The sequence below is a fragment of the Streptococcus vulneris genome (genome assembly GCF_019218685.1).
GTDB lineage: Bacteria > Bacillota > Bacilli > Lactobacillales > Streptococcaceae > Streptococcus > Streptococcus vulneris.
Map to the genome: position 1 here is coordinate 1 of NZ_JAHUZC010000002.1, position 57,671 is coordinate 57,671.

53 protein-coding genes and 3 tRNA genes (1 of these 56 running past the window's edge) are annotated in these 57,671 nt (G+C 36.0%); 32 read left to right on the forward strand and 24 right to left on the reverse strand.

Translation table 11 applies throughout. The annotated features are described in order from the left end of the window. From KUA57_RS02035 to htrA, 16 genes are all read right to left on the reverse strand, one after another. Positions 1 to 279: sigma-70 RNA polymerase sigma factor region 4 domain-containing protein (locus KUA57_RS02035; protein WP_489749501.1), on the reverse strand; the 279-nt coding region annotated here is incomplete at its 3' end. A 120-nt stretch (positions 280 to 399) separates the two neighbouring features. Continuing rightward, positions 400 to 2,358, reverse strand: a complete 1,959-nt coding sequence (gene ftsH / locus KUA57_RS02040) for an ATP-dependent zinc metalloprotease FtsH (RefSeq protein ID WP_004269827.1) — start codon at positions 2,356 to 2,358, stop codon at positions 400 to 402. Positions 2,359 to 2,373: 15 nt separating this feature from the next. After that, positions 2,374 to 2,916 carry a hypoxanthine phosphoribosyltransferase gene (gene hpt / locus KUA57_RS02045; protein ID WP_000892170.1) on the reverse strand — a complete coding sequence of 181 codons (543 nt, stop codon included), beginning with the start codon at positions 2,914 to 2,916 and terminating at the stop codon, positions 2,374 to 2,376. 4 nt (positions 2,917 to 2,920) lie between these two features. Next, positions 2,921 to 4,198: a tRNA lysidine(34) synthetase TilS gene (tilS, locus tag KUA57_RS02050; protein ID WP_125446617.1), complete on the reverse strand. Its 1,278-nt coding sequence runs from the start codon at positions 4,196 to 4,198 to the stop codon at positions 2,921 to 2,923. Then, positions 4,195 to 5,463 (reverse strand): serine hydrolase, encoded by a 1,269-nt coding sequence (locus tag KUA57_RS02055; protein ID WP_125446619.1) that lies wholly within the window; start codon positions 5,461 to 5,463, stop codon positions 4,195 to 4,197. The genes tilS and KUA57_RS02055 overlap by 4 nt, the downstream gene beginning before the upstream one ends. Further along, positions 5,456 to 5,578, reverse strand: a complete 123-nt coding sequence (locus KUA57_RS09560; RefSeq protein WP_000429334.1) for an SP_0009 family protein — start codon at positions 5,576 to 5,578, stop codon at positions 5,456 to 5,458. The genes KUA57_RS02055 and KUA57_RS09560 overlap by 8 nt, the downstream gene beginning before the upstream one ends. Before the next feature lie 4 nt (positions 5,579 to 5,582). Further along, positions 5,583 to 5,951 (reverse strand): septum formation initiator family protein, encoded by a 369-nt coding sequence (locus tag KUA57_RS02060; protein WP_061864830.1) that lies wholly within the window; start codon positions 5,949 to 5,951, stop codon positions 5,583 to 5,585. After that, positions 5,944 to 6,210, reverse strand: a complete 267-nt coding sequence (locus KUA57_RS02065) for an RNA-binding S4 domain-containing protein (RefSeq protein WP_001234978.1) — start codon at positions 6,208 to 6,210, stop codon at positions 5,944 to 5,946. Before KUA57_RS02065 ends, KUA57_RS02060 begins: the two co-directional genes overlap by 8 nt. 57 nt (positions 6,211 to 6,267) lie before the next feature. Then, positions 6,268 to 9,771, reverse strand: coding sequence for a transcription-repair coupling factor (mfd, locus tag KUA57_RS02070; protein WP_061864829.1), 3,504 nt, complete (start codon positions 9,769 to 9,771; stop codon positions 6,268 to 6,270). After that, on the reverse strand, positions 9,772 to 10,341 hold the full coding sequence (gene pth / locus KUA57_RS02075) for an aminoacyl-tRNA hydrolase (protein ID WP_004255263.1): 570 nt from the start codon (positions 10,339 to 10,341) through the stop codon (positions 9,772 to 9,774). Between the two features lie 72 nt (positions 10,342 to 10,413). After that, positions 10,414 to 11,529, reverse strand: a complete 1,116-nt coding sequence (gene ychF / locus KUA57_RS02080) for a redox-regulated ATPase YchF (RefSeq protein WP_004269823.1) — start codon at positions 11,527 to 11,529, stop codon at positions 10,414 to 10,416. An 84-nt stretch (positions 11,530 to 11,613) separates the two neighbouring features. Next, positions 11,614 to 11,808 carry a DUF951 domain-containing protein gene (locus KUA57_RS02085; protein ID WP_000285186.1) on the reverse strand — a complete coding sequence of 65 codons (195 nt, stop codon included), beginning with the start codon at positions 11,806 to 11,808 and terminating at the stop codon, positions 11,614 to 11,616. A 64-nt stretch (positions 11,809 to 11,872) separates the two neighbouring features. Further along, positions 11,873 to 13,009 (reverse strand): DNA polymerase III subunit beta, encoded by a 1,137-nt coding sequence (gene dnaN, locus KUA57_RS02090; RefSeq protein WP_000581173.1) that lies wholly within the window; start codon positions 13,007 to 13,009, stop codon positions 11,873 to 11,875. 158 nt (positions 13,010 to 13,167) lie between these two features. Next, on the reverse strand, positions 13,168 to 14,529 hold the full coding sequence (gene dnaA / locus KUA57_RS02095; RefSeq protein ID WP_061864828.1) for a chromosomal replication initiator protein DnaA: 1,362 nt from the start codon (positions 14,527 to 14,529) through the stop codon (positions 13,168 to 13,170). A 212-nt stretch (positions 14,530 to 14,741) separates the two neighbouring features. Next, positions 14,742 to 15,500, reverse strand: coding sequence for a ParB/RepB/Spo0J family partition protein (locus KUA57_RS02100; RefSeq protein WP_004269822.1), 759 nt, complete (start codon positions 15,498 to 15,500; stop codon positions 14,742 to 14,744). A 57-nt stretch (positions 15,501 to 15,557) separates the two neighbouring features. Next, positions 15,558 to 16,739 carry a serine protease HtrA gene (htrA, locus tag KUA57_RS02105; protein WP_125446621.1) on the reverse strand — a complete coding sequence of 394 codons (1,182 nt, stop codon included), beginning with the start codon at positions 16,737 to 16,739 and terminating at the stop codon, positions 15,558 to 15,560. A 183-nt stretch (positions 16,740 to 16,922) separates the two neighbouring features. On the opposite strand from htrA, the gene rlmH reads away from it, so the two are divergent. The 7 genes from rlmH (at position 16,923) to KUA57_RS02140 (ending at position 20,095) form a co-directional block, all read left to right on the forward strand. Further along, the gene (gene rlmH, locus KUA57_RS02110; protein ID WP_004269820.1) at positions 16,923 to 17,402 is read left to right on the forward strand and encodes a 23S rRNA (pseudouridine(1915)-N(3))-methyltransferase RlmH; all 480 of its coding nucleotides are present in this window, start codon (positions 16,923 to 16,925) and stop codon (positions 17,400 to 17,402) included. 43 nt (positions 17,403 to 17,445) lie between these two features. After that, positions 17,446 to 17,519: transfer RNA gene (locus KUA57_RS02115), tRNA-Arg, on the forward strand. A 164-nt stretch (positions 17,520 to 17,683) separates the two neighbouring features. Further along, entirely contained in the window at positions 17,684 to 17,806 is a 123-nt protein-coding gene (gene comC, locus KUA57_RS02120) for a competence-stimulating peptide ComC (protein WP_020902306.1), read from the forward strand. 12 nt (positions 17,807 to 17,818) lie between these two features. Then, entirely contained in the window at positions 17,819 to 19,144 is a 1,326-nt protein-coding gene (comD, locus tag KUA57_RS02125; RefSeq protein WP_061589686.1) for a competence system sensor histidine kinase ComD, read from the forward strand. Continuing rightward, positions 19,141 to 19,893 (forward strand): competence system response regulator transcription factor ComE, encoded by a 753-nt coding sequence (comE, locus tag KUA57_RS02130; protein WP_000866073.1) that lies wholly within the window; start codon positions 19,141 to 19,143, stop codon positions 19,891 to 19,893. The genes comD and comE overlap by 4 nt, the downstream gene beginning before the upstream one ends. Before the next feature lie 51 nt (positions 19,894 to 19,944). Next, positions 19,945 to 20,016: transfer RNA gene (locus KUA57_RS02135), tRNA-Glu, on the forward strand. 5 nt (positions 20,017 to 20,021) lie between these two features. Beyond that, a tRNA-Asn gene (locus KUA57_RS02140) sits at positions 20,022 to 20,095 on the forward strand. Between the two features lie 40 nt (positions 20,096 to 20,135). Here the strand turns inward: KUA57_RS02140 and KUA57_RS02145 are convergent. Next, on the reverse strand, positions 20,136 to 20,678 hold the full coding sequence (locus tag KUA57_RS02145; RefSeq protein ID WP_049487635.1) for a TetR/AcrR family transcriptional regulator: 543 nt from the start codon (positions 20,676 to 20,678) through the stop codon (positions 20,136 to 20,138). 128 nt (positions 20,679 to 20,806) lie between these two features. Between KUA57_RS02145 and KUA57_RS02150 the strand changes: the two genes are divergently transcribed. Further along, complete coding sequence (locus KUA57_RS02150; RefSeq protein WP_218493576.1) at positions 20,807 to 23,449, forward strand: YhgE/Pip domain-containing protein; 2,643 nt, start codon at positions 20,807 to 20,809, stop codon at positions 23,447 to 23,449. 25 nt (positions 23,450 to 23,474) lie between these two features. Here KUA57_RS02150 and KUA57_RS02155 read toward each other — a convergent pair whose 3' ends face one another. Next, a complete protein-coding gene (locus tag KUA57_RS02155; RefSeq protein ID WP_045605305.1) occupies positions 23,475 to 26,018 on the reverse strand; it encodes a YfhO family protein in 2,544 nt (847 codons plus the stop codon). Positions 26,019 to 26,079: 61 nt separating this feature from the next. Beyond that, positions 26,080 to 27,702, reverse strand: coding sequence for an ATP-binding cassette domain-containing protein (locus KUA57_RS02160; protein WP_000958774.1), 1,623 nt, complete (start codon positions 27,700 to 27,702; stop codon positions 26,080 to 26,082). A 205-nt stretch (positions 27,703 to 27,907) separates the two neighbouring features. Here KUA57_RS02160 and trpS point away from each other — a divergent pair, with 205 nt between their 5' ends. Continuing rightward, positions 27,908 to 28,933 carry a tryptophan--tRNA ligase gene (trpS, locus tag KUA57_RS02165; RefSeq protein ID WP_218493577.1) on the forward strand — a complete coding sequence of 342 codons (1,026 nt, stop codon included), beginning with the start codon at positions 27,908 to 27,910 and terminating at the stop codon, positions 28,931 to 28,933. A 151-nt stretch (positions 28,934 to 29,084) separates the two neighbouring features. After that, complete coding sequence (guaB, locus tag KUA57_RS02170; RefSeq protein ID WP_218493578.1) at positions 29,085 to 30,563, forward strand: IMP dehydrogenase; 1,479 nt, start codon at positions 29,085 to 29,087, stop codon at positions 30,561 to 30,563. 49 nt (positions 30,564 to 30,612) lie between these two features. On the opposite strand, the gene recF is transcribed toward guaB, so the two are convergent. Both recF and yaaA read right to left on the reverse strand, forming a co-directional pair. Then, positions 30,613 to 31,710, reverse strand: coding sequence for a DNA replication/repair protein RecF (recF, locus tag KUA57_RS02175; protein ID WP_064276835.1), 1,098 nt, complete (start codon positions 31,708 to 31,710; stop codon positions 30,613 to 30,615). Between the two features lie 2 nt (positions 31,711 to 31,712). Then, complete coding sequence (gene yaaA / locus KUA57_RS02180; protein ID WP_061864821.1) at positions 31,713 to 32,081, reverse strand: S4 domain-containing protein YaaA; 369 nt, start codon at positions 32,079 to 32,081, stop codon at positions 31,713 to 31,715. Positions 32,082 to 32,239: 158 nt separating this feature from the next. Between yaaA and yfmF the strand changes: the two genes are divergently transcribed. From yfmF to tsf, 13 genes are all read left to right on the forward strand, one after another. Further along, entirely contained in the window at positions 32,240 to 33,490 is a 1,251-nt protein-coding gene (gene yfmF / locus KUA57_RS02185) for an EF-P 5-aminopentanol modification-associated protein YfmF (protein WP_125446623.1), read from the forward strand. Continuing rightward, positions 33,487 to 34,770 carry an EF-P 5-aminopentanol modification-associated protein YfmH gene (gene yfmH, locus KUA57_RS02190; RefSeq protein ID WP_061864820.1) on the forward strand — a complete coding sequence of 428 codons (1,284 nt, stop codon included), beginning with the start codon at positions 33,487 to 33,489 and terminating at the stop codon, positions 34,768 to 34,770. The genes yfmF and yfmH overlap by 4 nt, the downstream gene beginning before the upstream one ends. Positions 34,771 to 34,811: 41 nt before the next feature. Continuing rightward, entirely contained in the window at positions 34,812 to 35,642 is an 831-nt protein-coding gene (gene rodZ / locus KUA57_RS02195) for a cytoskeleton protein RodZ (RefSeq protein ID WP_049487620.1), read from the forward strand. 10 nt (positions 35,643 to 35,652) lie between these two features. Beyond that, positions 35,653 to 36,198: a CDP-diacylglycerol--glycerol-3-phosphate 3-phosphatidyltransferase gene (pgsA, locus tag KUA57_RS02200; protein WP_061864819.1), complete on the forward strand. Its 546-nt coding sequence runs from the start codon at positions 35,653 to 35,655 to the stop codon at positions 36,196 to 36,198. Then, positions 36,195 to 37,022, forward strand: coding sequence for an energy-coupling factor ABC transporter ATP-binding protein (locus tag KUA57_RS02205; RefSeq protein WP_061864818.1), 828 nt, complete (start codon positions 36,195 to 36,197; stop codon positions 37,020 to 37,022). The genes pgsA and KUA57_RS02205 overlap by 4 nt, the downstream gene beginning before the upstream one ends. Continuing rightward, positions 37,007 to 37,846, forward strand: coding sequence for an energy-coupling factor transporter ATPase (locus KUA57_RS02210; RefSeq protein ID WP_004269805.1), 840 nt, complete (start codon positions 37,007 to 37,009; stop codon positions 37,844 to 37,846). The genes KUA57_RS02205 and KUA57_RS02210 overlap by 16 nt, the downstream gene beginning before the upstream one ends. Next, the gene (locus tag KUA57_RS02215) at positions 37,839 to 38,633 is read left to right on the forward strand and encodes an energy-coupling factor transporter transmembrane component T family protein (protein ID WP_120770770.1); all 795 of its coding nucleotides are present in this window, start codon (positions 37,839 to 37,841) and stop codon (positions 38,631 to 38,633) included. Before KUA57_RS02210 ends, KUA57_RS02215 begins: the two co-directional genes overlap by 8 nt. 58 nt (positions 38,634 to 38,691) lie before the next feature. Continuing rightward, positions 38,692 to 39,510, forward strand: a complete 819-nt coding sequence (gene mreC, locus KUA57_RS02220) for a rod shape-determining protein MreC (RefSeq protein WP_218493579.1) — start codon at positions 38,692 to 38,694, stop codon at positions 39,508 to 39,510. Continuing rightward, a complete protein-coding gene (gene mreD / locus KUA57_RS02225; RefSeq protein ID WP_218493580.1) occupies positions 39,510 to 40,004 on the forward strand; it encodes a rod shape-determining protein MreD in 495 nt (164 codons plus the stop codon). Before mreC ends, mreD begins: the two co-directional genes overlap by 1 nt. Positions 40,005 to 40,097: 93 nt before the next feature. Next, a complete protein-coding gene (pcsB, locus tag KUA57_RS02230) occupies positions 40,098 to 41,336 on the forward strand; it encodes a peptidoglycan hydrolase PcsB (RefSeq protein ID WP_020902292.1) in 1,239 nt (412 codons plus the stop codon). A gap of 206 nt (positions 41,337 to 41,542) precedes the next feature. Further along, positions 41,543 to 42,754, forward strand: a complete 1,212-nt coding sequence (locus tag KUA57_RS02235; protein ID WP_218493610.1) for an aminoacyltransferase — start codon at positions 41,543 to 41,545, stop codon at positions 42,752 to 42,754. 356 nt (positions 42,755 to 43,110) lie between these two features. After that, positions 43,111 to 43,890: a 30S ribosomal protein S2 gene (gene rpsB / locus KUA57_RS02240; protein ID WP_000268459.1), complete on the forward strand. Its 780-nt coding sequence runs from the start codon at positions 43,111 to 43,113 to the stop codon at positions 43,888 to 43,890. Between the two features lie 78 nt (positions 43,891 to 43,968). Continuing rightward, complete coding sequence (gene tsf, locus KUA57_RS02245) at positions 43,969 to 45,009, forward strand: translation elongation factor Ts (protein ID WP_000808071.1); 1,041 nt, start codon at positions 43,969 to 43,971, stop codon at positions 45,007 to 45,009. A 121-nt stretch (positions 45,010 to 45,130) separates the two neighbouring features. On the opposite strand, the gene cysK is transcribed toward tsf, so the two are convergent. The 3 genes from cysK to KUA57_RS02260 all read right to left on the reverse strand — a co-directional run bounded on the left by cysK (position 45,131) and on the right by KUA57_RS02260 (position 47,248). Further along, positions 45,131 to 46,057, reverse strand: a complete 927-nt coding sequence (gene cysK / locus KUA57_RS02250) for a cysteine synthase A (RefSeq protein WP_000029880.1) — start codon at positions 46,055 to 46,057, stop codon at positions 45,131 to 45,133. A 96-nt stretch (positions 46,058 to 46,153) separates the two neighbouring features. After that, positions 46,154 to 46,597 (reverse strand): PH domain-containing protein, encoded by a 444-nt coding sequence (locus tag KUA57_RS02255; protein ID WP_049499109.1) that lies wholly within the window; start codon positions 46,595 to 46,597, stop codon positions 46,154 to 46,156. A 15-nt stretch (positions 46,598 to 46,612) separates the two neighbouring features. Further along, positions 46,613 to 47,248, reverse strand: coding sequence for a YigZ family protein (locus tag KUA57_RS02260; RefSeq protein WP_004262132.1), 636 nt, complete (start codon positions 47,246 to 47,248; stop codon positions 46,613 to 46,615). A 56-nt stretch (positions 47,249 to 47,304) separates the two neighbouring features. Here KUA57_RS02260 and KUA57_RS02265 point away from each other — a divergent pair, with 56 nt between their 5' ends. The 9 genes from KUA57_RS02265 to KUA57_RS02305 all read left to right on the forward strand — a co-directional run. After that, on the forward strand, positions 47,305 to 48,603 hold the full coding sequence (locus KUA57_RS02265) for an ATP-dependent helicase ComFA (protein ID WP_004262131.1): 1,299 nt from the start codon (positions 47,305 to 47,307) through the stop codon (positions 48,601 to 48,603). Beyond that, complete coding sequence (locus tag KUA57_RS02270; RefSeq protein ID WP_061864815.1) at positions 48,600 to 49,262, forward strand: ComF family protein; 663 nt, start codon at positions 48,600 to 48,602, stop codon at positions 49,260 to 49,262. Before KUA57_RS02265 ends, KUA57_RS02270 begins: the two co-directional genes overlap by 4 nt. 79 nt (positions 49,263 to 49,341) lie before the next feature. Continuing rightward, entirely contained in the window at positions 49,342 to 49,890 is a 549-nt protein-coding gene (gene hpf / locus KUA57_RS02275) for a ribosome hibernation-promoting factor, HPF/YfiA family (protein ID WP_000599102.1), read from the forward strand. A gap of 135 nt (positions 49,891 to 50,025) precedes the next feature. Next, the gene (locus tag KUA57_RS02280) at positions 50,026 to 51,999 is read left to right on the forward strand and encodes a DHH family phosphoesterase (protein ID WP_125446627.1); all 1,974 of its coding nucleotides are present in this window, start codon (positions 50,026 to 50,028) and stop codon (positions 51,997 to 51,999) included. Then, entirely contained in the window at positions 51,996 to 52,448 is a 453-nt protein-coding gene (gene rplI, locus KUA57_RS02285; RefSeq protein WP_061864813.1) for a 50S ribosomal protein L9, read from the forward strand. The genes KUA57_RS02280 and rplI overlap by 4 nt, the downstream gene beginning before the upstream one ends. Positions 52,449 to 52,491: 43 nt before the next feature. Beyond that, a complete protein-coding gene (dnaB, locus tag KUA57_RS02290; protein WP_000852490.1) occupies positions 52,492 to 53,844 on the forward strand; it encodes a replicative DNA helicase in 1,353 nt (450 codons plus the stop codon). Position 53,845: 1 nt separating this feature from the next. After that, positions 53,846 to 54,112: a Veg family protein gene (locus KUA57_RS02295; protein ID WP_042751828.1), complete on the forward strand. Its 267-nt coding sequence runs from the start codon at positions 53,846 to 53,848 to the stop codon at positions 54,110 to 54,112. An 88-nt stretch (positions 54,113 to 54,200) separates the two neighbouring features. Further along, the gene (locus KUA57_RS02300; protein ID WP_125446629.1) at positions 54,201 to 55,394 is read left to right on the forward strand and encodes an SH3 domain-containing protein; all 1,194 of its coding nucleotides are present in this window, start codon (positions 54,201 to 54,203) and stop codon (positions 55,392 to 55,394) included. A 305-nt stretch (positions 55,395 to 55,699) separates the two neighbouring features. Next, on the forward strand, positions 55,700 to 57,671 hold the 5' portion of the coding sequence (locus KUA57_RS02305) for an SIALI-17 repeat-containing surface protein (RefSeq protein WP_218493581.1). The gene runs 1,163 nt beyond the window's last position; only the first 1,972 of its 3,135 coding nucleotides appear in the window; it begins with the start codon at positions 55,700 to 55,702; the stop codon falls past the right edge of the window.

Here is a 57,671-nt window from a genome sequence, read left to right on the forward strand (position 1 = left end):
ACTAAGCTCACCTACTTCTTCATAGGGTTCTTTATCATATCTTCGTTTTTGACTTTCTTGCTTACGGATATAGTCTAGAATTCGATTCCGGAACTTAGTCTTAAAATATTTCCTTAAACGAGGAATATCTTCTACTAGCTCTTCTTCTCTACTAATCAATTCATGTAAGCAGAGCATGCCCTCTTGGTCCCAATCCGATAGATCCCATAAATGAAGGTAATATTCCTTTCTACACTTATATACAATTCCCTGGACTTCTTTATACAATTCTTTAAACATAACGTTCCCCTTTCTAGATACAGTTTAACAGATTCAGAAACACTTTTGTCCCATTTCGCCTATTCTGTCTCCTTTACCGTCTCAACTGCACAAAAAAGAGAGGACTTGCCTCTCTCAGGGTTATTTTTCATCATTCATTTTTGACTTTACTTCATCATAGGATAGTGCATGTGATTCCTCTTCGACTGTTTCAGGCATCTTTCCTGTTTCATAAAGAGCTTTAATTTGTGTACTATCCAATGTTTCGTATTTCAATAATGCTTCTGCAATCAACTTGTGAGTTTCACGATTTGATTGGATGATTTCAGCAGCTTTATTTCGTGCTTCATTTAATAATGAGCGAACCTCTTCGTCAATTTCATAAGCTGTTTGTTCTGAAATTGATTTTTGAGGACTCTGTGCACCAAACATAGCATGGTTTCCTTCATATTGTACTGGGCCAAGTTTTTCACTCATACCGTACTCTGTAACCATTGCACGCGCCATTTGTGTCGCTTGTTCAAAGTCGTTTGAAGCTCCTGTAGTTTGGACATTAAAGATAATTTCTTCAGCTACACGGCCACCCATTAAACCAGCCAATTGCTCTTTCATATCTTCTTTAGATAGAAGCATTTGATCTTCCTTAGGAAGTGCAATCATGTAACCACCTGCACGGCCACGTGGTACAATTGTAACCTTATGGACAACGCGGGCATTCGACAAGACTAAACCAACAATAGTATGTCCAGCCTCATGGTAGGCAACCAATTCACGTTCTTTTTGTGAAACTGTCTTATCTTTCTTAGAAGGACCAGCAATAACTCTATCTTCTGCTTCATCAATATCTGAAGCATCAATTATCGATTTATTTCGACGAGCAGCAACTAGAGCCGCCTCATTCAATACATTCTCTAAATCAGCACCAACAAAACCTGGAGTTTGTTGGGCAACTAATTTCAAATCAACATCTTCTGCTAAAGGCTTGTTCTTAGCATGAACTTTCAAGATTGCTTCGCGACCTTTAACATCAGGACGGCCAACCAATACTTTTCTATCAAAACGTCCTGGACGCAAAAGGGCAGGATCAAGTACATCTGAACGGTTTGTCGCAGCGATAACGATAATCCCTTCATTTCCCTCAAAACCGTCCATCTCAATCAAGAGTTGATTCAAGGTTTGCTCACGTTCGTCATTACCTCCGCCAAGACCGACTCCACGTTGACGTCCAACAGCATCAATTTCATCGATAAAGATAATAGCTGGTGCTGCTTTTTTAGCATCTTCAAAAAGAGAACGAACACGACTAGCTCCAACTCCGACAAACATTTCTACAAAGTCAGAACCTGAGATACTAAAGAATGGAACACCTGCTTCTCCGGCGACTGCTTTAGCAAGCAAAGTTTTACCTGTTCCCGGAGGTCCCTCCAAAAGAACACCTGCTGGAATACGGGCTCCAAGTTTTGTAAATCGTTTTGGATCTTTTAAAAATTCAACAACTTCAACTAGTTCTTGTTTTTCTTCCTCAGCTCCAGCAACATCTGAAAATCTTACTTTAATATCTTCTTTATTTGCAGCTTTAGCCTTACTACGTCCAAAACTCATCGGGTTACGGCTATTATTTCCTCCCATATTTCCCATCATAGAGAATAGGAAGAAGAAAAGAATACCGAATGGCACAATGGATACAAGAATATTAATCCACATACCACTTGAACTTTCATGCTTAACAGTTACTTCCGCTTTATGGTCAGAAGCAAGCTTTTGTAATTCTGATACCGTCGTATCTGAAGGAAGAATGATGCTTGAAAATTTCTCTACTGTTGTAGCAGATGGAGAAAAGAACTGAATGCCTGTTTCTTCTTTACTTGTTTTAGGATTTTTATAAACACCTGAAACTTCGATAACACTGCCATTTGGTTGGTAAGTCAATTCTTTTACATTGTCATCGGTAATTTCTTTTACCAATTCTGTATAATTAATTTGCTCACTTTTCCCTGCAACACTACCTGTACTAAAATACTGGTAACTTGTAACTAGGAAAAAAATAAGTAATAACCATAGAAAAGGATTTTTAATTAAACCATTATTTTGTTTTTTCATTAAAAATTGTTCTTTCTAATTTGAATATACTTCTTCTTTCAATACTCCAACATAAGGAAGGTTACGATAATTTTCTTTGTAGTCTAAACCATAACCTACTACAAACTCATTGGGAATAGTAAAGCAAGTATAGTCTGCCTCAATTTCTACAACACGTCCTTCTGGTTTATCCAACAAGGTTGCAATGTTAACAGAAGCAGCTTCTCTTTCAATAAACATATCTCGCAAATTCTTCAAAGTTTGTCCTGTATCAATGATATCCTCTACAAATAGAACATGTCTTCCTTTGATATCTTGAGTTACATCTTGCTTGATATTAATGACACCACTACTTGCTGTTCCACCATGATAGCTAGAAACCATCATAAAGTCCATTTCAATATGTGTATCAATATGTTTAACCAATTCAGCCATAAAAGGGATAGATCCTTTTAAAATCCCAATTAAAATCGGATTTTTTCCTGCATAGTCTTTAGTTAGTTGGGCACCTAATTTTTTAGCAGCTTCTGTAATTTCATCGTGTGAAACGAGAATTTTTTTAATATCGTTTTCTAACATTTTTTTACCTATCTATTTTTTCTATATAAAGTACAGTGTTCATTATATCATTTTTCGTGTTTTTACTCAAATTACTGGTCGCAATTCCCAAAATTGAGACAATTTCACCAAATTGCTCAATAATCAGAGCTGATTTTCGCTTTTCCATAGGGATTTTCAAATCAATAAATAGACGTCTGAGTTTTTTTCTATATCCATTTTGAATCAAACAATCTCCTGTTTTTCGATGACGAATGTGTATTGATGTTTCGCGTGAAACAGGTACCTGCTGAATTAATTCACCTTCTAAAGGAAGTCCAAAGGAAAATAAATATCCTTGATAAGATACCTGATTTTGATAGTGTAACACAAGTTCATCTTCCTTTTCATCAGACTGAGGACTGATTTTACAAATCCGAAACTGTTGATACTCTTTTACTAATTCATAACCATTTTTAAGCGGATGACGATACTGGCTTTTAGTTTTTAAAATTTGTCTAACTTCTTCAAACTGAGCTTTTGTAAGATTCAAATCTGGAAAACGATTCAGATAAGTTTGAAGTAAAACTCTTTGTGTCGACTCAGAGTAAGATAATAGCTGATCTAAATTTTCTACATCAATATTCTTTGATAATTCAGCTATAGCTAAGTCATAATCTAAAATTTCATTACCGATGCTTAAGATTGCATTTCTAAATCGAGGATTTTCTTTTTCTAATTCTGGTAAGTATGAGTTTCGAATACGATTGCGAAAATAATGATTTTCCTGATTTGATATATCTTCAAAGTGAGAAATTGGTGGAAAGTCTTTTTTCTGAAAATGCAAGAAGGGCCGAATGATTTCTATCTCCCCGACTACTTGCTTCTCCTGAATTCCTGATAGATAGCGCAAACGAGTGCCTCGAATCAAACGCATCAAAATCGTTTCCACCTGATCATCAGCATGGTGGGCAGTGACTAAGGCTGTCGCACCTGTCTTTTTCATGACCTCTTGAAAAAAATCATAACGAAAATGTCGAGCACGCGCTTCTGAAAATTCTCCTGAAAAATCGCTGATATAAATAGGAAGCTCTGCTTCAGCAGCCAACTTCCTTAATTCCTGCTCTTCCCAATCTGATTCTACTCTCTGCTTATGATTCACATGAGCCAGAATCAATTCGATTTCTAACTCTTTTTGATACGTAGATAACACCTTAAATAGAAACATAGAATCTAACCCACCAGAAAGAGCTAGCACCACCCTAGTATGCTTTTTGAAATATCCCTTCTTGAGAAAATGATTTAAAAAATCTTGTTCCCTCATTTTAGAACCTCATAAACATCCTTGGCTATCTTAGAAATCGTATCATAATCAGAATTTTTAGTGAAAATAGAAAGAATAAATGGAGAATCTGCATAGACAACACCTGTATCATGCTTAAATTCATCCGCATCTCCAATTTTATGAGCTACTTTAACAGAAACACCTTTGGCAATTCTCTCATTATCAAAATCTGTTTTAGTCAAAGAATCCAATACAAGTCCATTTTGGTTATAAATAGCTTCCATGACTTTCCCAGCCATTTTAGAAGAAATCAATTTTTCTTTGGAATCCCAATCATCTCCCATAATAGCAGACGTCTTGGATTTGAATATAGCATCAGATTGATTTGAAATGTAATATCCCAATAGATTATGAGCTACATTATCAGATTCTTTTGATGCTTTCGTAATTAAATCCTTTAGAGAATACTCTTTATTATCCTCTTTTTTAGGAAGACTACCACTTCCCTCTGGTTTATAAGAACCTGGAAAATCATTGACTGCAGATACGTATTTTACAGTCGTATCTAACTGATAAAGACCCTCATTTATTTTTTCTTGCGCATAATAGAGATAAGGTAGTTTTAAAACACTAGCTGCATACATCTTTTCATCTTGATTGATACCAGCCTCTTTTCCAGTAGTCAGTTGCTTAACATAAATAGAAAATGAATCCTTCTGATATTTTTCCGATAACATTTCTTGGACTTTACTCATCCGATTATCTTCTTCAGAAGTTGATTCTTTAGCTACCCATCCAGCCTGATCAATATGTAGAAATTCTCTTCCTTCTACAAACATGATCTTATCGATTGATACCTGAGAATAAGCTGATAAGGATGATTTCACTTCTTTTAAGTCATAAGGACTATTGTACAGTTTAAAATCAGATTCTAACCATACTTTTTTTATTGTTGGAGTTACCTCTGATTGATCATATAAAAATCGTTTGTCTGCAACAATAAATTGATGGTTAGATAACTTAAATACTGGAATCCCTTGTTTATTCAAGCGCCACTCGGTTATTTGAAAACTTGTTTGGGGAGTCAATTTTCCAGATTCCACTACTAAATCTTCATTCGCATAGACAGGAACCTCTCCATAAACCATAGGAGAACTTAACTTTTCTCTAAAATAAATACCAAAGTCAGATTGTGAAAGGTAATAAATTTCTTTTGAAGTATAGACTACTTCTTTTTCTGTGCTAACGACTTTTGAAATGGTCAAAAAACTCGGTAACAACAAAATAATTAAGAATTTACGCATTCTTCCTTTCCTTTTCTTCTTGTAAACGCAATAATTGATTTTTATCAGCCAACTCTTCCAGCTTTTCATCCGATAGACTCAAAAATTGCTCTATTACATCTAATAAATTTTCCATTTTATCACCTTGGGAGCAAGTCAGGAATCGTATAAACAGCTTCCCTATTCTTAGAATAATAATATTTTGCACGCATATATTTAGCAGCGTAATCTTCATCTTTCAACTTTGTAGCAAAAGCTGTCTCTTTCTCCTTTTCCTCACTCAAGATTTGATACTGAGTTTGTAAGTCTGATAACTGTTGACGTCTTTGGAGTAATTGATGATAACTTTGAGCAAGATTATAAGTTGGTAAAATGAACAATAAAATCATCAAAATAAGAACCCAACCCATGAAACGATTACGTTTTTGTCGTTCTTTCATCAGATAGCGACGACGTTGGTGTTCATTTTGAATAAAAGAATTATTCAATTGTACGATATTTTTAGACATTTTCTTCTACCCGTGTTTCACTGATAATTTCATACATGCCTGCTGCATCTTCTTTTTTTGTACTATCTTTCATCTCCAGTACTTTTACAAGTAGCAACTTATTGCCAAAGCGAATTTCAACTTGGTCATTAACTTTCAAATCCGTTGAACTTTTGGCCAAGATTCCATTTACCTTGATTCTGCCTTTATCTGCTACTTCTTTTGCGACTGTACGACGCTTGATAATTCTTGATACTTTTAAATATTTGTCTAATCTCATTTTTATTACCTCAAATTATTATTGTACCATTTTTCTCCATTTTATAGAAGAAAAATGTTAAAGAGAATTGCCTTCTTTCGACACTTTTATCTCTAATAAACTTTCTCCAAAAATGAGCAGACCTTCTAAAATTTCATAGTCCTTCTTGTTTCGAACATCAAATACAACTTCCATTAATCCCTTATTCTCAGCTATAGCTGCTTTTAAGTTCGTTGCGGATAAAGCTTTAAAATAATCTTGAGCCAAGAACAGTCGCTGAGTAATTTTTTCAAATTGAACTGTAATCTTATTTTCTTTTCGTTCCACACGTTGAACAAAGACCTTATCAAGATAAGACTTAACCAAACCAATCTCTAAAAGATAGGCTACCACGTCTGGGTACTCTCCAAATCGGTCCATCAACTCTTCTTGTAATTCTTCGTAGTTGACACGGTTGTCAATTTGACGAATTTTCTTGTAAATTTCAATCTTATGTCGTTGATCAGAAATATAAGTATCAGGAAGATAGGCATCAATTTGTAAAATCAATTCGGTATTTCCTTTGGTTTTTGTGTTCCCATTACCATGTCGTTTATCAATAGCTTCCTCCAATAACTGCGAATACAATTCAAAACCAACAGAATCAATGAAACCAGACTGGGATTTTCCTAAAAGATTTCCTGCTCCACGAATCGAAAGATCTCGCATTGCAATCTTAAATCCTGATCCCAATTCTGTAAATCCTTTAATCGCTTCTAATCTCTTCTCGGAGACTTCACTGATTGATTTTTCTGGACGATACATGAGATAGGCATAAGCAATACGATTACTACGACCGACTCTTCCTCTTAACTGATACAAGGTTGACAAGCCCATATGGTCCGCATTTTCAATAAATAAAGTATTGGCATTTGGAATGTCCACTCCTGTCTCAATAATGGTAGTTGTCACCAAAATATCATACTGACCTTCAATGAAATCCAGTAGAGTATTTTCTAACTGAATCTCACTCATTTGCCCATGAACATACCCAATCGAAGCCTCTGGAATCAACTCCTGTAATTCGGAAACCTTCTGGTCAATCGTGTCAACTTTATTGTAAAGATAGTAAACTTGACCTCCACGCTCCATTTCACGCAAGACAGCATCACGAATCACACTATCATTCTTTTCTAAAACATAGGTTTGCACTGGATAACGATTAGTCGGCGGAGTTTCAATAACAGACAAATCTCTGATTCCCAGCATAGACATGTGAAGGGTACGAGGAATTGGCGTTGCTGTCAAGGTCAGGACATCTACTTGTTTTTTCAGTTCTTTCAAGGTTTCCTTATGCTTGACACCAAATCGCTGTTCCTCATCAATAATCATCAAGCCCAAATCAGCAAACACAACATCTTTTGATAAAACACGATGTGTTCCAATCAAAATATCAACTTGACCGTTTTTCAATTTTTCAAGTGTTTCAGTCTGCTCTTTTTTACTTCTAAAGCGACTCAACACATCAATATTAACTGCAAAATTTTGGAATCGTTCCTTAAAATTCGTATAGTGCTGTTGCGCTAAAACCGTCGTCGGAACTAGAACGACAACCTGTTTGTGATTATTGACTGCCTTAAAGGCTGCACGCATAGCAACTTCAGTCTTTCCAAAACCAACATCCCCAACTAAAAGTCGATCCATTGGTTGAGAAGCCTGCATATCTCTCTTGATTTCCTCAACACTACGAAGTTGATCATCCGTTTCAACATAAGGGAAGGCATCATCAAAAGCATGTTGATCCTCATCATCAGCTGAGAAAGCAAAACCCTTCAACTGGCTGCGTTCAGAATAAAGTTTAATTAAATCGTCAGCTATATCCTCTACCTGGTTCTTAACTTTTTGCTTTGCTTTTTTGAAATGACCATCATTTAATTTATTGAGTTTAGGTGCTTTACCGTCACTTGAAACGTATTTGGAAAGTAGATGAATTTGTTCCACTGGGATAGAGATTTGATCCCCGTTTTGGTATTGAACACTAACATAATCACGGTGAATCCCTTTGATTTCAATTGTTTCAATCCCTAGATATTGACCAATTCCATGGATATGGTGAACAACGTAATCTCCTTTTTCAAGTTCATTGTAATCTTTTAATCTCTCTGCGTTTGAAACATGTTGTCTTCGAAAACGACGTTTCAATTTCTTTTGAAAAATCTCATGTTCAGTTATCAATAAAACCTTCTCATCTACAAAATGAAAACCATGTCTGAGATTGCCCTCGATTAAGTTTACAGATTCTTGACAGATTCTTGACTTATCTCTGGAATCCAATTTAATCTGATATTCCTCTAAAACATCCTCCAATGTTTTACTTCCCATTGAATTGCTAGACTGCAGGATAATAGTATAATCCATTTTTTTGTATCTCTCAATTTCTTCTTTTAGAAAAGAAAATTGATTGAAAAATTCTTGCATAGGATATTGATTAAATTGATAAATTTGGTCAAACTTGAGATTACCTAAACCCTTTTGCAGATTAGAGAAAAAGGTAACCGGACTCTGTTTTTTATAGATTTGCTCTGTATCAGCAAAATACTGCATCTCAGAAAATGCTTTACTGTTCTGTAATTCTTCTGTAAAGTATTGTACTAACTCCCTTTCAAAGACTTCATACTGATTCATCAATTTCTGATAATCATCAAAGAATATTGGGGTATCTTTTTCAATATAATCAAAGACAGTCCATGTCTTTTCATAGCACAAAGATAAAAACTTCCGTGAATCTGAATGTATTTGTTTTTGGTGAAAACTTGAAAGAATTTCTTCTAAGTATGATTTTAAAATAGGTGATAAGGTTTTTGAAATTTGTTTTTCTAAAGCTGACTGACCTCGTTGATAATCCTTTTCTCTCAAAAGCATATCACTAGCTGGAAAGATAGTGAGTTCTGTCTGATTTTCTTTCGATAATTGTGTTTCGACTTCAAATGACCTAATACCATCGACTTCATCACCAAAAAACTCAATTCGGTAAGGTTCTAACTGGGATATTTCAAAAATATCTAAAATATCTCCTCGCAGACTAAATTCGCCCTGAGTTTGTACTTGTGTAACTTTTCGATAGCCTATCTCTTTTAACTGATGGATAAGGGCGTGTTGGTCATATTCTTCACCAACTGTTATTTTTACAATACTATCTTTGAATACATTTGGAGACGGTAAAATCAATCGACTTGCTGCGATATTACAAACTAAAATCCCTTTCTTAGACGAATCAGTCAAAAAACGCAAGGCTTCAACCCGTGAAATGATTTTTTCTTGTGAAGACATCAAAAACTCGACCATAGGGGAGTCATCTACCAAAAATGGATAAACAAGTTCCTCACCCAAGACAGATATAAGATCACTAACAAGTCCTTCTGCTTCTCCATAAGTTGACGTCAATAACACAATCTTATCTTCCTGTCTCAAACTACTAGCAATTGCTAAAGCTTTTGTAGAAGTTGACAATCCCAACATTAATTGTCTTTTCTTATCTGTCAGATTTTGATGCCATTTTTTTATCTGATCATTTTCTGAGAATAAATCTAATAAGGCCACCATTTATCCGTTATACCTCTGCATCGTTTTTTCAAAGTTTTTCTCTTGTAAATAGTAGTTTACAGAATCGTCAACTTTGTCAATAGACTGTAAAATACCAATATAATCATCCTTGTCAAACTTACTCAAAACATGGTTAACAACTGACATTCCATTTTTAGGTCTTCCGATTCCAATCTTAACACGATTAAATGTCTGGGTTCCAATATGTTGAATAATAGACTTGATACCATTATGACCACCTGCGGATCCCTTTGCTCTTAAGCGAATCTTTCCAACTTCCATGTCAAGGTCATCGTAAATGATGAGTAAATCTTCAATATCCAAACCATAATAAGTTAATAAAGCATGAACCGCTTTTCCGCTTTCATTCATAAATGTCGTTGGTTTGACAAGATAAATTTTTTCTCCATTTAGGAAAAAGGATGCTAGGTCAGCTTGAAATATCTTATCATGTGTAAAAGTGACATTCTGTTTCTTCGCTAGTTGGTCAATCAACATAAATCCAACATTGTGTTTTGTTTCAAAATATTTATCCCCTGGATTTCCTAATCCTACAAGTAATTTGGTCATTTATTTTTCCTTTCAAAAGCCAAAAGGGTTGGAATTTTTTTCCAACCTAATTGACACTATTCATTAATTTCTTTAGACATTAAAGCGGAATTCCATGATATCGCCATCTTGAACGATATATTCTTTACCTTCTTCACGCAAGCGCCCAGCTTCTTTTACGGCCTTTTCAGATCCGTATTTCACTAGATCCTCATATGACATGGTTACTGCACGAATAAATCCTTTTTCAAAGTCTGAGTGGATAATACCAGCTGCTTGAGGAGCCTTCATACCACGTTTGAAGGTCCAAGCGCGAACTTCTTTTTCACCAGCTGTGAAATAAGTTCCCAGTCCAAGCAAGTGGTAAGCAGCGCGAGTCAACTTGTCAACGCCTGATTCTGTCAACCCAAGTGCTTCAAGAAACTCTTGCTTATCTTCATCGTCTAACTCAGAAATTTCTTCCTCAGCACGCGCAGAAATAACGACTACTTCAGCATTTTCTGTCGCTGCAAATTCACGAATTTGTTTAACATAGTCGATAGAGTCAGGTTCTGAAACCACATCTTCATCCACATTAGCAACATAAAGAACTGGTTTAGTGGTCAAAAGGAAGAGACCTTTGACAACTTTTTGTTCTTCATCTGTAAATTCAATAGTTCGAGCTGATTTTCCATCTTCAAGAACAGGTTTAATCTTTTGAAGAACATTAAACTCTGCTACTGATTCTTTATCTTTTTGCGTACGTGCCATCTTTTCTACACGCGCATATCGTTTGTTAACTGATTCTAAGTCAGCAAGAATCAACTCTAGGTTAATAGTATCAATATCTGCCAGGGGATCCACAAAAGCATCTTCACGTCCTTGCTCGCGCATGACATTTTCATCATCAAAAGCACGAACTACATGAACAATCGCATCTACTTCACGGATATTGGCCAAGAATTTATTCCCTAGCCCTTCTCCTTTTGATGCACCTTTTACAATCCCTGCGATATCTGTAAACTCAAATGTTGTTGGAACTGTCTTTTTAGGAGTAATCATTTCCGTCAATTTTTGGAGGCGTTCATCTGGAACTTCTACCATTCCAACGTTTGGATCAATCGTCGCAAATGGGTAGTTTGCTGCCTCTGCTCCTGCTTTTGTAATTGCATTAAATAGTGTTGATTTACCAACGTTTGGCAAACCAACGATACCTGCTGTTAAAGCCATATTTTCTCATTCTCCGTTTTCATTTCAATCCCTAATATTATAACACAAAAAGGGATAAAGTGCTAACCCTCTAACTAAGAGTTCTCAGTCAATAATTTTATTCATTTTTCGATCAAAATCATAGCGCCCCATCATGACAACATGGTCACAATTGCTACATTTGATTTTTATATCTGCTCCTACACGTGTAATTTCCCAACGATTAGCTTTTTTTCCTGTTGACTTGATGGTGCAAGCATGTGGTTTTTTCATTTCAACAAAATTTCCAACTTGATACATACTACTCTCCTTTTCTTTTTCGATTATATCATAAAAGAGGCGAGCTAGGCTCAACCTCTTTCAATTAATTTGTACGAACTGGTGTAATGAGCTGCATGAAGTCCTCATCAGTGTCTGCTGGCACAAGAGTAAATGGACGAACGGCTGAGATAAAGCTAATGGTCACCTTTTCGCTATTTAAAGCCTTAAGGGAATCAATCAAATAAGTTGGATTGAAACTAATGGTCAAATCTTCACCAGTAACTTGATCAGTATCGATTTCTTCGTTTACTTTACCAACTTCTGGAGAGTGAACATGAGCGCTAACAACCCCATCTTTTATTTCAAGTTTTACAGTACCATTTTGAGTAGCACTTGATAAAAGACGAGCACGTTCCATTGACTGGCGTAAGTTTACAACATCAAAAGTAATAGTAGTGTTAAAGTCTGTTGGAATCAAACGATCTGTATCAGGATAGTTACCTTCTAACAAACGAGTATAGAAGCTAATATTTTCGCTTCTAAAGAGGATTTGATTGTTGGCAAAGAAAATCTCTACAGTTTCAATATCGTCTGTAAATACTGCTGAAAATTCGCGTAGAGAACGGCTAGGAATCACGACATCAAAATCATCACTATTTTTTTCAAGCGTTAATTTTTTCTGGCTTAGACGATGAGAGTCTGTTGCAACTGTTTTTAACTCTTTGTGTTGGCTCAATACAAAATGAACACCTGTTAAAATTGGACGACTTTCTTGTGTACTTGCAGCAAAAGCTGTTTCATTGATAATTTTCTTGAGTAATTTTGTTTCAAGAACCAAAGGAGTGCTTGCTGAAATTTCTTGGATTCGTGGATATTGCTCGCTATCTTTTCCTTTTAGGGTAATTTCTGATTTGCCGCTAGTTAAAACAATTTGATTTTGTTCAATTTCTTTAAAATCAAGAGTCACATCAGGTAGACTAGATACCACATTGATGAAGAAAGAAGCTTCAAGAAGGATCGAACCTAAAGAAGTAATTAACAAACCAGCATCTTCATTTTTTTGAGAAATAAAATTTTCAATTGAAATTTGACCATTTGAACCAATTAAAGTAACACCTTCATTGGTTACGTCAATTTTTACGGTTGATAAAATAGGAATAGCATTTTTAGAACTAATAGCTCTCTTAGTTGTATTCAATGCTTGTAGAAATAAATTTTTATTAATTGAAAAATGAATCATGGATTCTCCTTTATTTATTTTTAGTATTAGAAGGATAATAGTAATAATAGAGTCTGTGAAATTTGTGGAAAACAGACTTAAAGTAAGTCATATCAAGATTTTTGGCTTGTTTAAAAAATGTGGATAAAAAAGATAAAAAAGCGAAAGTTATCCACAAGTTATTTTATTTTCTTTTTGATTGATTCAATTTCTAAACGTAAATTATCGTCTTCATCAATCAAAGATTTAATTTTAGCATGGGCATGAATGACTGTTGTATGATCTTTTCCCCCAAATTCCTTCCCAATTTTTGGAAGACTATTATCTGTTAGTTCTCTAGATAAATACATGGCTACTTGACGGGCTAACACAATATTTTGAAGGCGTCTGCTTCCCTTCATTTCTTTGACACTGACACCATAAAAATTACCGACTTCATTTTGGATTTTATCAATTGGGATGACGAGCATTTGGTTAACATCTTGTTTACGTGCTCGAATAGCCTCTGCAGCGATATCGATTGTGATATCTTTAATCTTCTTCACTCGGGCAATTAAAGTGATGTCGTTGATTGCTCCTTCAAGTTCTCGGACGTTTGAATCAAATTGACCAGCTAGGTATTCTAGGGTATCACTTTGGAAATGGTAGTCTAAATGCTCTGTTTTACTTTGTAAAATGGCAATACGTGTCTCAAAGTCAGGTGGTGTGATGTTTTGCGTCAATCCCCAGCTAAAGCGCGTGACAAGCCGTTCCTCAAGCCCCTCTAGGTGTTTAGGGCTACGATCACTAGTCAGAACAATTTGTTTTTGATTGCTATGGAGAACATTGAAGGTATTGAAAAACTCTTCTTGAGTTGCAACTTTTTTTCCACTCAGCGATTGGATATCATCAATTAACAAGAGATCAAGGCTACGGTAAGTTTTTTTGAATTTTTCCATTTCACCCAGTCTCAGGTGTTCAAGAAAGTCGTTGATAAAGCTTTCAGCAGGGATGTACTTCACACGCGCATCAGGAATATTTTTCAAAATCTCATTCCCAATTGCATTGAGTAAGTGAGTCTTACCAAGGCCAGGTCCTCCATAGATAAAAAGAGGATTATAGGTCAAGGCTAAATCTTCAGAAACAGCCAAAGCGGCTGATACTGCCCAAACATTTCCATCTCCTTGGATAAAATTATCAAAGGTATACTTTTCTTTTAATCCAGTATCCGAATAAGGAATAGATGCTAACTTTGGACTATAGTTATAGAGAGTTGAATTTGGAGCTTCTTCAACTTGTGGGATAATCGTATCTTGAGGCTTGGTGAAAATATAGTGGGGAGTTATTTCAGCATCATAAATCTCAAAACCAGCTACTACAATGATATCTTTTAGTTGTTTTTCCCAGACCATTTCCATTTCAGAACGTGGTAAAAATATAGTGGCAACATTTTCCTCTACATTGATGAGTTCAGCTTGAATAGCATAGAAATCATACATGGATCGAGTCAGTCTTTCTTGAGCAAATTCTAATATACGATTCCAAAATTGTTTTTCTTTCAATCCATTCTCCTCCTTTACTATTTAAAAGTTTAATACTAGACCTATTTTACCATAGAAAACAAGAATTTTCCACAAGCTGTGAAAAATAATCCACAATGTTACCAAGTTTTATCCACAGGTTGGGGATAAAATCAGAAACTGTTGATTTATTAAGCTTTTTATTGAAAAAAATAGTGGATAACCTTGTGAGATAAAAAAATAAAAGAACAGCCTTATTTCAGGCTGTTGATAATTCTACTGTATTCTTCTTGATTTGAGAAAGCAATAATGATTTTTCCATTGTCTTTTTTAGACAATTTTATTTCTACATCTAATCCGAGTAGTTTTTTTAACTGTTCTTCTTCATTTTGTATGAAATAATCATTTTTTTGCAGTTTCTTTTGTTTTTTCTCTGTCAGAAGAGCTTCTAACTTCCTTACAGAAATGTCTTCCTCTATAATTCGTTGAAAGAAATAGTCTTGTTGTTCCTTATTCAACCCAACTAGCGAACGCGCATGGGCTTGTGATAGTTGGCCATTTTCTACTTCTGAAAGGATCTGTTCTGGCAAGGACAGCAAGCGAATAGAGTTGCTGATATAAGGACGAGACTTGCCCATTTTATCTGCAATTTCAGCATGGGTAAATCCTTTCTCTACAAGAGATTCATAGGCGCGTGCTTCTTCTATTGGATTTAAATTTTCTCTTTGCAAATTTTCAATGATGGACTGGACCATCATCTCTTGATCTGAAAGCTGTTTAACAACAGCTGGGATAGACGTTAGACCAGCTAAAAGTGAAGCCCGATAGCGTCTCTCTCCTGCAAGGATTTCATAACCAATAACAGGAGATTGACGAACAATAATCGGTTGAATGACCCCATTTTCTTTGATAGACTGTGCTAGTTCATGTAGTTTTTCTCCATCAAATTCTTTTCGAGGTTGATAGGGATTTTTTTGTATATCTGTGATAGAAATCATTTCAAATTTTTCCATGACTCTACACTAACACATCTCTTCTCCTATGTAAAGCTTTATTTACATAGATGTCAATTAAGATTCTAAATCACCCGAACTCTTGTCAAGTTTAATAGATGTAGTTTCTTCTTTACCGTTACGATAGTAGGTTATCTTAATGGTGTCTCCGATAGAATGATTGTAAAGAGCACTTTGTAAGTCTGTTGATGAAGAAATCTCTTTGTCATCTACTTTTGTAATAACATCGTATTTTTCAAGGTGACCATTGGCAGGCATATTACTTTGCACAGAACGAACAACTACACCAGATGTTACATTGCTTGGAATATTCAGTCTTCTAATATCACTTGTATTAATATTTGAGAGATTGACCATTTGGATGCCCAAAGCTGGACGCGTCACTTTTCCGTTCTTTTCCAACTGTTCAATAATATTGATAGCATCATTTGCAGGGATTGCGAAACCAAGGCCTTCTACAGAGGTTCCTCCATTTGTGGCAATTTTACTTGAGGTAATTCCGATAACCTGTCCTTGAATATTGATTAGTGGGCCACCAGAGTTACCTGGGTTAATAGCAGTATCAGTTTGGATAGCTTTTGTAGAAATGGCTTGTCCATCTTCAGATTTTAAAGATACATTTCGATTAAGACTAGATACGATACCTTGAGTGACAGTATTTGCATATTCAGAACCTAACGGGCTACCAATGGCAATAGCAGTTTCTCCTACGGTTAACTTGCTAGAATCACCAAACTCAGCTACTGTTGTAACTTTTTCTGAAGAGATTTTGACGACAGCAATATCAGAGAAAGTGTCAGCTCCGACGATTTCTCCAGGTACCTTAGTTCCATCTGACAAACGAATATCTACTTTGCTGGCACCATTTATAACGTGATTGTTGGTGACAATATAAGCTTCTTTGTCATTCTTTTTATAAATAACCCCAGATCCTTCACTAGAGATTTGCTGAGAATCTGTATCTGTATCATCATTGCCAAATACGCTATTTTGTCTGTTAGCTGAATAAGTAATAACAGAAACAACAGCGTCTTTTACTTTGTTAACAGCCTGTGTTGTTGAATTTTCGTTTTTATAGGCAGTCTGTGTAATAGTACTATTGTTGTTGGAGTTACTTACAGTACTTTTCTGAGTTAGTTGGTTTATTGAAAGACTCCCCAAGACTCCACTAATAAAGCTAATGACGATAACGACTAATAATTGAAACCATTTTTTGTAAAATGTTTTGAGATGTTTCATATTTGCCTCCATATGTTTTAGATTAATGAAAGTATAAACTGACTAGCTTAATTATAACTTAAAAATAAAAGTTTTTCACAGATTGTGGATAACTTTCAAAAATCTGTGGTTTTCTCGGCTAAAATTAACCTTTTATTTTGTGAATAAGATGTGAAAAAATAGAGAATATGTTAGAATAGAGTCATGAAAATTAAAGTTGTAACAGTTGGGAAACTGAAAGAAAAGTATTTAAAAGATGGTATCGCAGAGTATTCAAAACGAATTTCTCGATTTGCTAAGCTTGAAATGATTGAGCTAGCAGATGAAAAAACACCAGATAGGGCCAGTGAGTCAGAAAATCAAAAGATTTTAGAAATAGAAGGTCAGAGAATTTTATCAAAAGTTGGTGACCGTGATTTTGTTATTGCGTTGGCTATCGAAGGGAGAACTTTCTCCTCAGAAGAATTTAGTAAGCAGCTAGAAGAAGCTTCTATAAAAGGATTTTCTACTCTTACCTTTATTATTGGAGGGAGTCTGGGGTTAGCACAGGATGTAAAAAAAAGAGCCAATCTTTCTGTTAGTTTTGGTCGCTTAACCTTGCCTCATCAGTTAATGAGACTAGTCCTTGTTGAACAAATCTATCGGGCTTTTACGATTCAGCAGGGATCACCCTATCATAAATAGAAAATTGACTTTCAATTGGATTTTTGGTAGAATAGCTGTATTAGGTCTCATAGCTCAGCTGGATAGAGCATTCGCCTTCTAAGCGAACGGTCGCAGGTTCGAATCCTGCTGGGATCAATATAGTAGCAAAGCTGGGAATTTTCCCGGCTTTTTTCTTAAAAAAGTACACTTGGGGAGAAAAAAATGACAGTTGAGAGAATTTTATCTACAATGAAATTCCATTTTGTATAATAGTTTTTGTAAGTTAGCTTACAGGAAAAAACACTTTAGGAGATTTTATTATGAAAAACACAGTTAAATTGGAACAGTTTGTAGCCTTGAAGGAAAAAGACTTGCAGGAGATTCGAGGTGGGGAAACTAGAAAAACAATTAATAGTTTACTTAATCTCTTCAAAAGAAGATAAGGGAGTAGAATAATGGATTTTTTCTTATTAGTAGATTTGATATTATATGTTTTTATTATTAGTCAAAGTTACCGTTTAATTTGTAAAAGGCAAATAAAAACAAAGGAATTATGCTTTTTTGGTGGTTATACATTACTAGTAGGAACAGTACTTGACCTTCCTTTTTATCTTCTATACTTAGAGGGGTTAGGGATTGGAACATTTTTATTTCCTTTGATGCTATATTTCTATTTTAAATGTATTAAACAGTATAAGAGGGATAGAGGACTATTCCTAAGTTTACTAATATCTCTTTTATATGAGAGCACTCATACCTTTCTGTCTGTAACTTTCTCCTCTCTAACAGGAGACAATTTTGTTTTACAATATTATGGCCTATTCTTTTTAGTTGTAACGGTGTTGACTTATCTCGTTATCGTAACAATCATTCGTTATTTCCATTTGGAACTAAACTATTTTGACAAAGATTATCTCTATCCTTTCTTGAAAAAAGTCTTTTTTGCTTTACTACTTCTACATATTGTATCTTTCATTTCAGATATGGTAAGTACGATTAAACATTTGAATAGTTTTGGAAGTATTTTATCATCTATTGTCTTTATCTCTTTACTTTTGACTTTCTTTGCAATGAATTCTCATAAAGAACAAATGGAGAAAGAGATTGCTTTGAAGCAGAAGAAATTTGAACAGAAACATTTACAAAACTACACAGATGAAATTGTTGCTTTGTATAATGAAATACGTGGGTTTAGACATGACTATGCTGGGATGCTTGTCAGCATGCAGATGGCAATTGACAGTGGTGATTTACAGGAAATTGACAGAGTTTACAATGAAGTTTTGGTTAAAGCTAATCACAAACTGCGTTCAGATAAGTATACTTACTTTGATTTGAACAACATAGAAGATTCAGCTTTACGAAGTTTGGTTGCTCAGTCAATTGTTTATGCTCGAAATAATGGTGTAGAGTTTACACTGGAAGTAAAAGATACGATTACTAAGCTCCCAATTGAACTATTGGATTTGGTTCGTATCATGAGCGTTTTATTGAACAATGCTGTCGAAGGATCGGCTGATAGTTATAAAAAGCAGATGGAAGTAGCAGTTATTAAGATGGAAACTGAAACAGTTATTGTGATTCAGAATTCATGTAAAATGACGATGACTCCTTCAGGAGATCTATTTGCTTTAGGATTCTCCACTAAGGGAAGAAATCGCGGAGTAGGATTAAATAATGTGAAAGAACTATTAGATAAGTACAATAATATTATTTTAGAAACAGAGATGGAAGGCAGTACATTTAGACAAATCATTAGATTTAAGAGGGAATTTGAATGAAAGTTTTAATTTTAGAAGATGTTATTGAACATCAAGTGAGACTAGAGAGAATATTGGATGAAATTTCGAAAGAATCGAATATTCCAATATCATACAAGACAACGGGAAAAGTTCGTGAGTTTAAGGAATATATCGAAAATGATGAAGTAAACCAGCTTTATTTTCTAGATATTGATATTCATGGGATTGAGAAAAAAGGGTTTGAAGTTGCCCAGTTTATTCGTCATCACAATCCTTATGCTATTATCGTCTTTATCACCAGTCGATCAGAGTTTGCGACTCTAACCTATAAATACCAGGTATCAGCCCTAGATTTTGTTGATAAGGATATCAATGATGAGTTATTTAAAAAGAGAATTGAGCAGAATATCTTCTACACGAAGAGTATGTTACTTGAAAATGAAGATGTGGTAGATTATTTTGACTACAATTACAAGGGAAATGATTTAAAAATTCCTTACCATGACATTCTGTATATTGAAACGACAGGAGTTTCTCATAAATTGCGCATTATTGGTAAGAATTTTGCCAAAGAGTTTTACGGTACCATGACAGATATTCAGGAAAAGGACAAACATACTCAGAGATTTTATTCTCCTCACAAGTCATTTTTGGTAAATATAGGCAATATCAGAGAAATTGATCGAAAAAACTTAGAAATTGTTTTCTATGAAGACCATCGTTGTCCTATTTCAAGATTAAAAATTAGAAAATTAAAAGATATTCTAGAGAAAAAATCTCAAAAGTAATTGACAATTAGCAAGAAATTGATATAATGGTTATATCTGCTACAGATAGAAGGTCCGTTGGTCAAGGGGTTAAGACACCGCCTTTTCACGGCGGTAACACGGGTTCGAATCCCGTACGGACTATTTTATCCGCCATAGCTCAGTTGGTAGTAGCGCATGACTGTTAATCATGATGTCGTAGGTTCGAGTCCTACTGGCGGAGTATAGATAGAAGGGAACATAGTGTTGTTCCCTTTTTTGTATCAATTTATATCACCAAGCATCTTCATAAGGAAGTCTGTTATTTCTTGAGGACTTTCTTTTTTTCCATGTGCAATCCAAGTTTGGCAAACACCAAAAAGTGCGTGAGTTAGATAGATGCTACTATATGCTAATTCAGTGGTATTGAGATTCAGTTGCATAAAGCGTTTTTGTAAATCTGTGCTGAGCATGATATGAAGTTTATTTCGTAAGAAATTTTGGATTTCTTTAGTCCCATTTTCAGAAAGAAGGGCAGCCAGAAGTGGTTCTGACTCTAGATATTCAAAGACTTCTAAAATAGCATCTTTTTTGTGATGAGCATGTTTTTGAAAAATATATTCAAATGTATGAAATAGCTTGCTTTGATAGTGCTCAATCATATCATACTTATCCTTATAGTGAGTATAGAAGCTGGAACGACTAATTCCGGCTTTTTTTGCTAACTTGACAGTAGAAATTTGATCAAATGGCTGTTCTATCAGTAGTTGTACCATAGCATTTTCAATAGTTCGCTTTGTTTTTAAGCGTTTGTTACTTTCTTGCATATTTCCTCCTTATAAACAAATTAGACTATGTGTCTAAAAATTGATTTTTTTATCTTGTAATTTATATTTTTTATTGTATAATCTATTATATCAAAATTTTAGACAATGTGTTTAAAAAAGGAGAAACTATGTTTAAAGAATGGAAAGCAATTTTTAAAAAACCAAACTTTATTATTGTCATGATAGGGATTTCTCTTATTCCCGCTCTGTACAATGTCATATTTTTGTCATCAATGTGGGATCCATATGGTCAATTGTCTGACTTACCTGTGGCAGTTGTCAATAATGATAAAGATGCTTCCTATAATGGTAATAGCATGTCTATAGGAAAAGACATGGTGTTCAATTTAAAAGAAAATAAAATCTTGGATTTTCATTTTGTAGATGAAGATGAAGGAAAGAAGGGATTGGAAGATGGCGATTACTATATGGTAGTGACTTTACCAAGTGATTTATCTGAAAAAGCAGTTTCTATTTTAACGAATCATCCAGAGCAAATGCAAATCGATTATCAGACTTCAAGTGGTCATAGCTTTATTGCCAGCAAGATGAGTGATTCTGCAATGACACAATTAAAGCAGAATGTTTCTACCAATGTAACCGAGACTTATACTAAAGCTTTATTTAACAAAATGGTCGATTTAAAGAATGGGATAAGTCAAGTAGCGTCTGGTAGTGAAAAACTAACTGATGGAGCGAATCAGTTAGTGGCAGGAAGTCAAACATTAACTACTAACCTACACTCTTTAGCAGATTCAAGTTTAACATTTTCAAATGGAACGGAGCAGTTTACTAAAGGATTATCCTCTTATGTCTCTGGTGTTGAACAACTTCATCTTGGCTTAGGGAATTTTAATAGTGGTTTAGTTACATATACTGGTGCAGTGAGTCAATTAGATAGTGGGTTAGGTCAATTATCTTCTAAAAGTCCTGAATTAGTGAGGGGAATTAATCAATTATATACTGGTGTAGAATCTTATACTGGCGGTGTTTCTCAGCTCAATGCTGGTCTTAATCAATTTTCATCTGGTGTTAGTGCCTACACCAATGGAGTGGGAAGTCTTGCAACAGGTGCTAATCAGTTATCTAATCAATCAGCTACACTTCGAATGGGGGTGGAGCAATTAAGTGAAGGGATTCAACAACTTTCTAGCAAGTTAGATGCTTCATCTGAGCAAAAAGATCAAATTAATCAATTATCTTCTGATTTGAATCAGTTAAATCAAGCTATTCAAAATATTGATGTTGGAGATACAAAACAATTAGATTCTGTTTTATCAAGTATAGTATCTCTTTCTAATCAAATGTTAGCAAGTGCTCAGTCTGATAAAGTGACTACATTAGCTAATATTCAATCGACAGCAGCTTATCAATCATTGACAAGTGAGCAACAAGCTGAGATAAGCGCTTCTGTATCTCAAAATTCGACCGATAGTATTCAATCGGCTCAGTCAATTATAGCTTTAGTACAAGGTTTACAGGGAAGTTTAGAAAACTTACAAAATCAATCTTCAAATCTTTCGACATTAAAAAATCAAGCTAATCAAATATTACCGCTTGCTTCTACTTCTTTGACAGGATTGTCAAGTGGATTAACAGAAATACAGGGAGCAGTGACGAGTAAATTAGTTCCTGCCAGTCAGTCGATTGCATCAGGTGTAAACGCATATACTGCAGGTGTTGATAAAGTTTCTCAGGGGGCAAGTCAACTAAGTGAAAAGAATTCCACCTTGACAGGTAGTTTGGATCAACTAGTTTCAGGCTCAACTAACTTGACACAAAAATCTTCTAAATTGACAGCAGGAGTTGGTCAATTAGTTGAAAAAACTCCAGACTTAGTGTCTGGTATTGAAAAATTATCAACTGGCTCCAGTCAATTGAATCAAAAGAGTCAAGAATTGATAGCAGGAGTTGATAAATTGAAGTCAGGATCTAGCCAACTAGCTGACAAATCCAGTCAGTTAATTTCAGGTGCTTCTCAATTAGAGAATGGAGCTAATAAATTGGCAGATGGATCTGGGAAACTTGCAGAAGGTGGAACAAAGTTAACTTTTGGATTGGAAGATTTACAGTCAGGAGTTGCTTCTTTGGGACAAGGATTAGGTAATGCTAGTGATCAACTCAAGTTAGCATCAACAGAATCTAAAAATGCAGAGATTTTGTCAAATCCTCTCAGTCTCTCCAAAACTGACAATGACCAAGTTCCTGTAAATGGAATTGCAATGGCTCCTTATATGATATCAGTTGCTCTTTTTGTTGCAGCAATATCAACGAATATGATCTTTGCGAAGTTGCCTTCAGGACGTCATCCGGAGAGTCGTTGGGCTTGGTTGAAATCTCGAGCAGAAATAAATGGTATTATAGCTGTTTTGGCAGGAATTTTGGTATATGGAGGAGTTCATCTTATTGGTTTAACTGCAAATCATGAGATGAGAACATTTATTCTCATTATCCTAACAAGTTTAGTATTCATGTCCATGGTGACCGCTTTAACAACATGGAATAGCCGTATAGGAGCTTTCTTTTCTCTTATTTTGCTTTTATTACAGTTAGCATCAAGTGCAGGTACTTACCCACTTGCTTTGACAAATGATTTCTTTAGAGCCATTAATCCTTGGTTACCAATGAGTTATTCAGTTTCTGGATTACGAGAAACAATCTCTATGACAGGAAATATTCATCATCAAGTCATTTTCCTTTCTGTGATACTAGTACTATTTATTGGTTTAGGTATGCTAGCCTATCAGCCTAAGAAAATGGAAGAAGATTAAAAAAATCGACCAACTGGTCGATTTTTTATGCCTTAGATGACTTTTGTCTGTGATTATAGATTCCAAATAGTAAGAGAGAAGTAAAGGAACAGATTGCTCCAGTAATAAAACCATTGGGAATGAAGGAAAGTGTAATAGTTCCTTTCCCCTTGGGAACGTCAACTTTCATAAATCCAGTTTGAGCTTGTTTAATTTCTATTTTCTTACCATCTTGGTAGGCAGACCAACCTTTGTCATAAGGAATGGTGAAGAAAATAGATGTATCTTGTTGGACATCATATGTAGCAAAAACCTTGTTTTTAGAAGTTGATACTGTTACAGGTTGTTCTTTGATTTTTTGAATAGCCTCAGTTAAAGTTTGGGTATCTAAACGATAGAAGGTAGGAGATTCAAATGATACTTGTGAATTTCCAGGGAAACTAACATTGATATTGAAAGTTTTTTTCTCTTTTGTATATCCTAGATTAAAGAAGGAGAAGGCATTATCAGTTGTAAAAGTCTTTTTTTCACTATTTACAAGGATGTCAACCTTCTTTTGTTTATCATTAGAAAAGTGAAGGTTTGTGAAAGAAAGATAAACTTGGCTGTTTTCTGGCACTTCAATTTGATACTGGATTGCTGCATCCTCATTTGAAGAACTTGTAACACTAATCAAATCATCAGTATTTTCGGTTTTTTCATAAAGGATTGGAGAAAAATAATCAAAATCGACGTTAGCAAGTTGATTTAAAAACGAGGCTTGATTATCTAAAGTATGTTCATTGAACTTGACATCATTGTAAACAAATTGACTAGCAAATGCAATCGGAAGAGAGAATTGATTTTCATATAGGGCAAGATTATCTTTTTGATAGATATCTTTAAAACCATACTTATCAATAGGGTTGTCTGAGATATTGTACTGGATACCAAATAAACTATCAGCCAAAATACTATTATTTGCATAGCGGAGATTGAGATTAGTCCCAGAGGATTTAAACCCAAGTTTATCCAAAGTAGAGCTTGCTGAACGATTTCGAACAGATGAAAATTGAGAGATTCCATTGTAGTTGAATTTCATACTGTCATTTCCTGTCTGAGTTTGTAGTTTTTCAGTACGAGTAAATTGATTTCCAATATCTGTTGAGAAAGATTCCATAGCTGGGATATCTCGATTATATGAACTTCGAGAAGCAAAACCCCATTCTTTAGCAATTCCGTCCATTTGAGATGAAGCATTTAAACTCATTTCAACCATTATAAATAAAGAGATTAGAATGGCAAATAGATTTACAAAGATAAACTTTTTGATAACTGCAAGGAGTAAAAGCGAATAGACAATCAAAAATTCAAGAGTAAGCAGAATATTCAAATCTGTTAAAAAAGAATAATGCGATTTTAGATAGATGGTGGCTAAAAATCCTGTTACTATAAGAAAAAGCGAAACTAAAAAATTCCAGATTTTAATTTCTTTTAGACGATTTAAGACTTCCGCTGCTGTGTAAATTAACAAGGTAGAGAAAATCCAAGCATAGCGATGTAAAAACATGTTTGGAGTATGCATGCCTTGCCAAAATAAATCAAGAGCTTCAATATAAAAGCTTGCAATTAGAAATGTAAAGAAGATTGCATAGATAAGTTTCACGTGAAACTTAATAGTTTTCAGTGTAAAAAATAAAATAGTCAAAATAAAGGGAAGTAGTCCTACAAAAATCATTGGAATAGCCCCATACTTGGTTGTATCAAAGGAACCAATGAATTGCTTAGCAAAAAGATCAAGATACCAGCTACTTTCAGTTTGAAACTTTGTAACTTCAGTCAATTTTTCCCCATGTGTCTGTAAATCAAACAGAGTAGGAAGAGTCAGAATCAAACTAGCCATACCAGCTAAAACGGAGGTGATTATGAAATCAAGAAAAGATGATTTTCGGGTTTTAAAGTCCCAAGAAATTTGACAGAGATACCAGAAAATAAGAAACAATGCTGTCATATAGCCAAAATAATAGTTTTGGATAAATAAGATTGACAGACTTGTAAAGTACAATAGGAATTTCTTTTCAGTGATGAGTATCTGTAAACCAGTTATAATTAAAGGAATCAAGATAAAAACATCTAGCCAGGTTTTTATCTCTAATTGACTGACAGTGAAACTCATCAGAGCATAGGAAGTAGATAAAGCTAGTTTTAAAGGATTAGGAATCGATTGAAATAATTTATTTAAACTAAAGTAAGTTGACAGTCCAATCAATCCAAATTTTAAGAGAGTTGTCAGATAGACAGCATCTGGCATATTAGTTAGATCAAAAAAGTAAACTAGTGGTGAAAGGAAACTACCCAAGTAATAACTAGATAGGGCATAGAAATTCAATCCGAGGCCACTTGTAAAGGTGTAGAACAAACTACCATTTCCGTGTAGGATATTTCTTAGAGCTATATCAAAAATAACGTATTGATGAAACCCATCTCCTAATAGTGGAGATGTATCGCTATTCCAGTAGATACCTTGAGATAGATATACTCCTATCATAATAATTATGGGAATGATGGAAGAAACAAAATAGGTCCAATATGTTTTAAAAAATAATTTCATGTTACCTCATAAAATGTTAGAAAACTCAGCTGGTTAACCCAACTGAGTTTTGAAGTTTTATTTAGTCTTTCCAAAGTTCTTTAACTTTTGCTTGTACTTCTGCATTCTCTAGGAATTCATCATAGGTTTCATCGATACGGTCAATAACGCCATTTTTAGACAAGACAATGATATGGTTGGCTAGAGTTTGAATAAACTCGTGGTCATGGCTGGCAAAGATGATTGATTCTTTAAAGTTTTTCAATCCATCATTCAAGCTTGAGATAGATTCCAAGTCCAAGTGATTGGTTGGATCATCAAGTACAAGGACATTTGATTTTAAGAGCATGAGTTTTGAAAGCATGACACGGACTTTTTCTCCCCCTGACAAGACGTTTACAGGTTTGTTAACCTCATCTCCAGAGAAGAGCATACGGCCGAGGAAGCCACGTAGGAAAGTATTGTCATCTTCTTCTTTACTTGCGAATTGACGCAACCAGTCAAGGATTGACTCTCCTCCTGCAAAATCTGCCGAGTTATCTTTTGGCAAGTAAGAACGGCTAGTAGTAACTCCCCACTTGACAGTTCCTTCATAGTCAATGTCTCCCATGATTGCACGAATTAATGCAGTCGTTTGGATGTCATTTTGCCCAATAAGCGCTGTCTTATCACCTGGACGTAAGATAAAGCTGATATTATCTAAAATAGTCTCACCATCAATCTTTACAGTTAGATTTTCTACTGTCAAGAGATCATTACCAATCTCACGTTCCGCTTTAAAGTTGATAAATGGATATTTACGACTAGATGGTACAATTTCTTCAAGTTCAATCTTATCAAGCATTTTCTTACGTGATGTTGCTTGTCTTGATTTAGAAGCATTAGCAGAGAAACGAGCAACGAACTCTTGCAATTGCTTAATTTTTTCTTCTGCTTTAGCATTACGGTCTGCTAGCAATTTAGCAGCAAGCTCAGAAGATTCCTTCCAGAAGTCGTAGTTTCCGACATAGAGTTTGATTTTTCCGAAGTCAAGGTCGGCCATGTGAGTACATACTTTGTTTAAGAAGTGACGGTCATGGGATACAACAATAACGGTGTTATCAAAATCAATCAAGAAGTCTTCTAGCCATGTAATTGATTGGATATCTAAACCATTGGTAGGCTCATCCAACAGAAGAACATCAGGTTTACCGAAAAGTGCTTTGGCTAGGAGAACTTTTACTTTTTCACCGTTGGCCAATTCGCTCATGTTTTGATAGTGCAATTCTTCTGGAATGTTTAGGTTTTGAAGTAGTTGAGAGGCTTCACTTTCTGCTTCCCAGCCCCCAAGCTCAGCAAACTCTCCTTCGAGTTCGGCAGCACGCACTCCATCCTCATCTGAGAAATCTTCTTTCATGTAGATAGCATCTTTCTCCTTCATGATACTATAAAGTTTTTCATTTCCCATAATAACGACATCAATGGCACGTTCGTCTTCATAGTCAAAGTGATTTTGACGAAGAACAGAGAGACGTTCATCTGGACCAAGAGAGATGTGACCAGTAGTAGGTTCGATATCTCCGGCTAAAATTTTTAAAAAGGTAGATTTTCCGGCACCATTAGCACCAATTAATCCGTAAGTATTTCCTTCTGTAAATTTGATATTGACATCATCAAAAAGTTTGCGATCACTAAAACGTAGTGAAACATCAGATACTGTAAGCAATGTTTTTCTCCTATATGTGTAATATATTTATTCTACTAGAAAATACGGAAATATTCAAATTTTTATCTGTCAATTTTATGTAAATTATATTTACAGCATACTTTACACAGAACCGTGAATAGCAAGGTTGATTTATTTTGATAAATTGCGGTTATTTCATTAAAAAAATGCTATAATTGAAGGGACCATATCGAAGGAGAACAAAATGACTAAACCCACTATTTTAACAGGAGACCGTCCAACAGGAAAATTGCATATTGGACATTATGTTGGAAGTCTCAAAAATCGAGTATTATTACAGGAAGAGGATAAGTATGATATGTTTGTGTTCTTGGCTGACCAACAAGCCTTGACAGATCATGCCAAAGATCCTCAAACTATTGTAGAGTCTATTGGAAATGTGGCTTTGGATTACCTTGCAGTTGGATTGGATCCAAGTAAGTCAACTATTTTTATTCAAAGCCAGATTCCAGAGTTGGCTGAGTTGTCTATGTATTATATGAATCTGGTTTCATTAGCACGTTTGGAGCGCAATCCAACAGTCAAGACAGAAATTGCTCAGAAAGGCTTTGGAGAGAGTATTCCGACAGGATTCTTAGTCTATCCAATTGCTCAAGCAGCTGACATCACAGCTTTCAAGGCTAATTATGTTCCTGTTGGGACAGATCAGAAACCAATGATTGAGCAAACTCGTGAAATTGTTCGCTCTTTTAACAACGCATATAACTGTGATGTCTTGGTAGAGCCGGAAGGTATTTATCCAGAAAATGAGAGAGCAGGGCGTTTGCCTGGTTTAGATGGAAATGCTAAAATGTCTAAATCACTCAATAATGGTATTTATTTAGCTGATGATGCGGATACTTTGCGTAAAAAAGTGATGAGTATGTATACAGATCCAGATCATATCCGCGTTGAGGATCCAGGTAAAATTGAAGGAAATATGGTTTTCCATTATCTAGATGTTTTTGGTCGTCCAGAAGATGCTCAAGAAATTGCTGACATGAAAGAACATTATCAACGAGGTGGTCTTGGTGATGTGAAGACCAAGAGTTATCTACTTGAAATATTAGAACGTGAACTTGGTCCTATTCGTGAGCGCCGTATTGAATTTGCTAAGGATATGGGAGAAGTTTATAATATGCTTCAAAAAGGTAGTGAAAGAGCGCGTGAAGTTGCAGGTCAAACCCTATCTGAGGTTAAAGGAGCAATGGGACTTCATTACTTTAACTAAGTTTATTTTACAAGAAACTATCATTTCTATCTCGAAGAAAAGATAGTTTTTTATTTACCCCTGTAACATTTGACAAATTTTTATAGAATGGTATGATAGATACAATATAAAAAGAGTCAAGCTCAAAAATAAAGAAAAGAGGAAACTTCGAATGTCTAATTGGGACACTAAATTTTTGAAAAAAGGTTTTACCTTTGATGATGTATTGCTTATTCCAGCTGAAAGTCATGTGTTGCCTAACGATGCAGATTTAACAACTAAATTGGCAGATAATTTGACTTTAAATATCCCAATTATTACCGCTGCCATGGACACAGTTACAGAGAGTCAAATGGCCATTGCTATTGCTCGTGCAGGTGGTCTCGGAGTTATCCATAAAAACATGTCAATTGCTCAACAAGCAGAAGAGGTTCGTAAGGTAAAACGTTCTGAAAATGGAGTTATTATTGATCCGTTCTTCTTGACGCCTGAACATACAATTGCTGAAGCAGATGAGCTTATGGGTCGTTACCGCATCAGTGGTGTTCCAGTTGTTGAAACACTTGAAAATCGCAAATTGGTTGGTATTTTGACAAACCGAGATCTTCGTTTTATTTCAGACTATAACCAACCAATCTCAAACCATATGACTAGTGAAAATATTGTTACTGCTCCTGTGGGTACAGATCTTGCAACAGCTGAGAGTATTCTTCAAGAACACCGTATTGAAAAGCTTCCTTTGGTAGATGAAGAAGGTCGTCTTTCTGGTTTGATTACTATCAAAGATATTGAAAAAGTTATTGAGTTTCCAAATGCTGCTAAAGATGAGTTTGGTCGTCTTCTAGTTGCAGGTGCAGTAGGGGTTACTTCAGATACATTTGAACGTGCAGAGGCTCTTTTTGAGGCAGGAGCGGATGCGATTGTTATTGATACTGCGCATGGTCATTCTGCAGGTGTCTTGCGTAAAATTGCTGAGATTCGTGCTCATTTCCCAGACCGTACATTGATTGCTGGAAATATTGCTACTGCTGAAGGTGCACGTGCCCTTTATGAAGCAGGTGTAGACGTTGTCAAGGTTGGTATTGGGCCAGGTTCTATCTGTACTACTCGTGTGATTGCAGGTGTTGGTGTTCCACAAGTAACAGCTATCTATGATGCTGCAGCTGTTGCGCGTGAATATGGTAAAACGATCATTGCTGACGGTGGAATCAAGTATTCTGGAGATATTGTAAAAGCCCTTGCTGCAGGTGGAAATGCAGTTATGCTTGGATCAATGTTTGCTGGAACTGATGAAGCTCCAGGCGAAACTGAAATCTTCCAAGGACGTAAGTTTAAGACTTACCGTGGTATGGGATCAATTGCTGCTATGAAGAAAGGTTCAAGCGATCGTTACTTCCAAGGTTCTGTCAATGAAGCAAACAAACTTGTTCCAGAAGGAATTGAAGGTCGTGTTGCTTATAAAGGTGCGGCAGCTGATATTGTCTTCCAAATGATTGGAGGTATTCGCTCTGGTATGGGTTACTGTGGTGCAGCTAACCTTAAAGAACTACACGACAATGCTCAATTTATTGAAATGTCTGGTGCTGGTTTGAAAGAAAGCCACCCTCACGATGTACAAATTACTAATGAGGCACCAAATTATTCTATGTAAAAGAAATGAAAAGAACTCCTGCGAAAACAGGAGTTCTTTTACAATGTTGTCAAGTTTTATTTACAATAACTTTACCATCTTGAATAGTGAAAATACTTAGATTTTCTGGTAGATTTTGAAGATGATCTATGCTTGTTGTTGTGATAAAGGTTTGGATTGAATGAGAAATCGTTTCTAATAATTTTAGTTGTCTAGTGTTGTCAAGTTCGCTCATAACATCGTCAAGCAGTAATATTGGAGATTCTGTAGTAATGCTTTCCATTAACTCGATTTCTGCTAATTTTATTGAGAGGACGAGACTACGATGTTGGCCTTGACTTCCGAAACTAGCATCCATTCCATTTATATAAAAAGAAATGTCATCTCGATGAGGACCGACACCAGTATTCTTTTTAAATAAATCTCTGGATCTACTTTTTTCTAAAGCGATTTTGAAAGATTCGGATAAGTTTTCTTTGTCAGTTATCTTGACAGAAGATTGATAGGCTATTGACAACTCTTCAATCTGATTAGAGAGTTCAAAATGTTTCTTACGGCCAAAATATTCTAGTTTTTTTATAAAATCTAAGCGGTGATTCATCACACGACATCCATAATCGACTAGCTGATCATCTAGTACTGAAAGGAAGGTTTCATCTATTGTTTGAGCTGATTTTAGATAGGTATTTCTTTGTTTAAGTATGTGGTTATAATTGGTTAAATCTGATAAATAGATTGGCTTAATTTGTCCAAGCTCCATATCAATAAATTTTCGTCGAATTGAAGGTGCTCCTTTAATTAGTTGTAAATCTTCAGGAGCAAATAAGACAACATTCATGTGTCCGACATAATCTGAAAGTCGTGCCTGTTTTAAATGATTAACTTTTGTCACACGCCCTTTTTGTGTTAGTTCGATTTCGAGAGGAATGGATCCAGTTTTTTTCTGAACAAGACCTGAAAGATGAAGCTGTTCCTCATCAAAATGAATGAGATTTTTATCTGTTCGAGTTCGATGACTGCGTGTTAAGGCTAAAAAATAGATAGCCTCTAACATATTTGTTTTTCCTTGTGCATTGCGTCCTAAAAAGACATTCAATTTAGGATTAAAGTCTATTTTCGTCTCTTTGTAATTACGAAAAGTCTTGAGAGATAGGTGTTGTAGCCACATGATTATCTACCAGGGAATCGCGGAGCTTGTCTGCTTTTGGGTGATGAAGCAGGTTTCGATTTGTCTTTTTTTAGTCCCTTATTCATCTCCTTGACAAGTTTAGCGATTCGTTCTTTTTCAACTTTATCATCTTGGTATTCATCCTGTTCTTCAGAAGTAGGTTGTGTCAACAATATGTCAATATTCATGTCAGGGATGTCAACTTTATCACCAATACGAAGTTTTTTACCACGACGATTTTCTAATTCCCCATTAAAGTAAACAGAATGTTCAGAGAGAAATGATTTAATAGCTCCTCCGCTATGTGTAATTCCAAGTTCTTTGAGTAGTGCTTGGAGGGTAATAAATTCTTCAAATAATTTGTATTCCATAATTCACCTCAATCTTTGGTATTATACCATATTTTCCTAAAAATAGTGAGAGAAACAAGGAGTAATGTAAGCGATTTTTATTTCAAAAGTGTTACAGAGAACAAGAAAATTTCAGGTTTTCGTGATATAATAGAAGTCTGTATATAAGGAGGTAAATCATGGAGTTAGTGCATGGAATTTCAACACATTTTATCCAATCAAAAAAGTTTAAAACGAACAAAATCGCCGTGCGTTTTACCGCTCCATTATCCCTCGATACGATTGCAGGTCGCATGTTGAGTGCGAGTATGCTAGAGACTGCTAATCAGATGTACCCCACTTCTCAAGATTTGAGAAGACATTTGGCCAGTCTATACGGTACAGATATGTCAACCAATTGTTTCAGAAGAGGACAAAGTCACATTGTAGAATTGACATTTACCTATGTTTGTGATGAGTTTTTAAGTAGGAAAAATGTTCTAACTTCTCAGGTTTTGGAATTTGTAAAAGAAACTCTTTTTTCACCCGTAGTAGTTGATAATGGGTTTGATTCGGCTTTATTTGAAATTGAGAAAAAACAATTGCTAGCAAGTTTAGCAGCTGATATGGATGATTCTTTTTATTTTGCACATAAAGAATTAGATAAATTATTTTTTCATGATGAACGTCTTCAATTGGAATATAGTGATTTACGAAATCGTATTTTAGCTGAAACTCCACAAAGTTCTTATTCTTGTTTCCAAGAATTTTTGGCCAATGATCGAATAGATTTCTTTTTCCTAGGTGATTTTAATGAGGTTGAAATTCAAAATGTATTAGAATCATTTGGCTTTAAAGGTCGAGAAGGAGATGTGAAGGTTCAGTATTGTCAACCTTATTCCAATATCCTTCAGGAAGGTATGGTTCGGAAAAATGTGGGACAATCCATTTTGGAATTAGGTTATCATTGCCCTTCTGAATATGGTAATGAGCAACATTTACCCATGATTGTAATGAATGGTTTACTTGGTGGATTTGCTCATTCTAAGCTCTTTACAAATGTCCGTGAAAATGCTGGATTAGCTTATACTATTTCAAGTCAGCTTGATTTATTTAGTGGATTCTTGAGGATGTATGCTGGTATCGATCGAGAAAATCGGAACCAGGCTCGTAAAATGATGAATAATCAACTGCTTGATTTAAAAAAAGGTTATTTTACAGAGCTTGAGCTAGAGCAGACCAAGGAAATGATTCGTCGGTCTTTGTTGCTTTCTCAAGATAATCAAGGTTCATTGATTGAATGTGCTTATCAAAATGCCTTACTTGGAAAATCTTCAGCAGACTTTAAAAGTTGGATTGCAAAACTCGAGCAAGTTGACAAAGATGCTATTTGTAGAGCAGCTAATAATGTGAAACTACAGGCGATTTACTTTATGGAAGGAATAGAATGACAAAGGTTATTTTTGAAGAAAAATACTATCCAGCTGTAAAAGAAATGGTTTATCGAACTTGTTTATCAAATGGATTGACAGTTGCTCTTTTGCCTAAAAAGGAATTTAAAGAGGTTTACGGGAGTGTAACTGTACAGTTTGGTTCGGTAGATACGCTTGTCACAGAAATTGACGGAGATGTAAAACAATATCCTGCAGGAATTGCTCATTTTCTTGAACATAAATTATTTGAGAGAGAAGATGCTAGCGATTTGATGTCGGCTTTTACGAGTCTAGGTGCAGATAGCAATGCCTTTACAAGCTTTACAAAAACAAACTATCTTTTTTCAGCAACGGATCATTTTTTAGACAATTTAGACTTACTTGATGAATTGGTAACATCAGCACACTTTACTGAAGGTTCCATTTTAAGAGAGCAGGATATTATCCAGCAAGAACGAGAAATGTATCAAGATGATCCAGATTCGTGTTTATTCTTTTCAACTCTAGCGAATTTGTATCCTGGCACACCTTTAGCAACGGATATAGTTGGCAGTGAGGAGTCCATTTCCCAAATCAATCTAACTAATTTGCAAGAAAATTTTACAAGATTTTACAAACCTGTAAACATGTCTCTGTTTTTAGTTGGTAATTTTGATGTGGATCAAGTACAGGACTACTTTGAAAGAAAAGAACTGGAAGATTTAGATGTTAAGGAAGTGGCAAGAGAAAAGCTTGTTTTACAAGATGTAAAGCAAACAGACAGTATGAGAATGGAAGTATCTTCTCCCAAACTAGCGATTGGAGTTAGAGGTAAGCGAGAAGTTGCTGAAGCGGATTGCTATCGATATCATATTTTATTAAAATTATTGTTTGCAATGATGTTTGGTTGGACTTCGGATCGTTTTCAGAAATTATATGAATCAGGTAAAATTGATGCGTCCTTATCTCTGGAAGTTGAAGTAACAAGTCGCTTTCATTTTGTTATGTTGACAATGGATACAAAAGAGCCAGTTGCTTTATCTCATCAGTTTAGGAAGGCTATTCGTAATTTTACAAAGGATTCAGATATTACAGAGGATCATTTAGATATTATAAAAAGAGAAATGTTTGGAGAATTTTTCAGTAGCATGAACTCTCTTGAATTTATTGCAATGCAATATGATGCTTTTGGACAAGGTGAGACAATCTTTGATTTGCCGAAAATTTTACAGGAAATTACTTTAGAGGATGTCCTTGATGCTGGACATCATTTAATAGATGATGGTGACATAGTTGATTTTACAATATTCCCATCGTAGAAACCTATCATAATCGATACTAGAAAGAAGGAATGACAAGTATGAGGAAAAAAACAATTGGTGAGGTTTTACGTTTAGCTAGAACCAACCAAGGGTTGACTTTAGAAGAATTACATAAAAAAACAGAAATTCAGTTGGATATGTTGGAAGCAATGGAAGCTGATGATTTTGATCAACTTCCTAGTCCATTTTATACTCGTTCTTTTTTGAGAAAGTATGCGTGGGCAGTTGAACTTGATGAGAGAATTGTCTTGGATGCTTATGATTCTGGGAGCATGATTACTTATGAGGAAGTAGATGTTGATGAAGAGGAGTTGACAGGTAGGAGACGTTCAAGTAAGAAAAATAAGACATCATTTTTACCTTTATTTTATTTTATACTCTTTGCCCTATCGATTGTCATTTTTGTGACTTATTATGTTTGGAATTATATTCAGACTCAACCGGAGCGTTCATCTGCGTCTAGTTATAGTGTAGTCCAAGCAACAAGCTCGACTAGTTCTGCAACTCCATCTTCAACTAGTAGTGGTTCATCAAGTAGCTCTTCGAATATTGAACCAGTTATAAGTGTATCAGGTGAAGGAAATTATGTAGAAATCGCTTATAAAACAAGTAAGGAAACCGCAAAATTGCAATTATCGGTTTCAGATGCTAGAAGTTGGGTTAGTGTTTCAGAAAGTGAGCTTGAGGGTGGTGTGACCTTATCACCGGATAATAAAAGTGCAGAAACAACAGTTTCAACAAAAAATCCTGTGACCATTACTTTAGGTGTTGTCAAAGGTGTTGCTTTAACAGTAGATAATCAGACTGTCGATTTATCGAAATTAACAGCTCAAACTGGACAAATAACTGTAACCTTTACTAGAAATTAAGGAAAAACGAATGAAAAAAGAACAAATTCCCAATCTCTTGACAATAGGTCGAATTCTCTTTATACCTATTTTTATCTTTATTTTAACGATAGGAAATTCGCTAGAAAGTCATATAGTAGCAGCTATTATATTTGCTATTGCCAGTATTACCGACTATTTAGATGGATATTTAGCTCGTAAATGGAATGTGGTCAGTAATTTTGGCAAATTTGCAGATCCTATGGCGGATAAGTTACTAGTTATGTCTGCTTTTATTATGCTGATTGAGTTAGGTATGGCTCCAGCTTGGATTGTTGCAGTGATCATCTGTCGTGAGTTGGCTGTGACAGGTTTAAGGCTTTTATTGGTTGAAACTGGTGGGACAGTTTTAGCAGCAGCAATGCCTGGAAAAATTAAAACTTTCAGCCAGATGTTTGCGATTATTTTCTTGCTATTACATTGGATTTTTCTTGGTCAAATTCTACTTTATGTAGCCTTGTTTTTCACTATCTACTCTGGCTATGATTATTTCAAGGGTAGTGCCTATGTATTTAAAGGGACATTTGGTTCGAAATGAAATCAGTAGTTGATGTAAAAAATCTTTCTTTTCGTTATAAGGAAAGTCAGGAATACTATGATGTGAAGGATATTACGTTTCACGTGAAACGTGGAGAATGGCTTTCGATTGTAGGGCATAATGGTAGTGGTAAATCAACGACGGTTCGCTTAATTGATGGCTTACTGGAAGCAGAATCCGGAGAGATTGTAATTGATGACCAACGGCTGACTGAGGAAAATGTTTGGAATATACGTCGTCAAATCGGTATGGTTTTTCAAAATCCAGACAATCAATTTGTTGGAGCGACTGTTGAAGATGATGTTGCCTTTGGTTTGGAAAATCAGGGACTTTCTCGTCAAGAAATGAAAAAGAGAGTGGAAGAAGCTCTGGATTTGGTTGGCATGTTGGACTTTAAAAAGAGAGAACCAGCGCGTCTATCAGGTGGCCAAAAGCAACGTGTGGCTATTGCTGGTGTTGTAGCCCTAAGACCAGCTATTTTAATCTTAGATGAAGCAACGAGTATGTTGGATCCTGAGGGACGTAGAGAACTAATTGAGACAGTAAAAGGAATTCGAAAAGACTATGATATGACGGTCATTTCCATTACACATGATTTGGAAGAAGTTGCCATGAGTGATCGTGTGTTGATCATGAAAAAAGGGTCAATTGAATCAACTAGTAGTCCAAGGGAGCTTTTCTCTCGAAATGATTTGGATCAAATTGGATTAGACGATCCTTTTGCTAATCAATTAAAATATTCTTTGAGCCAGAATGGCTATGATTTGCCTGAAAATTATTTGACAGAAAGTGAGCTAGAGGATAAGCTATGGGAATTGCTCTAGAAAATGTGAGTTTTACGTATCAAGAAGGGACTCCCTTAGCCTCAACAGCTTTGTCGGATGTTTCCTTGACGATTGAAGATGGTTCTTATACGGCTTTAATTGGGCACACAGGTAGCGGCAAATCGACTATTTTACAACTTTTAAATGGTTTATTGGTGCCAAGTCAAGGAAGTGTACGAGTTTTTGATACCTTAATCACCTCGACTTCTAAAAATAAAGATATTCGTCAAATTAGAAAACAGGTTGGCTTGGTATTTCAGTTTGCTGAAAATCAGATTTTTGAAGAAACGGTTTTGAAAGACGTTGCTTTTGGACCGCAAAATTTTGGAGTTTCTGAAGAAGATGCGGAGCAGATTGCTCGTGAGAAACTGGATCTGGTTGGAATTGATGAATCACTTTATAATCGTAGTCCGTTTGAGCTATCAGGTGGCCAAATGAGGCGTGTCGCCATTGCAGGCATACTTGCCATGGAACCAGCCATATTAGTCTTAGATGAGCCCACAGCAGGCCTAGATCCCCTGGGAAGAAAAGAGCTGATGAATTTGTTCAAAAAACTCCACCAGTCAGGGATGACCATTGTCTTGGTAACGCATTTGATGGATGATGTTGCTGAATATGCAAATCAAGTCTATGTGATGGAAAAGGGACATTTAGTTAAGGGTGGTAAACCAAGTGATGTCTTTCAAGATGTTGTTTTTATGGAAGAAGTGCAGTTGGGAGTACCTAAAATTACGGCCTTTTGTAAACGATTAGCTGATAGAGGCGTGTCATTTAAACGATTACCGATTAAGATAGAGGAGTTCAAGGAGTCGCTAAATGGATAGTATGATTTTGGGGCGTTATATCCCAGGGGATTCAATTGTTCACCGATTGGATCCACGTAGCAAATTGCTTACTATGATGCTACTGATTTTAATCGTTTTTTGGGCTAATAATCCCTTGACGAATCTAATTCTTTTTATAGCGACAGGGATATTTATTGCCTTGTCAGGAGTATCTCTTTCATTTTTTATTCAGGGCTTGAAGTCTATGTTTTTCTTGATTGCCTTCACAACTATTTTTCAACTGTTTTTCATTTCTAATGGGAATGTTTTATTTGAGTTTTCATTTGTGAGAATCACGGATTATGCTTTGCAACAAGCTGGAATTATTTTTTGTCGCTTTGTATTGATTATTTTCTTTTCAACTTTGTTAACCTTAACGACCATGCCCTTAAGTTTGGCATCAGCTGTCGAAGCTTTATTAGCACCTTTAAAGCGTGTGAAAGTTCCAGTTCATGAAATTGGATTAATGCTGTCCATGAGTTTGCGTTTTGTTCCGACCTTAATGGATGATACGACGCGGATTATGAATGCGCAGAAAGCGCGTGGAGTGGATTTTGGTGAAGGAAGTATTGTTCAAAAGGTGAAGGCTATGATTCCCATTTTGATTCCTCTTTTTGCGACAAGTTTAAAACGTGCGGATTCCTTGGCTATTGCTATGGAAGCGCGTGGTTATCAGGGAGGAAAAGGCAGAAGTCAATACCGACAACTGAAATGGACTCGAAAGGATACGCTGACTATTCTGGTTATTATCGTACTTGGTTGTTGCTTATTTTTCTTAAAATCTTAGTAGCTTTCAGGAATTGATAAAAAGTTACTGTAACAGTTTTTGATATAAAGGTAGGGATATGAACCGTTTTAAAAAATCAAAATATGTCATTATTGTTTTTGTCACTGTTCTGCTTGTGTCAGCTCTCTTAGCGACGACTTATTCAAGTACAATTGTGACAAAATTAGGAGATGGAATCTCATTGGTTGATAGGGTTGTGCAAAAACCGTTTCAGTGGTTTGATTCTGTCAAATCAGATTTGGCTCATTTGACACGAACTTATAATGAAAATGAAAGTTTGAAGAAACAGATTTACCAATTAGAAGTTAAATCAAATGAGGCGGAAAGTTTAAAGGCGGAAAATGAACAACTGCGCCAATTGCTTGATATGAAGTCCAAATTGCAAGCTACAAAGACTTTGGCAGCAGATGTTATTATGCGTTCTCCGGTATCTTGGAAGCAGGAGTTGACCTTGGATGCAGGCAAATCAAAAGGGGCTTCTGAGAGTATGTTAGCCATTGCAAATGGTGGTTTGATTGGGAGTGTCTCAAAAGTAGAGGAGAACTCTACCATGGTCAACCTTCTGACAAATACGGAAAATGCTGCTAAGATTTCTGTTAAAATTCAACATGGTTCTACTACAATTTATGGGATTATTGTTGGCTATAACAAAGAAAATGAAGTTCTTAAAATTAGCCAATTAAATAGTAATAGCGATATTAGTGCAGGCGATAAGGTGACAACTGGTGGATTAGGAAACTTTAATGTTGCTGATATTCCTGTTGGTGAAGTGGTTGCCACAACGCATAGTACGGACTATTTGACACGAGAAGTAACTGTTAAATTGAGTGCAGATACTCATAATGTGAGTGTGATAGAATTGGTGGGGAATTCATAATGAGACAGTTGAAGCGAGTTGGAGTATTTTTATTGCTTCCTTTCTTTGTTCTAATTGATGCCCATATTAGCCAGCTTCTGGGTTCATTCTTTCCCCATGTGCAGTTAGTTAGTCATTTTCTATTTTTATTTCTCTTATTTGAGACGATTGAAGTATCAGAGTATCTCTATTTAGCCTATTGTTTTGTAGTGGGTTTGGTTTATGACATTTACTTTTTCCACTTGATAGGGATTGCGACTCTGTTATTTGTCTTGTTGGGGGCATTTCTCCATAAATTTAATAGTGTTATTTTATTGAATCGTTGGATGAGAATGCTGGCAATTATTGTCATGACTTTTCTATTTGAGATGGGAGCCTATATACTTGCATTGGTGGTAGGTTTAACTGTGGATAGTATGTCTTTGTTTATAGTCTATAGTTTAGTACCATCAATGATTTTGAACCTTATATGGATGATTATTTTTCAGTTTATTTTTGAAAAATTTTACCTATAAGAAAGAAATAAAAATGTAACAAAGGCGTAATATTCATTAGGCCTTTTTTTGGTATACTAGTAATGTCTTTAAAAGAAGGAGTATCTACGAAATATGAAGAAAAAAATCTTAGCGTCACTTTTACTAAGTACAGTAATGGTTTCTCAAGCAGCTGTTTTAACAACTGCGCATGCAGAAACTACTGATGACAAAATTGCTGCTCAAGATAATAAAATTAGCAACTTAACAGCACAACAACAAGAAGCCCAAAAACAAGTTGATCAAGTTCAGGAGCAAGTATCTGCTATTCAAACAGAGCAATCAAACTTGCAATCTGAAAATGATAGACTACAAGAAGAATCTAAAAAGCTTGAGGGTGAAATTACAGAACTTTCTAAGAATATTGTATCTCGCAATGATTCATTACAAAAACAAGCTCGTAGTGCTCAAACAAATGGAGCTGCAACAAATTACATTAATACAATTGTAAACTCAAAATCAATTACAGAAGCTATTTCACGTGTTGCTGCAATGAGTGAAATCGTATCTGCAAACAACAAAATGTTGGAACAACAAAAAGAAGATAAAAAAGCTATTTCCGAAAAACAAGTAGCAAACAATGATGCAATTAATACAGTTATTGCAAATCAGCAAAAACTAGCTGATGATGCTCAATCATTAACTACAAAACAAGCTGAGTTGAAAGCTGCAGAATTGAATCTTGCTGCTGAAAAGGCTACTGCAGAGGATGAAAAAGCAAGTTTACTTGAGAAAAAAGCTGCAGCAGAAGCAGAAGCTAAAGCAGCAGCAGAAGCAGAAGCAGCTTATAAAGCTAAACAAGCAAGTCAACAACAAAAAGTCGTTGCTTCTGGAAATACAACTTTTACAGCAGAAGTTCAAGCAGTATCAACTACTTCTTCGTCATCTAGTTCGTCTGAATCATCTTCAAGTAGTGCTTCAGCGGAATCAACAAGCTATACTCCTGCACCAGTGAAACAACGTCCGACATATAGTACAAATGCATCAAGCTATCCTGTAGGTCAATGTACATGGGGAGTAAAAACTTTAGCACCATGGGCTGGTGATTACTGGGGTAATGGCGGTCAATGGGCTGCAAGTGCAGCAGCTGCAGGTTTCCGTACAGGTTCTACACCACAAGTTGGCGCGATTGCATGTTGGGATGATGGAGGATACGGTCACGTAGCAGTTGTTACAGCAGTTGAATCATCAACTCGTATTCAAGTTTCTGAGTGTAACTATGATGGAAGTGGAACTCAACCAATCGGAAATTATCGTGGATGGTTTAATCCGACAGCATCAAGAGGTACTGTAAGATACATTTATCCAAACTAATATACTGATTATTACTATACAAAGGGTGAGATCTTATTAATCTCACCCTTTGTATAGTGCTGGAAAAATTAATTTCATTATATAATTACTTGAACTTATTTTCTATTTTTATAATTATTTAATTAAAGTAAAATGAAACGTAGAAATTTAGTACGAGTGTAGCATGTTAATAAAAAATGGTTTCTAAGGGAGTCGGTGTTGAAGTTATGTTTAGGTATAAAATAAATGTTGATGTTAAAGAGTGGGATTTATTTTTAGAAAATCATCCTCAAGGAAATTTATTGCAGAGTAGTGATTGGTCCAAGATAAAGGATACTTGGGGGAACGAGAGAGTTGGCTTTTATAAAGATAATCAATTAGTTGGAGTAGCAAATATCTTAATTCAACCGCTACCATTAGGATTCTCTATGTTTTATATTCCACGAGGTCCAGTAATTGACTATGAAGATAAAGAACTTCTGAAATTTGTTCTTTTAACGTTGAAAAAACTTGCTAAAAAAAACCATGCAATAATGGTTAAATTTGACCCAAGTTTATTTATCAGTAGAGGTCTTATTGACCAAGAAACTGTCCAAAATTCTATGACTTTAGCAATTGTCGAAGAACTGAAAAAAAATAAAGTTTATTGGACAGGCTTAACAAAGGATATGGCAGAAAATATACAACCACGTTTTCAAGCTAATATTCATAAAGAAAATTTCTCACTGGATCAACTTTCTAAGTCTACTAGACAGGCTATCCGAACTGCAAGAAATAAAGGATTGGAAGTAAAGTTTGGTGGACTTGATTTATTAGATGAATTTTCATTTTTAATGAAGAAAACAGAGTCTCGCAAGAATATCAGTTTACGAGGCAAAGATTATTATCAGAAGTTACTGGATACTTATCCTGACCACTCCTTTATCACACTGAGCTATTTAGATCTACCTAATAGACTGAAAGAAGTTGAGCGGCAACTCGAAAAGAATCTAAAAACAGCGCAGAAGTTTACAGATAAAACGAAAGAAGGTAAAATAAAAGAGAATCAGCAAGAGAGAAAACGATTAGAGGAAGAAATTTCTTTTCTTAAGAACCATATTGACAGAGGGGATAGTATTGTCCCATTGTCTGGTACTTTAACTATCGAATTTGGGAAAACTTCTGAGAACTTATATGCTGGAATGAATGAAGAATTTAGACACTATCAACCTGCTATTCCTACATGGTTTGAGACAGCACAACATTCTTTTGAACGAGGGGCTGAGACTCATAATATGGGTGGAATTGAAAACAATTTAGAGGGTGGGTTAATTAGCTTTAAATCCAAGTTTAATCCCACTATCGAGGAATTTGCTGGTGAGTTTAATTATCCAACTAGTTCATTATATTTTTTGTTTAATCTAGCTTATAAAATTCGTAAGAAACTTAGAAGTATATAAGACAAACTAATTATTTTGCCACTATATTAAATTTAAAAAAATTTAGCTATTAGAGCATCTCAGCAGTATATGTTGGGATGTTTTAAATTTAGAGTTTTTATTAGTAATTTAATGCTAAATTCCCAAACTAATTTCCACTTTGGCCATCCAAGTGGAAGTTACTTTGAGAAGTTAGCAGAAATTATCTACTTTAAAAATCTACTAAAATGGCTTGAAAATATTGAAAAAGTATGGTAAAATGAAACTTGTCGTGTGAACGATAATACTCATTCTTGATGAATTGTGAAACAGTTGCCCTTGGGTCGTTTTGCGAGTTGAAGTCAAGAAGAGGAAAAAAACAAAAAGGAGAAATACTCATGGCAGTAATTTCAATGAAACAACTTCTTGAGGCTGGTGTACACTTTGGTCACCAAACTCGTCGCTGGAACCCTAAGATGGCTAAGTACATCTTCACTGAGCGTAACGGAATCCACGTTATCGACTTGCAACAAACTGTAAAATACGCAGACCAAGCATACGATTTCATGCGTGATGCAGCAGCTAACGATGCAGTTGTATTGTTTGTTGGTACTAAGAAACAAGCGGCTGATGCAGTTGCTGAAGAAGCAGTACGTTCAGGTCAATACTTCATCAACCACCGTTGGTTGGGTGGCACTCTTACAAACTGGGGAACAATCCAAAAACGTATCGCTCGTTTGAAAGAAATCAAACGTATGGAAGAAGATGGAACTTTCGAAGTTCTTCCTAAGAAAGAAGTTGCACTTCTTAACAAACAACGTGCACGTCTTGAAAAATTCTTGGGTGGTATCGAAGATATGCCTCGTATCCCAGATGTGATGTACGTAGTTGACCCACATAAAGAGCAAATCGCTGTTAAAGAAGCTAAAAAATTGGGAATCCCAGTTGTAGCGATGGTTGACACAAACACTGATCCAGATGATATCGATGTAATCATCCCAGCTAACGATGATGCTATCCGCGCTGTTAAATTGATCACAGCTAAATTGGCTGATGCTATCATCGAAGGACGTCAAGGTGAAGATGCAGCAGCAGTTGAAGCAGAATTTGCAGCTTCTGAAGCTCAAGCAGATTCAATTGAAGAAATCGTTGAAGTTGTAGAAGGCGACAACGCTTAATTCATATAAATAGTAATTACCTAGGAGGGCGGGGCTTAGCCCGGCTCTCCTATTTTTAAAAAATATAGGAGAATCAAAATGGCAGAAATTACAGCTAAACTTGTAAAAGAGTTGCGTGAAAAATCTGGTGCCGGAGTTATGGACGCTAAAAAAGCGCTTGTAGAAACAGACGGTGACATCGAAAAAGCGATTGAATTGCTTCGTGAAAAGGGTATGGCTAAGGCAGCTAAGAAAGCTGACCGTGTTGCTGCAGAAGGTTTGACTGGTGTTTACGTTAACGGTAATGTTGCAGCAGTTATTGAAGTAAACGCTGAAACTGACTTCGTTGCGAAAAATGCTCAATTCGTTGAATTGGTAAATACTACAGCTAAAGTTATTGCTGAAGGAAAACCTGCTAATAATGAAGAAGCACTTGCTTTGACAATGCCTTCAGGTGAAACTCTTGAAGCTGCATACGTATCTGCAACAGCAACTATCGGAGAAAAAATCTCATTCCGTCGCTTTGCATTGATTGAAAAAACAGACGCACAACACTTTGGAGCATACCAACATAACGGTGGACGTATCGGTGTTATTTCAGTTGTTGAAGGTGGAGACGAAGCACTTGCTAAACAATTGTCAATGCACATCGCAGCGATGAAACCAACAGTTCTTTCTTACAAAGAATTGGATGAGCAATTCGTTAAAGATGAGTTGGCACAATTGAACCACGTTATCGACCAAGATAACGAAAGCCGTGCAATGGTTAACAAACCAGCTCTTCCACACTTGAAGTATGGATCAAAATCTCAATTGACTGATGAAGTAATTGCTCAAGCTGAAGCTGACATCAAAGCTGAGTTGGCTGCAGAAGGCAAACCAGAAAAAATCTGGGACAAAATTATCCCAGGTAAAATGGATCGCTTCATGCTTGACAACACTAAAGTTGACCAAGCTTACACACTTCTTGCACAAGTTTACATCATGGATGACAGCAAGACAGTTGAAGCATACCTTGAATCAGTTAACGCTTCAGTAGTTGAGTTCGCTCGCTTTGAAGTTGGTGAAGGTATCGAGAAAGCTGCAAACGACTTTGAAGCTGAAGTTGCAGCTACAATGGCAGCAGCCTTGAATAACTAATAATAAAAAGGAAGCCAAATTGCTTCCTTTTTTCTATGCAGTCGATTTTTATAGGGAGGTGTTCCTATTTTTAAGGTATAAATAAAAAGCCCTATAATAAGGGCTAAGTATATTTAGGAGACTACACTTCAAATTCATAGAGTGCTGTAGAGAGATAACGTTCACCGTTATCTGGTGCTAGAGCAAGAACTTTTTTACCTGTACCTAATTTCTTGGCAACCTCGATTGCTCCGTAGATAGCTGCAGCTGAAGAAATACCAACAAGGAATCCTTCTTTTCCACCAATCTCACGGCCGAGTGCTAGTGCATCGTCTGATGTTACACGAACAATACCATCATAGGCATTTGTATCAAGTGTATCAGGAATAAATCCAGCTGAGATACCTTGAATTTTGTGTGGTCCAGGTTTTTCACCAGATAGAATAGCAGATTCGTCTGCCTCTACTGCAAAAACTTGAATGTTAGAATTTGCTGATTTGAGTGCATGAGAAACACCAGAAATGGTTCCACCGGTACCCACTCCAGCAACAAAGGCATCTAGTCCATCTTTACCGAAAGCAGCTAGTATTTCAGCTCCTGTTGTTCTTTCGTGTACTTCTGGATTTGCTGGGTTGTCAAATTGAAGAGGAAGGAAACCATCACGTTCAGCAGCGATTTCTTGAGCCTTAGCAATAGCACCTTTCATTCCTTCGCTACCAGGAGTAAGGACGAGTTCAGCACCATAGGCTTGGATAATCTTACGTCGTTCCACACTCATAGTTTCAGGCATAACGATAACAACTTTATACCCTTTAGCAGCCCCTACCCATGAAAGTCCAATACCAGTGTTTCCACTTGTTGCTTCAACAATAGTAGAACCAGGTTTCAGAATACCGTCTTGTTCAGCTTTTTCAATCATGCTAAGAGCAATACGGTCTTTTACAGAAGAACCAGGGTTGAATGCTTCAAGTTTTACATAGACATCTGCAGCACCTTCTGGCACAATGTTGTTGAGTTTAACAATCGGAGTTTGACCGATTAGTTCAGTAATGTTGTTATAAATAGACATATGAATACCTCTTTGTATAAGATATTTCTAGTATAACGCTATCTATACCATTTGTAAAATATAGAAATCCTATCGAAGTGATAGGATTTTTTTATATCACAGGTCTAATCCATTAATTTTTAAGCGATTGTGATAGGCTAATTCTAGTAAATAGGTGTAAAGTGGAACGATATCCGTTTTCTTAGGAAATTCAAATTTATGAGAACTAAAATGCTCATTATGAGCTTTTAGAAAGACATTTTCTAAATAAGTAATAGTAATTTCACTATCATCTATACCTGCTCCAGCAGTTTCCATTTCAACGTTAACAATGTTCATCAAAAAGATTGATTTAATAGACATCTTACGACCGGTAGCGCCTTGTTTATCTGTAAAGATAATACGTATATTTGTAAATATAATTGAGTCACGAATCAGTTTATATCCACTTTGAATTTCTTCATTTTCTAGTAGATATTGTCCATATTCTTTGATAAGAGTTTCTTTGTTTTGCTCGCTAAAGTTACCAGCGAGTCCTTGAATGAATTTTCCAAATGCCATATTTTTCTCCTTTGTTTACACTAAGTTTACAGAAACTTCAACTTCGCGTAAACCTTGATCCATTAAAGTGACTTTTCCATTAAAAAACTCTACAAGTGCAGCTTTAATATTCTCTTTTTCTTCTTTATCAACATAAATCATCGTATCGACTTGATCTGTAAAGTTTGTTTCAAGTTCCATAATATCATGTTCCTTAAGAAAGTTACTATACTCTTGATACTGAGCGTAAGACATTTGAATAGCAATGCCAGCCTGTTCCTTTATTTCAATGATGCCAATTTCTTTGACAGCTAAGGCAACACTGCCAGCGTAAGCACGAATCAATCCTCCAGCGCCTAGCTTAATGCCTCCAAAGTAGCGTGTCACTACTACACAGACATTAGTAAGATTGTGATTTTCTAGTACCCCAAGCATAGGAACGCCAGCAGTCCCACTGGGCTCACCATCATCACTTGTACGTTTGATTTCACTACGTTCCCCAATAATGAAGGCAGAGCAGTTATGAGTAGCTTTGTAGTGCTCTTTCTTGATGGAAGTAATGAAGTCACGAGCCTCTTCTTCGCTATAAACACGCTTGGCATGACAGATAAAGCGGGATTTTTTGATTTCTTCTTGGACTTGTCCGTCCTCTTTAATTGTTCTAAATTCCATGATTTAATTGTACTAAAAAATCATCTAAAGCGCTAGGTTTTTACGAATAAAGAAGTATGAAAGTAAATCCAAATTATCTCAGTCGGTTGTTTACGGAGAATGAATTAACAGAAGAGGAACGTCAGTTGGCGGAGAAACTTCCAGCAATGAGAAAGGAGAAAGGGAAACTTTTCTGTCAACGTTGTGATAGTGCTATTTTAGATGAATGGTATTTGCCCATCGGTGCTTACTATTGTCGAGAGTGCTTAATTATGAAGAGAGTTAGGAGTGATCAATCTTTATACTATTTCCCACAGGAGGATTTTCCGAAGCAAGATGTTCTTAAATGGCGAGGTCAATTAACTCCTTTTCAAGAGAAGGTGTCAAAGGGATTGATTCAAGCGGTAGATAAGCAGGAACCAACCTTGGTTCACGCTGTAACAGGAGCTGGAAAGACAGAGATGATTTACCAAGTTGTGGCTAAAGTGATTGATGAAGGTGGTGCAGTTTGTTTGGCCAGCCCTAGAATCGATGTGTGTTTGGAGCTGTATAAGCGACTGCAAGATGATTTTGCTTGCGAGATAGCTTTACTACACGGAGAATCAGAACCGTATTTTCGAACACCATTAGTTGTTGCGACGACACATCAGTTATTGAAGTTTTATCAAGCTTTTGATTTGCTGATAGTGGATGAAGTAGATGCTTTTCCTTATGTTGACAATCCCACACTTTACCATGCTGTCAAGAATAGTGTAAAGGAGAATGGACTGAGAATCTTTTTAACAGCGACTTCGACTGATGAGTTAGATAGGAAGGTTCGCATAGGAGAACTAAAACGATTGAGCTTGCCAAGACGATTTCATGGAAATCCGTTGATTATTCCTAAACCTGTCTGGTTATCGGATTTTAATCACTGTTTAGAGAAAAATCGGTTGTCACCAAAGTTAAAGTCCTATATTGAGAAGCAGAGAAAGACAGCTTATCCGTTACTCATTTTTGCTTCAGAAATTAAGAAAGGGGAGCAGTTAAAAGAAATCTTACAGGAGCAATTTCCAAATGAGAAAATTGGCTTTGTATCTTCTGTAACAGAAGATAGATTAGAGCAGGTACAAGCTTTTCGAGATGGAGAACTGACAATACTTATCAGTACGACAATATTGGAGCGTGGAGTTACCTTCCCTTGTGTGGATGTTTTCGTAGTAGAGGCCAATCATCGCCTTTTTACCAAGTCTAGCTTGATTCAGATTGGTGGACGAGTTGGGCGAAGCATGGATAGACCGACAGGAGATTTGCTTTTCTTCCATGATGGGTTAAATACTTCAATCAAGAAGGCAATTAAGGAAATTCAGCAGATGAATAAGGAGGCGAGTCTATGAAGTGCTTATTGTGTGGGGAGACTATGAAGGCTGTTTTAACTTTTAGTAGTCTCTTACTTCTGAAGAATGATGACTCTTGTCTTTGTTCAGACTGTGACTCTACTTTTGAGAGGATTGGAGAAGAGAATTGTCCAAACTGTATGAAAACAGGATTGTCAACGAAGTGTCAAGATTGTCAATTTTGGTGTAAAGAAGGAGTTGAGGTCAGTCATAGAGCGATTTTTACTTACAATCAAGCTATGAAGGATTTTTTCAGTCGGTATAAGTTTGATGGAGATTTCCTTTTAAGAAAAGTGTTCGCTTCATTTTTAAGTGAGGAGTTAAAAAAGTACAAAGAGTATCAATTTGTCGTAATTCCCCTAAGTCCTGAAAGATTACTTGAGAGGGGATTTAACCAGGTTGAAGGTTTAGTTGAAGTAGCAGGGTTCTCTTTTCAAGACTTACTGGATAAGGGAGAAGAGAGAGCTAGTTATTCTAAAAGTCGTTCAGAACGCTTGGGGACAGAACTTCCTTTCTTTATTAAAAGTGGAGTTACTATTCCTAAAAAAATCTTACTTATAGATGACATTTATACTACTGGAACAACTATAAATCGTGTGAAGAAACTGTTGGAAGAGGCTGGTGCTGAGGATGTAAAAACATTTTCCCTTGTAAGATGAGAAAAAAATTTGCAAAACTAAAATGAAAGCGTTATAATGAAATCAGAAAAACAAAAATGTTTAGAAAGAAGGTACTCATATGATTAAATATAGTATCCGTGGTGAAAACCTAGAAGTAACAGAAGCAATTCGTGATTATGTAGTTTCTAAACTCGAAAAGATCGAAAAGTATTTTCAAGCTGAACAAGAGTTGGATGCTCGAGTTAACTTGAAGGTGTATCGTGAAAAAACGGCTAAAGTGGAGGTGACGATTCCGCTTGGCTCAATTACTCTTCGTGCAGAAGATGTGTCTCAAGATATGTATGGTTCAATTGACCTTGTAACCGATAAAATTGAACGTCAGATTCGTAAAAATAAAACAAAAATCGAGCGTAAAAATAAAAATAAGGTAGCAACTAGTCAATTATTTACAGATGCTTTGGTGGAAGATACAAATGTTGCCCAATCCAGAGTTGTTCGTTCAAAACAAATTGATTTAAAACCAATGGATTTGGAAGAAGCTATTCTACAGATGGATTTGTTGGGACATGATTTCTTTATCTATGTGGATGTTGAAGATCAGACAACCAATGTGATTTATCGTCGTGAAGATGGCGAGATTGGCTTGTTAGAAGTTAAAGAATCTTAATTTCAATATGTGTAAAGGAAGGTTTACTAAATTGTAAACCTCCTTTTTCTTATAATTGATAGAATTACTGATTACACTTTTAAAAAGTCGCTTTTTGGTGGTTATTATGGTATAATGGGTGCCAAGAGGTTTGGAATGAAAAAATTTTATGTAAGTCCTATTTTCCCCTTAATATTAGGAATAGTGGCGTTCGGAGTGCTATCTGTGCAACTTGTTTTTGTAACGAATACACTGGTAACGCTATTTCTTTTGCTACTTATTTTGGGTTCATATATTTTACTATTCATCCATCAGAGAGACTACTACTCAAAGAGTGAAGTAGAACAAATCCAGTATGTAAACCACCAAGCTGAAGATAGTTTGACAACTTTGTTAGAACAGATGCCTGTCGGAGTTATTAAACTAGACTTATCGTCAGGTGAAGTTGAATGGTTCAATCCTTACGCTGAATTGATTTTGACTAATGAAGTGGGGGAGATTGATGTTGCATTAATTCAAACAATTATAAAGGCGTCTGTGGGGAATCCAGGTTCTTATGCCACCTTGGGTGAGACTCGCTATTCGGTTCATATGGACAAGGTATCTGGTGTTCTTTACTTCTTTGATGTGTCTGGAGAATACGAAGCGACTGTTGAGTTAGTGACGAGTCGTCCGGTTATTGGAATTGTTTCCGTTGATAACTATGACGATTTAGAAGATGCGACATCGGAGTCTGACATTAGTCATATTAACAGTTTTGTAGCCAATTTTGTTTCAGAATTTGCTGGGAAGCATGCCATGTTCTCCCGTCGAGTAAGTATGGATCGTTTTTATCTGTTTACGGACTACACGGTGCTTGAGGGCTTGATGAATGATAAATTTTCTGTTATTGATGCATTCAGAGAAGAGTCGAAACAGAGACAGTTGCCCTTGACCTTAAGTATGGGATTTTCTTATGGTGATGGAAATCATGATGAGATAGGGAAAGTTGCATTGCTCAACTTGAACTTGGCTGAAGTGCGTGGTGGCGACCAAGTGGTTGTTAAGGAAAACGACGAGACGAAAAATCCAGTTTATTTTGGTGGTGGGTCTGCTGCCTCAATCAAACGTACACGGACTCGTACGCGTGCTATGATGACGGCTATTTCAGATAAGGTTCGTAGTGTGGATCAGGTTTTTGTAGTTGGTCACAAAAATCTAGATATGGATGCTCTTGGCTCTGCTGTAGGTATGCAGTTGTTTGCCAGCAATGTGACTGAAAATAGTTATGCTATTTATGACGAAGAACAAATGTCGCCGGATATTGAACGAGCTGTTTCATTCTTAGAAAAAGAAGGAGTTACAAAGTTGTTGTCTGTTAAGGACGCAATGGGGATGGTGACCAATCGTTCTTTGTTGATTCTTGTAGACCATTCAAAGACAGCTTTAACTTTATCAAAAGATTTTTATGATTTATTTACCCAAACCATCGTCATCGACCACCACAGACGGGATCAGGATTTCCCAGATAATGCAGTTATCACTTATATCGAAAGTGGTGCAAGTAGTGCCAGTGAGTTGGTAACGGAATTGATTCAGTTCCAGAATTCTAAGAAAAATCGTTTGAGTCGTATGCAAGCAAGTGTTTTAATGGCTGGTATGATGTTGGATACTAAAAATTTCACCTCACGAGTGACTAGTCGGACATTTGATGTTGCTAGCTATCTCAGAACGAGAGGAAGTGATAGTATTGCTATCCAAGAAATTGCTGCGACAGATTTTGAAGAATATCGTGAGGTCAATGAACTGATTTTACAAGGGCGTAAATTAGGTTCAGATGTACTAATAGCAGAGGCTAAGGACTCGAAATGTTATGATACAGTTGTTATTAGTAAGGCAGCAGATGCCATGTTAGCTATGTCAGGTATTGAAGCGAGTTTTGTTCTTGCGAAGAATACACAAGGATTTATCTCTATCTCAGCTCGCAGTCGTAGTAAGCTGAATGTACAACGGATTATGGAAGAGCTGGGAGGTGGAGGCCACTTTAATTTGGCAGCAGCTCAAATTAAGGATTTAACCTTGTCAGAAGCAGGTGAAAAACTGACAGAAATTGTATTAAATGAAATAAAGGAAAAGGAGAAAGAAGAATGAAAGTAATCTTTTTAGCAGATGTCAAAGGAAAAGGTAAAAAAGGCGAAATTAAGGAAGTACCAACAGGGTATGCGCAAAACTTTCTTATCAAAAAGAGTCTAGCCAAAGAAGCGACTGCTCAAGCTGTAGGTGAACTTCGTGGTAAACAAAAATCTGAAGAAAAAGCTCATGCTGAGATGATTGCAGAAGCAAAAGCAATTAAAGCTCAACTTGAAGCAGAAGAAACGGTTGTAGAATTCGTTGAAAAGGTTGGTCCAGATGGCCGTACCTTTGGTTCTATTACCAATAAGAAAATTGCAGAAGAATTGCAAAAGCAATTTGGAATTAAGATTGATAAACGTCATATTCAAGTACAAGCTCCGATTCGAGCAGTTGGATTGATTGATGTACCAGTGAAAATCTATCAAGATATCACAAGTGTAATCAATCTTCGTGTGAAAGAAGGGTAAATTTACACTTTCTTGACAAGATTGTAAAAGGAAGGGAAGTATGATGGCAGAAGTAGAAGAGTTACGAGTACAACCTCAAGATATCTTAGCTGAGCAATCCGTTTTAGGGGCTATCTTTATTGACGAGAGTAAGCTTGTTTTTGTGCGAGAATATATTGAGTCTCGGGACTTTTTTAAGTATGCCCATCGTTTGATTTTTCAAGCTATGGTCGATTTATCCGATCGTGGCGATGCTATAGATGCAACAACGGTTCGTACCATTCTTGATAATCAAGGTGATTTACAGAATATTGGTGGCCTGTCTTACTTGGTTGAGATTGTCAATTCTGTGCCAACTTCTGCTAACGCGGAGTATTATGCTAAAATTGTTGCAGAAAAGGCTATGTTACGGCGATTAATCGCCAAGTTGACAGAGTCTGTCAATCAAGCTTACGAGGCTTCGCAACCAGCTGATGAAATCATTGCTCAGGCAGAAAAAGGACTGATTGATGTTAGTGAAAATGCTAATCGAAGTGGATTTAAGAACATTCGAGATGTGTTGAATGTCAACTTTGGAAATCTGGAGGCTCGCTCTCAACAAACGACTGATATTACAGGTATTGCTACGGGCTATCGTGATTTGGATCATATGACGACTGGACTTCATGAGGAGGAGTTAATTATCCTGGCAGCCCGTCCAGCGGTTGGTAAGACAGCCTTTGCCTTGAATATCGCTCAGAATATTGGGACTAAGTTGGACAAAACGGTTGCTATCTTTTCGCTTGAAATGGGTGCGGAAAGTCTAGTAGACCGTATGTTGGCGGCAGAAGGCTTGGTCGAGTCCCATTCTATCCGTACAGGTCAATTGACCGATGAGGAATGGCAAAAGTATACCATTGCTCAAGGGAATCTAGCCAACGCGAGTATCTATATCGATGATACTCCAGGGATTCGGATTACAGAGATTCGTTCTCGTTCTCGTAAACTGGCTCAAGAAACTGGAAATCTTGGTTTGATTTTGATAGACTATTTGCAGCTTATAACGGGAACTGGTCGAGAAAATCGTCAACAAGAGGTTTCAGAAATTTCACGTCAGTTGAAAATCCTAGCCAAGGAACTGAAAGTTCCAGTAATCGCTCTCAGTCAGCTTTCTCGTGGTGTAGAACAACGTCAGGATAAGAGACCGGTCTTGTCTGATATTCGTGAATCTGGGTCTATTGAGCAGGACGCTGATATCGTAGCCTTTCTTTATCGCGACGACTACTATGAGCGTGGTGGTGAAGAAGAGGAAGGCATACCAAATAATAAGGTAGAAGTTATTATCGAGAAAAACCGTAGTGGAGCTCGTGGAACGGTGGAATTAATTTTCCAAAAAGAATACAATAAATTTTCAAGTATCTCAAAGAGGGAGGCATAAGATGTCAGATGCATTTACAGATGTAGCCAAGATGAAAAAAATCAAAGAAGAAATTAAGGCACATGAGGGACAAGTCGTAGAAATGACTTTGGAGAATGGTCGTAAGCGCCAAAAAAATAGATTGGGTAAGTTAATTGAGGTTTATCCATCCCTATTTATCGTTGAATTTGGGAACGTTGAAGGAGATAAACAAGCTAATGTTTACGTTGAATCCTTTACTTACTCAGATATCCTTACAGAAAAGAATTTGATTCATTATTTTGATTAAAGTGAGAAATTTTCTCACTTTTTATTTTTTCTCCGAATAGTTTAAGTGAAGGTAATCTTCGATTTATATTATTTTTCAAGGAGGAAGAATGAAAAGTTCACCATTTAAAGTAACAGAGTCAGGATTTTCTATTAGAAAGTCAGTTAAAAAGGTTGTTCCTTTTTTAGTAGTAGGATTGATGTTGTCAGCTGGAGAAAGTGTTCATGCCAATTCTGGAGGAAGTGGATCGATTGCGCGTGGGGATGATTATCCTGCTTACTATAAAAATGGTAGCCAGACGATTGATAAGTGGCGGATGTATTCTCGCCAGTGTACTTCTTTTGCAGCCTTTCGCTTGAGTAGTGTGAATGGTTTTGAGCTACCAGGAGCTTATGGGAATGCTAACGAATGGGGATATCGTGCTCGTCGTGAAGGTTATCGTGTCGATAATAAACCAGCAATTGGAGCTATTGCTTGGTCTACAGCAGGGGGCTATGGACATGTTGCTTGGGTTTCAAATGTGATGGGTGATAATATAGAAATTGAGGAATATAACTATGATTATAAAGGTAACTATAATAAACGAATTGTAAAAGCAAGCAAGATGACCGGTTTTATTCATTTTAAAGATATAGCTGGTAATTCAACACAGGTATCAAATAGTTCAAAGGATTTAGCAAGCAATTCTAAGGAAGAGTCAAGTGGTTTTAATGAAGTGTCAAACAATCAAGTTGTAACGATTCAGCCTTCTTATTCAACAAAAGGAACTCATTATTTTAAGACAAAAGCTGCTATCAAAACTCAACCATTATCAACTGCAACTACACTTGCCTATTATGATCCAGGCGAGAGTGTTCATTATGATCAGGTGATAGAAAAGGATGGTTACAAGTGGTTGAGTTATATTTCTTATAGCGGGAGTCGTCGTTATATTCAGTTGGAGGGAGTGACTTCGTCACAGAATCAATCAGTAAATAGCTCTAATCATGGTTCAAATAATGGATTGACTGTGGGTTGGAAGAAAATAAATGGTAGTTGGTATTATTTCAAATCAGATGGTTCTAAGGCGACGGGATGGTTGAAAGATGGTTCTACCTGGTATTATTTGAAATTATCTGGTGAAATGCAGACAGGATGGTTAAAGGAAAATGGGGTTTGGTATTATCTGGATAGTTCAGGGGCAATGAAAACAGGCTGGTATCAAGTTTCTGGTAAGTGGTATTATTCTTACTCTTCAGGTGAGCTAGCTGTTAATACAATAGTAGACGGTTATACTGTAAATCATAATGGTGAGTGGGTTTAATTTTAAGTAATTGAATCTGAACAGGAGAGAAATCTCCTGTTTTTTTGTTTAAAATAGAGTTTTTATGAAGAATTAAGATATCTGAATTGAATTCAAAACTATAATTTACTATAGAAAATGAAAAGAATGGAAAGAAAGAAAAAAGAAAGCTAGTAAAATATGCTTTACTTTCTTGAGAATTTTCCATGTTTTTGAAATATAATATATCAATAACAAAGTATATATAATATAATGTATACCTTGATTTCACTCAAAAAAAGGTTTATAATGTACATAAATATGATTCTTAAAAAGAGGTACACAAGATGAACAAAAAGAAAATGATTTTAACTAGCTTAGCAAGTGTTGCTGTTTTGGGAGCGGCATTTGTTGCATCTCAACCGTCAGTCGTGAAAGCTGATGGCAAACCAGTAGCTACTCAACCTGCTGGAGATTCTCAGTCTACACCTGCGGCTGAAACTCCAAAAACTGAAGTAGAAAAAGCTAAAGAAGCTGAAAAAGAAGCTAACGCTAAAGTTGATGAAGCTCAAGCAAAAGTAGATACGACAACTACTGCAGCTGATGAAGCAACTACTAAGCTTGAAGCAGAGAAAAAAGAAGCAGCAGAAGCTGATGCTGCAAAAATTAAAGCTGAAGAAGCTAAAAAAACTGCTGCTGATGAACTAGCTGCTGCTAAAGAAAAAGCTGCCGAAGCTGATGTTAAAGCTAAAGAAGAAGCTAAAAAAGAAGAAGACGCTAAAAAAGAAGAGGCTGAAGCTAAAGAAACTTTAACTGAAGCTTTGAAACAAATTCCTGATAACGAATTGCTTGACAAAAAAGCAAAAGAAGAATTATTAAATGCTGTAGAAGCTGGTGATTTAAAAGCTGGTGATTTAAAAGCTGGTGATGTTCTTGCTGAATTAGCAGATGATAACGAAAAAGCTGAAGCTAATAAAGAAACTGAGAAAAAATTAAGAAATAAAGACCAAGCTGCTACTGCTGATGCTGGTGCAACTCAAGCTAACCCTTCAACTAAAGATCAACTTCCAGAAGATATTAAAGCTGGGATTGACAAAGCTGAAAAAGCTGATGCTGCTCGTCCTGCATCAGAAAAACTTCAAGATAAAGCTGATGATTTAGGTGAAAATGTTGATGAGCTTAAAAAAGAAGCGGATGCATTAAAATCTGAAGAAGATAAAAAAGCTGATACATTAACTAAGAGAGATGAAACTCTACAAAAAACTAAAAAAGCTCTTGAAACAGCAAAAGCAAATGGTTCATCTGAAGAAATTGTTAAAATTTTAGAAGATGTTGCTAAAAAAGCAGAAGCAGCTCGTGATGCTGCACAAAATGACTTTGATCAAGCTGCTTTAGATACTAAAGCTGTTGCTGACGAATTAAACAAACTTACTGATGAGTACAACAAAACTCTAGAAGAAGTGAAAGCTGCTAAAGAAAAAGAAGCGAACGAGCCAGCTAAACCAGTAGAAGAAGAGCCAGCTAAACCAGCAGAGAAAACAGAAGCTGAAAAAGCTGCTGAAGCTAAAGCAGAAGCGGATGCTAAAGTTGCTGAATTAGAGAAAAAAGTTGCTGAAGAAGCTAAAAAAGTTGAGGAAGCTACTGCTAAAGCTGAAAAAGAAGCTGCTGACGTAACTGCTGCTCAAACTAAAAAAGAAGAAGCTGAAAAAGCTAAAGCTGACGCAGAAGCTGAATTAGCCAAAGCTAAAGAAGAAGCTGAAAAAGCAAAAGCTAAAGTTGAAGAAGAAGTTAAAAAAGAAGAAGAGGCTAAAAAAGAAGAAGCTGAAACTAAAACAGCTCTTAAAGACGCTTTAGATCAACTTGAAGAAGATGCGATTGCAGAAATTCATAAAGATGCAAGTATAACTGATAAAGAAAAAGCAATAGCTGATAAAAAAGCTGAAATTGGTAAAGAAGCTATTCTAGATGCCGTTGAAAAAGGTGATTTATCTGCTAAAGATATTCTAAAAGAATTAGAAAACGACTATAACACTAGAAACAAAGCTCCTGAAAAAGTTGATGAAACTAAAAAATTAGATGCTGAAGAAGCTAAAAAAATTGATGAAGCTGCTAAAAAAGAAGCTTCTAAACCAATCGTTAAAAAACTTACAGATATTGCTGATGATTTAGCTGAAAAAATTGAAAAATTAACTAAAGAAGCTGATAAAGATAAAGCAGATGCTGCTGAAAAAGCTAAGGCAGTAGAAGAGAAAAATGCTGCCTTAGATAAACAAAAAGAAACCTTAGAAAAAGCTAAAGTTGCTCTTGAAACAGCTAAAA

Excerpts from the sequence above, each read along its gene's own strand:
- ftsH (WP_004269827.1), bottom strand. The coding sequence starts at position 2,358 with ATGAAAAAACAAAATAATGGTTTAATTAAAAATCCTTTTCTATGGTTA.
- hpt (WP_000892170.1), bottom strand. The coding sequence starts at position 2,916 with ATGTTAGAAAACGATATTAAAAAAATTCTCGTTTCACACGATGAAATT.
- tilS (WP_125446617.1), bottom strand. The coding sequence starts at position 4,198 with ATGAGGGAACAAGATTTTTTAAATCATTTTCTCAAGAAGGGATATTTC.
- KUA57_RS02055 (WP_125446619.1), bottom strand. The coding sequence starts at position 5,463 with ATGCGTAAATTCTTAATTATTTTGTTGTTACCGAGTTTTTTGACCATT.
- KUA57_RS09560 (WP_000429334.1), bottom strand. The coding sequence starts at position 5,578 with ATGGAAAATTTATTAGATGTAATAGAGCAATTTTTGAGTCTATCGGAT.
- KUA57_RS02060 (WP_061864830.1), bottom strand. The coding sequence starts at position 5,951 with ATGTCTAAAAATATCGTACAATTGAATAATTCTTTTATTCAAAATGAA.
- KUA57_RS02065 (WP_001234978.1), bottom strand. The coding sequence starts at position 6,210 with ATGAGATTAGACAAATATTTAAAAGTATCAAGAATTATCAAGCGTCGT.
- mfd (WP_061864829.1), bottom strand. The coding sequence starts at position 9,771 with ATGGTGGCCTTATTAGATTTATTCTCAGAAAATGATCAGATAAAAAAA.
- pth (WP_004255263.1), bottom strand. The coding sequence starts at position 10,341 with ATGACCAAATTACTTGTAGGATTAGGAAATCCAGGGGATAAATATTTT.
- ychF (WP_004269823.1), bottom strand. The coding sequence starts at position 11,529 with ATGGCTTTAACAGCAGGTATCGTTGGTTTGCCAAACGTTGGTAAATCA.
- KUA57_RS02085 (WP_000285186.1), bottom strand. The coding sequence starts at position 11,808 with ATGTATCAAGTTGGAAATTTTGTTGAAATGAAAAAACCACATGCTTGC.
- dnaN (WP_000581173.1), bottom strand. The coding sequence starts at position 13,009 with ATGATTCATTTTTCAATTAATAAAAATTTATTTCTACAAGCATTGAAT.
- KUA57_RS02100 (WP_004269822.1), bottom strand. The coding sequence starts at position 15,500 with ATGGAAAAATTTGAAATGATTTCTATCACAGATATACAAAAAAATCCC.
- htrA (WP_125446621.1), bottom strand. The coding sequence starts at position 16,739 with ATGAAACATCTCAAAACATTTTACAAAAAATGGTTTCAATTATTAGTC.
- rlmH (WP_004269820.1), top strand. The coding sequence starts at position 16,923 with ATGAAAATTAAAGTTGTAACAGTTGGGAAACTGAAAGAAAAGTATTTA.
- comC (WP_020902306.1), top strand. The coding sequence starts at position 17,684 with ATGAAAAACACAGTTAAATTGGAACAGTTTGTAGCCTTGAAGGAAAAA.
- comD (WP_061589686.1), top strand. The coding sequence starts at position 17,819 with ATGGATTTTTTCTTATTAGTAGATTTGATATTATATGTTTTTATTATT.
- comE (WP_000866073.1), top strand. The coding sequence starts at position 19,141 with ATGAAAGTTTTAATTTTAGAAGATGTTATTGAACATCAAGTGAGACTA.
- KUA57_RS02145 (WP_049487635.1), bottom strand. The coding sequence starts at position 20,678 with ATGCAAGAAAGTAACAAACGCTTAAAAACAAAGCGAACTATTGAAAAT.
- KUA57_RS02150 (WP_218493576.1), top strand. The coding sequence starts at position 20,807 with ATGTTTAAAGAATGGAAAGCAATTTTTAAAAAACCAAACTTTATTATT.
- KUA57_RS02155 (WP_045605305.1), bottom strand. The coding sequence starts at position 26,018 with ATGAAATTATTTTTTAAAACATATTGGACCTATTTTGTTTCTTCCATC.
- trpS (WP_218493577.1), top strand. The coding sequence starts at position 27,908 with ATGACTAAACCCACTATTTTAACAGGAGACCGTCCAACAGGAAAATTG.
- guaB (WP_218493578.1), top strand. The coding sequence starts at position 29,085 with ATGTCTAATTGGGACACTAAATTTTTGAAAAAAGGTTTTACCTTTGAT.
- recF (WP_064276835.1), bottom strand. The coding sequence starts at position 31,710 with ATGTGGCTACAACACCTATCTCTCAAGACTTTTCGTAATTACAAAGAG.
- yaaA (WP_061864821.1), bottom strand. The coding sequence starts at position 32,081 with ATGGAATACAAATTATTTGAAGAATTTATTACCCTCCAAGCACTACTC.
- yfmF (WP_125446623.1), top strand. The coding sequence starts at position 32,240 with ATGGAGTTAGTGCATGGAATTTCAACACATTTTATCCAATCAAAAAAG.
- yfmH (WP_061864820.1), top strand. The coding sequence starts at position 33,487 with ATGACAAAGGTTATTTTTGAAGAAAAATACTATCCAGCTGTAAAAGAA.
- rodZ (WP_049487620.1), top strand. The coding sequence starts at position 34,812 with ATGAGGAAAAAAACAATTGGTGAGGTTTTACGTTTAGCTAGAACCAAC.
- pgsA (WP_061864819.1), top strand. The coding sequence starts at position 35,653 with ATGAAAAAAGAACAAATTCCCAATCTCTTGACAATAGGTCGAATTCTC.
- KUA57_RS02205 (WP_061864818.1), top strand. The coding sequence starts at position 36,195 with ATGAAATCAGTAGTTGATGTAAAAAATCTTTCTTTTCGTTATAAGGAA.
- KUA57_RS02210 (WP_004269805.1), top strand. The coding sequence starts at position 37,007 with ATGGGAATTGCTCTAGAAAATGTGAGTTTTACGTATCAAGAAGGGACT.
- KUA57_RS02215 (WP_120770770.1), top strand. The coding sequence starts at position 37,839 with ATGGATAGTATGATTTTGGGGCGTTATATCCCAGGGGATTCAATTGTT.
- mreC (WP_218493579.1), top strand. The coding sequence starts at position 38,692 with ATGAACCGTTTTAAAAAATCAAAATATGTCATTATTGTTTTTGTCACT.
- mreD (WP_218493580.1), top strand. The coding sequence starts at position 39,510 with ATGAGACAGTTGAAGCGAGTTGGAGTATTTTTATTGCTTCCTTTCTTT.
- pcsB (WP_020902292.1), top strand. The coding sequence starts at position 40,098 with ATGAAGAAAAAAATCTTAGCGTCACTTTTACTAAGTACAGTAATGGTT.
- KUA57_RS02235 (WP_218493610.1), top strand. The coding sequence starts at position 41,543 with ATGTTTAGGTATAAAATAAATGTTGATGTTAAAGAGTGGGATTTATTT.
- rpsB (WP_000268459.1), top strand. The coding sequence starts at position 43,111 with ATGGCAGTAATTTCAATGAAACAACTTCTTGAGGCTGGTGTACACTTT.
- tsf (WP_000808071.1), top strand. The coding sequence starts at position 43,969 with ATGGCAGAAATTACAGCTAAACTTGTAAAAGAGTTGCGTGAAAAATCT.
- cysK (WP_000029880.1), bottom strand. The coding sequence starts at position 46,057 with ATGTCTATTTATAACAACATTACTGAACTAATCGGTCAAACTCCGATT.
- KUA57_RS02255 (WP_049499109.1), bottom strand. The coding sequence starts at position 46,597 with ATGGCATTTGGAAAATTCATTCAAGGACTCGCTGGTAACTTTAGCGAG.
- KUA57_RS02260 (WP_004262132.1), bottom strand. The coding sequence starts at position 47,248 with ATGGAATTTAGAACAATTAAAGAGGACGGACAAGTCCAAGAAGAAATC.
- KUA57_RS02265 (WP_004262131.1), top strand. The coding sequence starts at position 47,305 with ATGAAAGTAAATCCAAATTATCTCAGTCGGTTGTTTACGGAGAATGAA.
- KUA57_RS02270 (WP_061864815.1), top strand. The coding sequence starts at position 48,600 with ATGAAGTGCTTATTGTGTGGGGAGACTATGAAGGCTGTTTTAACTTTT.
- hpf (WP_000599102.1), top strand. The coding sequence starts at position 49,342 with ATGATTAAATATAGTATCCGTGGTGAAAACCTAGAAGTAACAGAAGCA.
- KUA57_RS02280 (WP_125446627.1), top strand. The coding sequence starts at position 50,026 with ATGAAAAAATTTTATGTAAGTCCTATTTTCCCCTTAATATTAGGAATA.
- rplI (WP_061864813.1), top strand. The coding sequence starts at position 51,996 with ATGAAAGTAATCTTTTTAGCAGATGTCAAAGGAAAAGGTAAAAAAGGC.
- dnaB (WP_000852490.1), top strand. The coding sequence starts at position 52,492 with ATGGCAGAAGTAGAAGAGTTACGAGTACAACCTCAAGATATCTTAGCT.
- KUA57_RS02295 (WP_042751828.1), top strand. The coding sequence starts at position 53,846 with ATGTCAGATGCATTTACAGATGTAGCCAAGATGAAAAAAATCAAAGAA.
- KUA57_RS02300 (WP_125446629.1), top strand. The coding sequence starts at position 54,201 with ATGAAAAGTTCACCATTTAAAGTAACAGAGTCAGGATTTTCTATTAGA.